The organism is Paludibacillus litoralis, from assembly GCF_037646705.1.
Classification (GTDB): Bacteria; Pseudomonadota; Alphaproteobacteria; order Rhodobacterales; family Rhodobacteraceae; genus Pikeienuella; species Pikeienuella litoralis.
This window is the reverse complement of the sequence record NZ_JBBHER010000005.1, coordinates 282,802-339,275: the sequence shown is the minus strand read 5'-3', so window position 1 is coordinate 339,275 and position 56,474 is coordinate 282,802. Positions and strand designations below refer to the sequence as shown.

At 69.0% G+C, this 56,474-nt stretch carries 52 protein-coding genes and 1 tRNA gene (1 of these 53 running past the window's edge); 20 read left to right on the top strand and 33 right to left on the bottom strand.

What is annotated here, in order from left to right; genetic code table 11:
* Positions 1-167: 167 nt before the first annotated feature.
* On the top strand, positions 168-1,970 hold the full coding sequence (locus tag WG921_RS10760; protein WP_340109232.1) for an NAD(P)/FAD-dependent oxidoreductase: 1,803 nt from the start codon (positions 168-170) through the stop codon (positions 1,968-1,970).
* A 38-nt stretch (positions 1,971-2,008) separates the two neighbouring features.
* Here the strand turns inward: WG921_RS10760 and dapB are convergent, their stop codons facing one another.
* The 7 genes from dapB to WG921_RS10725 are packed head-to-tail and all read right to left on the bottom strand — an operon-like array spanning position 2,009 to position 8,531.
* A complete protein-coding gene (dapB, locus tag WG921_RS10755; RefSeq protein WP_340109231.1) occupies positions 2,009-2,818 on the bottom strand; it encodes a 4-hydroxy-tetrahydrodipicolinate reductase in 810 nt (269 codons plus the stop codon).
* Between the two features lie 51 nt (positions 2,819-2,869).
* Positions 2,870-4,009, bottom strand: a complete 1,140-nt coding sequence (locus tag WG921_RS10750) for a TFIIB-type zinc ribbon-containing protein (RefSeq protein ID WP_340109230.1) — start codon at positions 4,007-4,009, stop codon at positions 2,870-2,872.
* A 7-nt stretch (positions 4,010-4,016) separates the two neighbouring features.
* Complete coding sequence (locus tag WG921_RS10745) at positions 4,017-5,165, bottom strand: SPFH domain-containing protein (protein WP_340109229.1); 1,149 nt, start codon at positions 5,163-5,165, stop codon at positions 4,017-4,019.
* Positions 5,166-5,186: 21 nt separating this feature from the next.
* On the bottom strand, positions 5,187-5,567 hold the full coding sequence (locus WG921_RS10740) for a DUF805 domain-containing protein (protein ID WP_340109228.1): 381 nt from the start codon (positions 5,565-5,567) through the stop codon (positions 5,187-5,189).
* 3 nt (positions 5,568-5,570) lie between these two features.
* On the bottom strand, positions 5,571-6,419 hold the full coding sequence (locus tag WG921_RS10735; RefSeq protein ID WP_340109227.1) for a DUF2927 domain-containing protein: 849 nt from the start codon (positions 6,417-6,419) through the stop codon (positions 5,571-5,573).
* Positions 6,420-6,442: 23 nt separating this feature from the next.
* Positions 6,443-7,609, bottom strand: coding sequence for a toxic anion resistance protein (locus WG921_RS10730; RefSeq protein WP_340109226.1), 1,167 nt, complete (start codon positions 7,607-7,609; stop codon positions 6,443-6,445).
* Between the two features lie 25 nt (positions 7,610-7,634).
* Entirely contained in the window at positions 7,635-8,531 is an 897-nt protein-coding gene (locus WG921_RS10725) for a 5-bromo-4-chloroindolyl phosphate hydrolysis family protein (RefSeq protein ID WP_340109225.1), read from the bottom strand.
* A 298-nt stretch (positions 8,532-8,829) separates the two neighbouring features.
* On the opposite strand from WG921_RS10725, the gene WG921_RS10720 reads away from it, so the two are divergent.
* Positions 8,830-9,702 (top strand): ChaN family lipoprotein, encoded by an 873-nt coding sequence (locus WG921_RS10720; RefSeq protein WP_340109224.1) that lies wholly within the window; start codon positions 8,830-8,832, stop codon positions 9,700-9,702.
* Positions 9,703-9,705: 3 nt separating this feature from the next.
* Here WG921_RS10720 and WG921_RS10715 read toward each other — a convergent pair whose 3' ends face one another.
* The 3 genes from WG921_RS10715 to WG921_RS10705 form a co-directional block, all read right to left on the bottom strand.
* A complete protein-coding gene (locus WG921_RS10715; protein ID WP_340109223.1) occupies positions 9,706-9,939 on the bottom strand; it encodes a sulfurtransferase TusA family protein in 234 nt (77 codons plus the stop codon).
* Positions 9,936-10,634: an aminoacyl-tRNA hydrolase gene (gene pth, locus WG921_RS10710; protein WP_340109222.1), complete on the bottom strand. Its 699-nt coding sequence runs from the start codon at positions 10,632-10,634 to the stop codon at positions 9,936-9,938. The genes WG921_RS10715 and pth overlap by 4 nt, the downstream gene beginning before the upstream one ends.
* 85 nt (positions 10,635-10,719) lie before the next feature.
* Complete coding sequence (locus tag WG921_RS10705) at positions 10,720-11,364, bottom strand: 50S ribosomal protein L25/general stress protein Ctc (RefSeq protein WP_340109221.1); 645 nt, start codon at positions 11,362-11,364, stop codon at positions 10,720-10,722.
* Between the two features lie 111 nt (positions 11,365-11,475).
* Here WG921_RS10705 and WG921_RS10700 point away from each other — a divergent pair, with 111 nt between their 5' ends.
* Positions 11,476-13,038, top strand: a complete 1,563-nt coding sequence (locus WG921_RS10700) for an AMP-binding protein (RefSeq protein WP_340109220.1) — start codon at positions 11,476-11,478, stop codon at positions 13,036-13,038.
* A 24-nt stretch (positions 13,039-13,062) separates the two neighbouring features.
* Here WG921_RS10700 and WG921_RS10695 read toward each other — a convergent pair whose 3' ends face one another.
* The 3 genes from WG921_RS10695 to WG921_RS10685 all read right to left on the bottom strand — a co-directional run bounded on the left by WG921_RS10695 (position 13,063) and on the right by WG921_RS10685 (position 15,081).
* Positions 13,063-14,139 (bottom strand): PA0069 family radical SAM protein, encoded by a 1,077-nt coding sequence (locus WG921_RS10695; RefSeq protein WP_340109219.1) that lies wholly within the window; start codon positions 14,137-14,139, stop codon positions 13,063-13,065.
* Between the two features lie 301 nt (positions 14,140-14,440).
* Positions 14,441-14,929 carry a hypothetical protein gene (locus WG921_RS10690; RefSeq protein WP_340109218.1) on the bottom strand — a complete coding sequence of 163 codons (489 nt, stop codon included), beginning with the start codon at positions 14,927-14,929 and terminating at the stop codon, positions 14,441-14,443.
* Positions 14,930-15,004: 75 nt separating this feature from the next.
* Positions 15,005-15,081, bottom strand: a tRNA-Arg gene (locus WG921_RS10685).
* 152 nt (positions 15,082-15,233) lie between these two features.
* On the opposite strand from WG921_RS10685, the gene WG921_RS10680 reads away from it, so the two are divergent.
* Both WG921_RS10680 and WG921_RS10675 read left to right on the top strand, forming a co-directional pair.
* Entirely contained in the window at positions 15,234-16,739 is a 1,506-nt protein-coding gene (locus tag WG921_RS10680) for a M48 family metalloprotease (RefSeq protein ID WP_340109217.1), read from the top strand.
* A 91-nt stretch (positions 16,740-16,830) separates the two neighbouring features.
* The gene (locus WG921_RS10675; protein ID WP_340109215.1) at positions 16,831-17,178 is read left to right on the top strand and encodes a hypothetical protein; all 348 of its coding nucleotides are present in this window, start codon (positions 16,831-16,833) and stop codon (positions 17,176-17,178) included.
* Positions 17,179-17,241: 63 nt separating this feature from the next.
* Here WG921_RS10675 and WG921_RS10670 read toward each other — a convergent pair whose 3' ends face one another.
* The gene (locus WG921_RS10670) at positions 17,242-18,669 is read right to left on the bottom strand and encodes an APC family permease (protein ID WP_340109214.1); all 1,428 of its coding nucleotides are present in this window, start codon (positions 18,667-18,669) and stop codon (positions 17,242-17,244) included.
* A 196-nt stretch (positions 18,670-18,865) separates the two neighbouring features.
* Here WG921_RS10670 and WG921_RS10665 point away from each other — a divergent pair, with 196 nt between their 5' ends.
* The 3 genes from WG921_RS10665 to WG921_RS10655 all read left to right on the top strand — a co-directional run bounded on the left by WG921_RS10665 (position 18,866) and on the right by WG921_RS10655 (position 22,469).
* On the top strand, positions 18,866-20,317 hold the full coding sequence (locus WG921_RS10665; RefSeq protein WP_340109213.1) for a biotin carboxylase: 1,452 nt from the start codon (positions 18,866-18,868) through the stop codon (positions 20,315-20,317).
* 170 nt (positions 20,318-20,487) lie between these two features.
* A complete protein-coding gene (locus WG921_RS10660) occupies positions 20,488-21,579 on the top strand; it encodes a C45 family peptidase (protein WP_340109212.1) in 1,092 nt (363 codons plus the stop codon).
* Positions 21,576-22,469, top strand: coding sequence for a carbon-nitrogen hydrolase family protein (locus tag WG921_RS10655; RefSeq protein WP_340109211.1), 894 nt, complete (start codon positions 21,576-21,578; stop codon positions 22,467-22,469). The genes WG921_RS10660 and WG921_RS10655 overlap by 4 nt, the downstream gene beginning before the upstream one ends.
* 77 nt (positions 22,470-22,546) lie before the next feature.
* Here the strand turns inward: WG921_RS10655 and WG921_RS10650 are convergent, their stop codons facing one another.
* The 3 genes from WG921_RS10650 to WG921_RS10640 are packed head-to-tail and all read right to left on the bottom strand — an operon-like array spanning position 22,547 to position 26,786.
* A complete protein-coding gene (locus tag WG921_RS10650; protein WP_340109210.1) occupies positions 22,547-23,266 on the bottom strand; it encodes an alanyl-tRNA editing protein in 720 nt (239 codons plus the stop codon).
* A 3-nt stretch (positions 23,267-23,269) separates the two neighbouring features.
* Positions 23,270-25,747: a mechanosensitive ion channel domain-containing protein gene (locus WG921_RS10645; protein ID WP_340109209.1), complete on the bottom strand. Its 2,478-nt coding sequence runs from the start codon at positions 25,745-25,747 to the stop codon at positions 23,270-23,272.
* A complete protein-coding gene (locus WG921_RS10640) occupies positions 25,737-26,786 on the bottom strand; it encodes a cysteine synthase A (protein WP_340109208.1) in 1,050 nt (349 codons plus the stop codon). The genes WG921_RS10645 and WG921_RS10640 overlap by 11 nt, the downstream gene beginning before the upstream one ends.
* Before the next feature lie 185 nt (positions 26,787-26,971).
* Here WG921_RS10640 and WG921_RS10635 point away from each other — a divergent pair, with 185 nt between their 5' ends.
* Positions 26,972-27,661 carry a DUF6134 family protein gene (locus WG921_RS10635; protein WP_340109207.1) on the top strand — a complete coding sequence of 230 codons (690 nt, stop codon included), beginning with the start codon at positions 26,972-26,974 and terminating at the stop codon, positions 27,659-27,661.
* Between the two features lie 28 nt (positions 27,662-27,689).
* Entirely contained in the window at positions 27,690-28,478 is a 789-nt protein-coding gene (locus tag WG921_RS10630; RefSeq protein ID WP_340109206.1) for an SDR family NAD(P)-dependent oxidoreductase, read from the top strand.
* Positions 28,479-28,494: 16 nt separating this feature from the next.
* Here the strand turns inward: WG921_RS10630 and WG921_RS10625 are convergent, their stop codons facing one another.
* From WG921_RS10625 to WG921_RS10605, 5 genes are all read right to left on the bottom strand, one after another.
* Entirely contained in the window at positions 28,495-29,907 is a 1,413-nt protein-coding gene (locus WG921_RS10625; RefSeq protein WP_340109205.1) for an MFS transporter, read from the bottom strand.
* Positions 29,820-31,037, bottom strand: a complete 1,218-nt coding sequence (locus WG921_RS10620; RefSeq protein ID WP_413788581.1) for a class I SAM-dependent methyltransferase — start codon at positions 31,035-31,037, stop codon at positions 29,820-29,822. The genes WG921_RS10625 and WG921_RS10620 overlap by 88 nt, the downstream gene beginning before the upstream one ends.
* A gap of 60 nt (positions 31,038-31,097) precedes the next feature.
* A complete protein-coding gene (locus WG921_RS10615) occupies positions 31,098-31,904 on the bottom strand; it encodes a DUF1365 domain-containing protein (protein WP_340109204.1) in 807 nt (268 codons plus the stop codon).
* A gap of 2 nt (positions 31,905-31,906) precedes the next feature.
* Complete coding sequence (locus tag WG921_RS10610; protein WP_340109203.1) at positions 31,907-33,226, bottom strand: NAD(P)/FAD-dependent oxidoreductase; 1,320 nt, start codon at positions 33,224-33,226, stop codon at positions 31,907-31,909.
* Positions 33,227-33,520: 294 nt separating this feature from the next.
* Positions 33,521-33,799, bottom strand: a complete 279-nt coding sequence (locus WG921_RS10605; RefSeq protein WP_340109202.1) for a hypothetical protein — start codon at positions 33,797-33,799, stop codon at positions 33,521-33,523.
* A gap of 165 nt (positions 33,800-33,964) precedes the next feature.
* On the opposite strand from WG921_RS10605, the gene WG921_RS10600 reads away from it, so the two are divergent.
* From WG921_RS10600 to WG921_RS10590, 3 genes are read left to right on the top strand one after another with little or no spacing between them, the layout of a single operon-like run.
* On the top strand, positions 33,965-34,813 hold the full coding sequence (locus tag WG921_RS10600) for a fumarylacetoacetate hydrolase family protein (RefSeq protein WP_340109201.1): 849 nt from the start codon (positions 33,965-33,967) through the stop codon (positions 34,811-34,813).
* Positions 34,814-34,862: 49 nt separating this feature from the next.
* Positions 34,863-35,861 (top strand): Ldh family oxidoreductase, encoded by a 999-nt coding sequence (locus WG921_RS10595; RefSeq protein WP_340109200.1) that lies wholly within the window; start codon positions 34,863-34,865, stop codon positions 35,859-35,861.
* Positions 35,858-37,570, top strand: coding sequence for a gamma-glutamyltransferase family protein (locus WG921_RS10590; RefSeq protein WP_340109199.1), 1,713 nt, complete (start codon positions 35,858-35,860; stop codon positions 37,568-37,570). The genes WG921_RS10595 and WG921_RS10590 overlap by 4 nt, the downstream gene beginning before the upstream one ends.
* Positions 37,571-37,573: 3 nt before the next feature.
* Here WG921_RS10590 and WG921_RS10585 read toward each other — a convergent pair whose 3' ends face one another.
* Positions 37,574-38,335: a GNAT family N-acetyltransferase gene (locus tag WG921_RS10585; protein WP_340109198.1), complete on the bottom strand. Its 762-nt coding sequence runs from the start codon at positions 38,333-38,335 to the stop codon at positions 37,574-37,576.
* A 97-nt stretch (positions 38,336-38,432) separates the two neighbouring features.
* On the opposite strand from WG921_RS10585, the gene msrB reads away from it, so the two are divergent.
* The gene (gene msrB / locus WG921_RS10580; RefSeq protein WP_340109197.1) at positions 38,433-38,834 is read left to right on the top strand and encodes a peptide-methionine (R)-S-oxide reductase MsrB; all 402 of its coding nucleotides are present in this window, start codon (positions 38,433-38,435) and stop codon (positions 38,832-38,834) included.
* A 34-nt stretch (positions 38,835-38,868) separates the two neighbouring features.
* Here msrB and WG921_RS10575 read toward each other — a convergent pair whose 3' ends face one another.
* Positions 38,869-39,708, bottom strand: coding sequence for a class I SAM-dependent methyltransferase (locus tag WG921_RS10575; RefSeq protein WP_340109196.1), 840 nt, complete (start codon positions 39,706-39,708; stop codon positions 38,869-38,871).
* 48 nt (positions 39,709-39,756) lie between these two features.
* On the opposite strand from WG921_RS10575, the gene WG921_RS10570 reads away from it, so the two are divergent.
* From WG921_RS10570 to WG921_RS10555, 4 genes are all read left to right on the top strand, one after another.
* Positions 39,757-40,413 carry a pyrimidine 5'-nucleotidase gene (locus tag WG921_RS10570; RefSeq protein ID WP_340109195.1) on the top strand — a complete coding sequence of 219 codons (657 nt, stop codon included), beginning with the start codon at positions 39,757-39,759 and terminating at the stop codon, positions 40,411-40,413.
* 1 nt (position 40,414) lies between these two features.
* Positions 40,415-40,753 carry an ArsC/Spx/MgsR family protein gene (locus tag WG921_RS10565; protein ID WP_340109194.1) on the top strand — a complete coding sequence of 113 codons (339 nt, stop codon included), beginning with the start codon at positions 40,415-40,417 and terminating at the stop codon, positions 40,751-40,753.
* 39 nt (positions 40,754-40,792) lie between these two features.
* Positions 40,793-41,986: an FAD-dependent oxidoreductase gene (locus WG921_RS10560; protein WP_340109193.1), complete on the top strand. Its 1,194-nt coding sequence runs from the start codon at positions 40,793-40,795 to the stop codon at positions 41,984-41,986.
* 61 nt (positions 41,987-42,047) lie between these two features.
* Positions 42,048-43,244, top strand: coding sequence for a trans-sulfuration enzyme family protein (locus WG921_RS10555; protein WP_340109192.1), 1,197 nt, complete (start codon positions 42,048-42,050; stop codon positions 43,242-43,244).
* Here the strand turns inward: WG921_RS10555 and WG921_RS10550 are convergent.
* Positions 43,241-44,362, bottom strand: a complete 1,122-nt coding sequence (locus WG921_RS10550; protein WP_413788580.1) for a pyridoxal-phosphate dependent enzyme — start codon at positions 44,360-44,362, stop codon at positions 43,241-43,243. The genes WG921_RS10555 and WG921_RS10550 overlap by 4 nt on opposite strands.
* A gap of 60 nt (positions 44,363-44,422) precedes the next feature.
* On the opposite strand from WG921_RS10550, the gene WG921_RS10545 reads away from it, so the two are divergent.
* The gene (locus WG921_RS10545; RefSeq protein WP_340109191.1) at positions 44,423-45,211 is read left to right on the top strand and encodes an enoyl-CoA hydratase; all 789 of its coding nucleotides are present in this window, start codon (positions 44,423-44,425) and stop codon (positions 45,209-45,211) included.
* 12 nt (positions 45,212-45,223) lie between these two features.
* Here WG921_RS10545 and WG921_RS10540 read toward each other — a convergent pair whose 3' ends face one another.
* The 7 genes from WG921_RS10540 to WG921_RS10510 form a co-directional block, all read right to left on the bottom strand.
* Positions 45,224-46,597, bottom strand: a complete 1,374-nt coding sequence (locus tag WG921_RS10540) for a TRAP transporter large permease (RefSeq protein ID WP_340109190.1) — start codon at positions 46,595-46,597, stop codon at positions 45,224-45,226.
* 2 nt (positions 46,598-46,599) lie between these two features.
* Complete coding sequence (locus WG921_RS10535) at positions 46,600-47,226, bottom strand: TRAP transporter small permease (protein ID WP_340109189.1); 627 nt, start codon at positions 47,224-47,226, stop codon at positions 46,600-46,602.
* A gap of 88 nt (positions 47,227-47,314) precedes the next feature.
* Positions 47,315-48,316 carry a TRAP transporter substrate-binding protein gene (locus WG921_RS10530; RefSeq protein ID WP_340109188.1) on the bottom strand — a complete coding sequence of 334 codons (1,002 nt, stop codon included), beginning with the start codon at positions 48,314-48,316 and terminating at the stop codon, positions 47,315-47,317.
* Positions 48,317-48,499: 183 nt separating this feature from the next.
* Complete coding sequence (locus WG921_RS10525; protein ID WP_340109187.1) at positions 48,500-49,447, bottom strand: dimethyl sulfoxide reductase anchor subunit family protein; 948 nt, start codon at positions 49,445-49,447, stop codon at positions 48,500-48,502.
* On the bottom strand, positions 49,448-50,188 hold the full coding sequence (locus WG921_RS10520; RefSeq protein ID WP_340109186.1) for a 4Fe-4S dicluster domain-containing protein: 741 nt from the start codon (positions 50,186-50,188) through the stop codon (positions 49,448-49,450).
* Positions 50,189-50,228: 40 nt separating this feature from the next.
* Entirely contained in the window at positions 50,229-53,000 is a 2,772-nt protein-coding gene (locus WG921_RS10515; protein WP_413788584.1) for a molybdopterin oxidoreductase family protein, read from the bottom strand.
* A 197-nt stretch (positions 53,001-53,197) separates the two neighbouring features.
* Positions 53,198-54,331 (bottom strand): citrate/2-methylcitrate synthase, encoded by a 1,134-nt coding sequence (locus tag WG921_RS10510; RefSeq protein ID WP_340109184.1) that lies wholly within the window; start codon positions 54,329-54,331, stop codon positions 53,198-53,200.
* A 29-nt stretch (positions 54,332-54,360) separates the two neighbouring features.
* On the opposite strand from WG921_RS10510, the gene WG921_RS10505 reads away from it, so the two are divergent.
* Complete coding sequence (locus tag WG921_RS10505) at positions 54,361-55,236, top strand: phosphate acyltransferase (protein WP_340109183.1); 876 nt, start codon at positions 54,361-54,363, stop codon at positions 55,234-55,236.
* 12 nt (positions 55,237-55,248) lie between these two features.
* Here WG921_RS10505 and xsc read toward each other — a convergent pair whose 3' ends face one another.
* A protein-coding gene (gene xsc / locus WG921_RS10500) for a sulfoacetaldehyde acetyltransferase (RefSeq protein WP_340109182.1) crosses the window boundary here: on the bottom strand, positions 55,249-56,474 show its 3' portion. It continues 556 nt past the right edge of the window; 1,226 of the gene's 1,782 nt are visible here — the last part of the coding sequence; the start codon falls outside the window, past its right edge; its stop codon occupies positions 55,249-55,251.

The window sequence follows — 56,474 nt, the reverse complement described above, 5'->3', positions numbered from 1 at the left end:
CGTCTCGAAAGCCGCGCATCCGGGCCGGAATCGCGGCGCGGGCGTCAATTCCGGGCGCGGAGGGCGCGCCGTCGGCGCAAGACCTCACCGAGAAAATTCCGCTAAGTTGCATCTATACAACCTCCAGATTCGGCGCCATCGTCCAACTCTGCAAATGGAGGAGCGACATGCTGGACACGACAACCAACGACATGGTGAGCGAATTTCTCGACCGGTTCGGAGATGCGCTCGAAAAGGCCGATGTCGAGCGCGCGGTCTCCTTGTTTCAGGAGGATTGCTACTGGCGGGATCTGGTCTCGTTCACCTGGAACATTCGCACGATGGAGGGGCGCGGCGCGGTTCGCGACATGCTGACGGCGCAGCTTTCCACGACGCGGCCCTCGGGCTGGAGGATCGCGGAGGGCGAGACCGCGACCGAGGACGGCGGGGTCGTCACCGCGTGGATCACCTTCGAGACCGGGGTCTCGCGCGGCTCCGGCCTGATCCGGCTGAAGGACGGGCTGATCTGGACGCTGCTGACCACGATGGTCGAGTTGAAGGGCCATGAGGAGCCGCTCGGCCACGCCCGTCCGCTCGGCGCGAAACATGGCGCGGACAGGGGCCGGCTGAACTGGCGCGAGGACCGCGACAGGGAGCTGGCCGAGCTTGGCCACAGCGTCCAGCCCTACGTGGTCGTCATCGGCGGCGGACAGGGCGGCATCGGGCTCGGCGCGCGGCTCCGCCAGCTTGGCGTGCCGACGATCATCATCGAGAGGAACGAGAAGCCCGGAGACAGCTGGCGCAACCGCTACAAGTCGCTCTGCCTGCATGACCCGGTCTGGTACGATCACATGCCCTATCTGCCGTTCCCGCCGAACTGGCCGGTGTTCGCGCCCAAGGACAAGATCGGCGACTGGCTGGAGATGTACACCAGGGTCATGGAGCTGAACTACTGGGGCGGCACGACCTGCACCTCGGCGAAATACGACGAGAAGGCGAAGGAATGGGCGGTCACCGTCGAGCGGGACGGCGAGGAGATCACGCTGCGCCCGAAGCAGCTGATCATGGCGACCGGCGTCTCGGGCAAGCCGAACATCCCCGCCTTCCCCGGCAAGGAGAAATTCCGGGGCGACCAGCACCATTCCAGCAAGCACCCCGGCCCCGACGCCTACAAGGGGAAGAAGGCGGTGGTCATCGGCTCGAACAATTCTGCGCATGACATCTGCGCCGCGCTCTGGGAGGCGGGGGCCGACGTCACCATGGTTCAGCGCTCAACCACCCATGTCGTCCGCTCGAAGCCGTTGATGGAGATCGCGCTCGGCGATCTTTATTCCGAACGCGCCGTGGAGGCGGGCGTGACAACGGACAAGGCCGACACGATCTTCGCCTCGCTCCCCTACCGGATCATGCACGAATTCCAGATCCCGGTTTACGACAAGATCCGGGAGGTGGACGCGGAGTTCTACGCCGGGCTCGAGAAGGCCGGGTTCCAGCATGATTGGGGCGCGGACGGCTCCGGCCTCTTCATGAAATACCTGCGGCGCGGCTCCGGCTATTATATCGACGTGGGCGCGAGCCAGCTGGTCATCGACGGCGAGATCAAGCTCAAGGCCGGCCAGGTGTCGGAGATCGTCGAGGATGGCGTTCTCTTCGAGGACGGGAGCAAGCTGGAGGCGGACCTGATCGTCTACGCCACCGGCTACGGCTCGATGAACGGCTGGGTCGCGGATCTGATCGATCAGGAGACGGCGGACCGGATCGGCAAATGCTGGGGCCTCGGCTCCGACACCCCGAAGGACCCCGGCCCCTGGGAGGGCGAGCAGCGCAACATGTGGAAGCCGACCCAGCAGGAGGCGCTCTGGATGCATGGCGGCAACCTGCACCAGTCGCGCTATTATTCGCGCTATCTCGCGCTCCAGATCAAGGCGCGGATGGAAGGGATCGACACCCCGGTCTACAAGCTTCAGGAGGCGCACCACACCGGGCGCTGAGGCCCGGAGGGCGGCTCGGCCCGATCAGTCTCCCCAGGTCAGTCGAGGCCGAGCACGTCCAGCATGTCATACGCGCCGGGGCCGCGGCCGCGCGCCCAGAGCGCGGCCTTCACCGCGCCGCGGGCGAAGAGCATGCGGTCGGTCGCGATGTGGCGGAGGACGATCCGCTCCCCCTCCCCGGCGAAGATCACGTCATGCTCGCCGACGATATCGCCGCCGCGAACCGCCGCGAAGCCGATATGGCCGCGCTCGCGGGCGCCGGTGATGCCGTCGCGGCCCCGATCCGCGACCGCGTCGAGGGAGACGCCGCGGCCGGCCGCCGCCGCCTCCCCCAGCATCAGCGCGGTGCCGGAGGGGGCGTCCACCTTCATCCGGTGATGGCTCTCGACGATCTCGATGTCGTAATCGGCGTCGAGCGCGGCGGCGACCTTCCGGGTCAGCGCGGTCAGGAGATTGACGCCGAGAGACATGTTGCCGGCGCGCACGATCGCCGCATGGCGGGCGGCGGCGCCGATCTTCTGGAGCTGCTCCTCGGAAAAGCCGGTGACGCCGATCACATGGACCGCGCGGGCCTGAGCCGCGAATTCGGCGTGGGCGACGGCGGCTGCGGGCGCGGTGAAATCCAGCGCGCACTCCACCCTCGCAAAGACCTCGAGCGGGTCGGTCTCGACGATGACGCCGCGCGCCGGCCCGCCGAGCGCCTCGCCAAGGTCGCGCCCGGCCCAGTCATGGCCGGGCCGCTCCGTCGCGCCGGCGAGGGTGAGACCCTCCTGCTCGTCCACCGCCCGGATCAGCATCCGCCCCATCCGGCCGGAGCATCCCAGCACCGCAACGCTCATCGGCTCCATCGCGCTCTCTCCTTCGCTTTTCCGGGCCGAAGCCCTAGGCCGCGCCGCCGCTCACCGCAAGGCGCCGGTGGCGTGGAGCATATATCCGATTCCACCGGCGGCGATGAGGCCGAGGACCACCGCCAGAGCGATCTTCCAGCGCGACCACGGCCGCTCCCCCTGCACGGCGCCGGTGCGCCCGTTGACGATAAACCGATAGGTGCAGCCCTGAAACTTGTAGGCCGCGAGCCAGACCGGAAGCAGGATATGCTTGAAGGTGGCGTCCGAGATGTCGGTCTCGACGGAATGGATCCGCTGCTGGTCGCCGCCGATGGCGAAGCGGATGTCGCGCCGGATGGTCTGGTCCATGATGGCGCGCGCCTCGCCATATCCCTCCTTGAGCGGGACGGTGTAGGCCTCGGCCCGGAACCCGGCGAGGAACGCGGGCCGATAGGGGCGCAGCGCCGAGAGATCCCACGGGCCGAGCCCGTCCGCGTGTTTTTTCGGCAGCGAGCGCGAGGCGAGCACCAGCACGTCGTCGAAAAACCGCGAGACCTGGCCCGAGACCGGCGACCAGCGGATCTTCGGCACCTGCCGGGTCTGCATCACCGTCTTGCCGTCCACCTGCACCGGAACCTGACGGGTGACGTAATAGACATCGCCCCGCTCGCCGCGATAGCGGCTTCGGGTGTTCGCGTCATAGGTCCAATAGGGGACGTAGAGCCCCTCCATCGGCCGCCCGGCGCGGGCGTATTCCTTGAGGCCCGACGGCGCGAACCAGAGCCGGCCGAGCCAGTCCATCATCGCCTTTCGCGCGTCGCGCTCGGTCAGCCCGAAGGGGAGCACGCCCTTGGGCTTGATGTGGCGGTTCGCGGTGGTCTCGGTCACGATCGGCGACGCGCAGAACGGGCAGAGCCCGGCGTGGGTCTTCTCGTCGAACTCGACATCCGCGCCGCAGGAATCGCAATGGACGGTGCGCGTCTCCTCCATGTCCGCTTCGTCGAGCGCCCCTTCGAGCGCGCCAAGAAGATCCTGCTCCGCGAGCGCGCGCTCCGCGTTGACGGCGGCCCATGGGCCGGCCGGCGGCTCGATCTCGTTCTCGGCGCCGCAGAACGGGCAACGGGTGACCGCCTCCCCCGGCGCGTAGACGAGGGCGGCGCCGCATTCATGACAGGGGAATCGCGCCGGGGCGGCGGCGTCGGGCGCGCTCATTCCGGCGTCACCCGGCGGCGGGCGGCGGCGGCGGCGGCGCGATGGTGAAGAGCTGCGCCAGCTCGGTCACCTCCCCGGCCGGGCGCCAGCCGTCATAGCCCGGAGACCAGACCAGGGTCTCCCGGCTGAAGGCGCCGCCCTCGACCATCCGGCCAAGATCGCCGCGCCCGAACGGCCCCTTGGTCGCGCCCGCCTCCGCGATATGCCAGAGCCGCTCCGGCGGCGGGGGCGGCGGCGGCGGCGCGGCGGCGGGCGATTGCGGCTGCTGGGCGCCGCCTTGCGCGCGCGCGCCCCACGGGCCCGCCTGCCCCAGGCCCTGCGCGAGCCCCATTCCCATGCCCATCCCGATCCCGGCGCCCATGCCGCCGCCGGCGGCGCCCGGATTTTCGGCGGCGGCGCGCATCGCTTCGGCCGCCTGGAACTGGCTGTAGCGGCCGAGATCGCCGACGACGCCCATCGAGGTCCGCCGGTCCAGCGCCTTCTCCACCTCCGCGGGAAGGGAGATGTTCTCGATCATCAGCGCCGGCGTCTCGACGCCGTAAGCCGCAAGCTCGGGCGCGATGCGCTTTCGCAGGATCTCCGCCAGCTCGTCGGTGTTCGCCGCAAGATCGAGCGCCGCGATCCCCGAAGAGGCGAGCGCGTTCGAGAACCGCGCGACGATCACGTTCCGAAGCTGAAAGGTGACCTCCTCCGTCGTCACCTCGCCGTCGGTGCCGACGATCTCCTGAAGAAAGAGCGCGGGGTCGCTCACCCGCACCGAATAGGTGCCGTAGGCGCGAAGCCGGGTCGGGCCGAATTCCGGATCGCGGAGCATGATCGGATTCTTGGTGCCCCATTTCAGATCCTGAAACCGGCGGGTGGAGATGAAGTAGATCTCCGACTTGAACGGCGACTGAAAGCCATGGTCCCAATGCTGGAGCGTCGTCATCACCGGCATGTTGTTGGTCTCGAGCTGATAGAGCCCGGGCGCGAACACGTCCGCGAGCTGGCCTTCATGGACGAAGACCGCCGCCTGCCCTTCGCGCACGGTCAGCTTCGCGCCGTATTTGATTTCGTTTCCATGCCGCTCGAAGCGCCAGACCATGGTGTCGCGGGTGTCGTCGGTCCATTCGATGACATCGATGAACTCGCCCGTCAGCTTATCCCAGAGGCTCATGGTCGTTTCCTCATCAAACTCTCAAGATCGTTCGCCGGCGAGCGGGTCCGGCCCGTACGCGTTGTCGCCGACATCGCTCTTCTGCGTGAAAAAGACGATCAGCACGATGATTCCAATCACCGGAACCAGCGCGATCAGCAACCACCAGGCGGATTTTCCGGTGTCATGAAGCCGGCGCCCGCCGACGCAGATATTCGGCAGCAACAGCGCCAGCGAGAACAGCGCGCTGAGCGGGCCGCCGCCCATCGGCTGGCCGATCCCGATCACGTGCTCGACGATCGAGATCGCGAGGGAGCTCAGCCAGACGAACAGCGCCCAGAACCAGAATTCCGAGCGCCGCGCACGCCCCGAGATGACCGCGTACTTGCCGAAGACCGTCGAGATCGCCTCTTTGAATCCCACCTCTCACACTCCCTTTCCGTTCCCCCTCGCGTCCGCGCCGCCAGGCCGGATCTCCTCGACGATCCCCGGAACGAGCGGCAGCGCCTCCTCCGCCGTCATCCCCGGGCGAAGCCGCGGGTGATAGAGGATGCGGAGCAGATATTCATCGTGTTTCGTCAGCAACGCAAATTCCTGATCGTCGTTGAAGATCGACGGGCGGACCTCGGGGTCGTCGTTCATCAGGCCGAGCGTCTGGGTCAGCTCTTCGTGGATGCAGCTCGTGCGCAGCATGTCCGAAAGCTCCGCCTTGATCATCACCATGGCGCCGCTGATCACGCCGCTCTCCACATCCTGGTAGCCGACCTGGCCGACGCAAGGATAGGAGATGTCGCCCGCCCATTGCAGGACCAGCGGCATCCGCCGCGCCGCGCCGTCCTCCTCCAGCGCCTGAACGAAGGCGCGCCGCTCCTCCGGGCCGATGATGAGGATCGAGAGATTGGGCGTCTCCCCCGCCGCCGCCTCCTTGATCTCGAGGCCGCTCAGCGCCGCGAGCCGGCGGGCGAAGGCGGCGTATTCGGCCCGGTCCGCCGCCGTCGCGCCGGCGCCGATGATCTGAAACCGGATCGGCGCCTCCCAGCGGCTGATCCGGGTCGGCGTCAACTCCTGCACCAAGGCGTCGCCGTCGCGGCGATACTCGCGAAAGAGCGCGATGCGCACGAAATTCGCCGCGAGATCGGCGTTGCTGAACTGCGCGTCGGCCGGATCGAAATCCGCCCTGAGCCCGCCGTCGGCGGCCAGCATCGCCGCGTAATCGCGGTAGCGCGCGCCGTCATCGGCGGCGCAGGCGGCCAGCGCCGCCCCCGCGGCCGCCATCAGACATGCGCGCGCCGGCCGCATCAGGCGGGGGGAGCCTGACGGCTGGCCTTCGCCGAGGCGAGGGTCGCCTTCAGCTCGCCCTCCATGGTCTGGAGGTCCTTCTCGGCGGCGGCGCGCTTCGCCTTGCCCTCATCCGCGATGCGGAGGCTTTCCTCGATGGTCTCGATCAGCGTGCGGTTGGCCTGCTTCACCGCCTCGATATCGAAGACGCCGCGCTCGGTCTCCAGCCGCACCTCGCGGTTCGCGTCCTTCAGGTTCGCGGCGTTCTTGGTCAACAACTCATTGGTGAGATCCGCCGCCTCCCGCACCGTCCCGGCCGCCTCGCGCGAGCGGAAGATGGTCACCGCCTGCGCCAGCTGCGTCTCCCAGAGCGGAACGGTGTTGACCAATGTCGAGTTGATCCGCGTCACGAGGCTCTTGTCGTTCTCCTGCACGAGGCGAATGGAGGGGAGCGATTGCATCGTCACCTGCCGGGTCAATTTCAGGTCGTGGACCCGGCGCTCCAGATCGTCGCGCGCGGCGCGCAGATCGCGCAGCTCCTGCGCCCGCATCACCCCGTCCTCCTCGCTCGCGGCTTCGACTTCAGCCGCTTTCGCGGGGATCTCGTTCGCGTCGAGCCGGCGGATCTTCTCTTCCCCCGCCGCGATATAGAAGGCGAGCTGATGATAGAACTCGAGGCTGGACTCATAGAGCCGGTCCAGCGACTTGATGTCCTTCAGCAGGATGCTCTCATGCGACAGAAGTTCGTCCGAGATGCCGTCGATCTGGGCGCGCACGTCCTCGTATTTGGCGATAAAATCGGCGACGGGGCGCGCCTTGGAGAAGAGCCGCTCCCACCAGCTCCGCTTGCGGGACGGGTCCAGCTCGTCCACGTCGAAGCCGCGGATGTTCAGCACCATCTCGCGGAGCGAGCGCCCGGCCGGGCCGACATCCTTGTTGCGCACGCCGTCGAGCATGGCCGAGGAGATCGTCTGCAGGTCGCTCTGGGCCCCGGAGCCGAAACGGATGATCGACTGCGCGTCGCTCATGTCGAGCTCGCCGATCAACTCCTCGACCTTGGCCGCCTCCTCCGGGGTCATCCGGTCGACGGCGAGGCTCTCCTCGGCGGGCTCAGGCGGAAGCGCGGCGACGGTCCGCTCCACCTCCGCGGACGCCGCCTCGGCTTTCGATCGGATGGATTCAGGCATTGTTTCAAGTCCTTCCATCGCGGCGCTAAAGCGCGCCTTCCTGTTTCAAACGGTCCCGAAGGACCTCGATTTCGACTTCAAGCTCGGTCTGGTCCTGCACCATCAGCCGCTCATGCTGGCGGGCGAACGTCGTCTCCAGATCCTTGAGCAACGCCTCGAATTCGCCCCGGGTTCCCTCGGCCGCGCCCTTGGCCCGCGCGGCGGCGAACTTGACCGTCGAGTCCCGCAACCCGACCAGATAGACGGAGAGAAACCGCCGCGCCCGCGCCAGATCGCGCGGATCCGATTCGATCTCCCGCAGGATATCGCGCGCGGCGAAGGCCAGCCGGTCGACCCGGTCGGTGAGCGCGCGGTCGCGGAGGCCGGCCGCCGCCTGCGCCGTCTCCCGGATCACGGCTTCCGCCGCATCGAGCTTGGAGGCCACGCGGTCGCGCGCGGCGGGAGAGACCCCGGCCCCGCCCTTCGCGCGCATCGGGTCGAGACCGAACGCCGCGAGATGCGCGCCGAGCGCGAGAAGACCGTAGAGCGCCGACGCGGGGCCGAGTCCGGCGCCGAAAAAGGAGAGCCCGGCGACGATGAGGCCGGTGAGAAGCGCCGCGACCAGTTTTCGCGGAAACGCCGGCGGGCGGGCGATGACGCGCTCATGATAGGCGGCCGCCGCCTTGATCCCCTCCCCGGTCAGGCGCGCCGCGAAGATCAACGCCGCCCAGCCCCCGCAGGCCAGGAGCGCCTGCGCCGGGTCTCCGGTCAGAATCGCCCACGCTCCAGCCGCGAGCAGCGGCGAAGGCGCGAGATAGAGCCCGAGAACCCGCCATGGGGTCCCCCGCGCCTTTCGCCCTGAAAACCACGTCGTTCGGCCAGGCGCGGCGGCGGGCGGCGCGCCCGGCGAATGGGCGCCGCCGAAGCGTTTGCCCGCGCTCATTCCGTCGCCGCCGCGGCGGCGCCCGGCATGTCGCGATCCGCCACCAGCACCGCGCAGGACGCGGTGAGAATGGTCAGTATCAGAACGACATAGGCGAGCATCTTCACGCGGCGGCCTCACCTTGTTGCGCCGCCTCGTCGCGGCATGATCGGCATAGCGCTCCCAATATAGGGACCAATACGCCCCACGTCAGTCTTAATCGGGAGATATTGGTCTCGCGCGGGGCCGGGTCTCTGGACTTTCAGCCCCGAGGGGGCATTTTCGCGGGATGAAAGCGCGTCTCCATCCGGCCCTCGCCATGGCCGCCACTGTCCTCCTCTTCGCGGCGCCGGCCGCCCCGGCCGAGCCCTGCGCCCCGGCGATCGGCGTCATCTGCGCCGGCGAAGCGGCGATGGACGAGGCGGCGATGCTGGCGCGGCTCCGCGCGGCCGATATCGTCATTCTCGGCGAGCGGCACGACAATCCGGCGCATCACGAGCGCCAGGCGCGCATCGTCGCCGCGCTGGCGCCGGGCGGGCTCGCCTTCGAGATGGTTCCCCGGGCGCGGGAGGCGGCGGCGAACGCGGCCCGCGCCAGCGGAGACGATCTCGGCGCGGCGCTCGACTGGGCCGAGTCCGGCTGGCCTGCCTGGGAGATGTACGCGCCGATCTTCGCGGCGGCGCCGGGCGCCCGGATCGCCGGCGGCGGCGTGGAGCGAAGCGCGCTCATGGCGGCGGTGAAGGACGGCGCGGCGGCGGCGTTCGGCGACGGCGCGGCGCGCTATGGGCTCGATGAGCCGCTGCCGGAGCCGATGCGCGCCGCCATGCTCGACGAGCAGGAGCGCGCGCATTGCGGCGCGCTGCCGGCGGCGATGCTGCCCGGGATGGTGGCGGCGCAGCGGCTCCGCGACGCCGCCTTCGCCGACGCCGCGCTGCGCCTGATCGAGGCCGGCGCCGCGCCGGCGGCGCTGATCACCGGCAACGGCCACGCCCGAACCGATCGCGGCGCGCCGGTCTATCTCCGCCGCGCGGCGCCGGAGCTCGATGTCGTCTCCGTCGGCATGATCGAGATCGGCGCCGAGACCGAACCTCACACGCCCTATGACATCGCGATCTTCACCGCGCCCTTCGACCGGGGCGACCCCTGCGCGGATTTCATTCGGAAGCGCGAGAGCGACCGCGCCAAACCCTGACCGTCAGCCGCCCTTGCGGATCCGGTAGAGCGTCGCGCCGCCGGGGCCGGGCGTGGAGTCCAGCAGCTCATGCCCCTGCTCGGCGCAGAAATGCGGCATGTCGATCACCGCCGCCGGATCGTCGGCCAGCACCTCCAGCACCGCGCCGGGGCTGAGCGCCGCGAGGCGTTTGCGCGCCTTCAGCACCGGAAGCGGGCAAAGAAGCCCGCGCGCGTCGAGGGTGGCCTCGGCGCTCATTTCCGGAACCGGTCCAGAAGCCGCGCGAAGGGCGAATCCGAAACCGGCGCGGCCGGCGCGGCCTTCGGCGCCGGGGCGGGCTCGGATCTCGCGGCCTTTTCAGGCTTCTGCTCAGGTTTCTGGCGCTGCGGGCGGGCGCGAAGCGCGACCGCGTTCATGAAGCCGGAATCGTCTCCCTCCGCCAGAAGCGGCGCGCCCGCCGCGACCCCGGCGAGCAGATCGGGGAGCCAGGCCTCATCCGCCTTGGCGAAGTCATGAAGGACGTAATTCGCCACCGCCGCCTTGTCCCCCGGATGGCCGACCCCCATGCGGACCCGGACGTAATGCGGCCCGATATGCTGATGGATCGAGCGAAGCCCGTTATGCCCGGCGTGGCCGCCGCCGCGCTTCACCCGGCATTTGGAGGGGGCGAGATCGATCTCGTCATGAAAGACGATGACGTCGGACGGGTCCAGCTTGAGGAACCGCACCGCCTCTCCCACGGCCTGGCCGGAGAGGTTCATCATCGTCGCCGGTTTCAGCGCCAGACATTTTTCGGATCCGAGCCGCCCCTCGGCGACCGCGCCCTGAAACTTCCGGCGCCATGGCTGAAAGCCGTGCTCCTCCGCGATCAGATCGACCGCCATGAAGCCGATATTGTGCCGGGTGCGCGCATAGCGCGCGCCGACATTCCCGAGCCCGACGATGAGTTTCATGCTGAAGCCCCCAGACCAGGGCGCGCGCCGCCCGGGATCCGGGCGACGCCACAGGCGTGGTTGGGGGGCCGAAGCCCCCCGCCGATCATTCTTCCTTGGCGTCCTCTTCGGCCGCTTCCTCCACGGCTTCCTCGCCTTCGGCGTCGGAATCCGCCGAGAGCAGCGCGGACGGCGCCGAGATGTTGGCGATCATGAAATCGCGTCCGGTGATCATGGGCCGCGTGCCCGCCGGCAGGTCGATATGCGAGATGGTCAGCGTGTCGCCGATGTTCATCCCGGTCAGGTCGGCGACCAGCTTCTCGGGGATGTTCCCCGCGGTCACCTTCATCTCGACCTCGTTCCGCACGACGGTCAGCACGCCGCCGGCGCGAAGGCCGGGGCATTCCTCCTGGTTGATGAACTCGACCGGAATGTGCAGGTTGATCCGGCTCCGCTCGCTCAGACGCAGGAAATCGGCGTGGATCGGCAGACCCCGCACCACGTCGCGCTGCACGTCGCGGCAGATCACCCGGTGATCGACGCCGTCGATGCGCACATTGATCAGCGTGGACATGAACCGACCGGCCTTCAGCGATTTCAGAAGGACGTTCGTCTGGATCGCGATCGGTTGCGGCGCTTCGCCGCCGCCATAGATCACGGCCGGAACCAGTCCTTCGCGGCGCGTCCGCCGGGCAGCCCCTTTGCCCGCGTTGGCCCGAACCTGGGCCTCGATGATTGGCGATTCAGCCATTTGGTTGTCTCCTTGACTAGGCGGCGATCCTCCAGGGGTGTAAGCGCCGCGGACGCGGCTTATAGTAGAACCGTCGCCCATGTCAAAGACGGACCCGGAGGAGAGACCAGGATGCGCGATGCGGCGACCGGCGGCGAGCCCGTGATCCGGGACGGAGACGAGGCGATTTCGCGCGCGGAGCTGGAGGCGCGGGGCGCGCGCGGCGCGGGCGCGCTCATCGCCCTCGGGGTTCGGCCCGACGATGTCGTCGCCACGATCATGCGCAACGACATCGCGCATCTGGAGGCGATGCGCGCCTCGGCGCTGGCGGGCGCGGCGCTCTGTCAGCTGAACTGGCATGGCGCGGCCAAGGAGGTGGGGGAGATCCTCGACGATTGCGCGGCGCGCGTCGTCATCGTCCACCGCGACCTCATTCCCGCGCTCGGCGCGGCGCTGACCGGGAACGGCGCGCGGCGCGTCATCGGGGTCGCGCCCGGCCCCGCGCTCCGCGCCGCCTACGGGATCGCGGCCGATGAGTGCGCCGCGCGGCCGGACCCGCCCGAATGGGCCGCCCTTCGGGACGCCGCCGCGCCCGCCGCGCCGGGCGAGCGGATGCGGCCCATGCTCCGCTACACCTCCGGCTCCACCGGCAAGCCGAAGGGAATCCGCCGGGGCTATCGGGGGAAGCCGACCGATTATCATCAGGTTCTCCGCCGGATCGCGCCCGAGATGATGCGGATGCGGAGCGCCGGGCGGTTCCTCACCGCCGCGCCGCTCTATCATTCCGCGCCTTCGGGCCTCGCGGCGATGGCGATGGCGATGGGGGACATGTCTCTCACCGTCCTGCCGCGATTCGAGCCCGAGGGCTTTCTCCACGCGATCGAAGAGACGCGCGCGACGCATATCTATCTGGTGCCGACGATGATGAGCCGGCTGCTGAAGCTGCCGGAGGCGACGCGCGCCCGGTTCGACGCATCCAGCGTGGAGTTCTGCGTCTCCACCGGCTCGCCCTTCCCGCATGATCTGAAACTGGCGATGATCGCCTGGTGGGGCCCGGTGTTCTGGGAGACATACGGCGCCTCCGAGATCGGGTTCATGACCATGGCCTCCTCCGAAGAGGCGCTCCGAAAGCCCGGAACCGCCGGGCGGATCCAGCTTGGCGGCTCGATCCTGATCATCGACGAGGACGGAAACGAAGCGCCGGCCGGCGCGGTCGGCGACATCCATGTGAAGATGGACGCCTTCGGCCAGTTCGACTACTCCAACGACCCCGAAGGCCGCGCCAAGGCGGAAGTCCGCGGCCATGTCTCGGTCGGCGATCTCGGCTGGCTGGACGAGGAGGGCTATCTCTTCATCTCCGACCGGAAGAAGGACATGATCATCTCCGGCGGCGCCAACATCTTCCCGGCCGAGATCGAGGCGGTGCTGATCGAGGCGCCCTTCATCGGCGACGCCGCGGTCTTCGGCGCGCCGGACCCGGAATTCGGCGAGAAGATCGTCGCCGCGATCGAGCCCGCGCCGGGCTGGACCCCGGACGAGGCCGAGGTGCGCGCCTGGCTCGACGGGCGGCTGGCGCGGATGAAGCATCCCCGGCTCATCGCCTTTCATGACCGGCTCCCGCGGGAGGACAGCGGCAAGATCTTCAAGCAGCGCCTCCGCGCGCCCTATTGGGAGGGCGCGGGGCGGAAGATCTGACGGCGCGCCCTCCCGGCCCCCGCCTCAGGGCGCCAACTGGTCGAGAAACGAGAACTGCCCCGGCGCGGCCCGGCTGAAAAGATCGGTCCTCAGCCTCGCCCCCGGCCGGGCGAGCCCGTATCTCGCGGCGGCGCGGCGGAACCGGCTGCGGATCAGATCGGCGTAGACCCCCTCTCCGCCGAGCCGCTTTCCCCATTCGGGGTCATAGTCGCGCCCGCCGTGAAGCTCGCGGACATAGCGCATCACCCGCGCCGCGCGGTCGGGGAAGACCCGCTCCAGCCACTCGACGAAGAGATCCCTGACCTCGAGCGGCAACCGCAGGACGACATAGCCCGCGCTCGTCGCCCCGGCGTCGGCGGCGGCCTCGAGCAGCGCCTCGATCTCGTGATCGTTGAGCGCCGGAATCAGGGGCGCGGTCATCACGCCGACCGGGCAACCGGCGGCCGCAAGTTCGCGCAGCGCCCAGAGCCGGCGCCCCGGCGTCGCCGCCCGCGGCTCCATCAGCCGCGCCAGCTTCGGGTCCAGCGTGGTGAGCGAGAGCGAGACCCGCGCCAGCCCGCGCCGCCCCATCGGGCCGAGGATGTCGGCGTCCCGCGCGACCAGCGCCGATTTGGTGACGATGGTCACCGGATGGTTGAATTCCGCCAGAACCTCCAGCAGCCCGCGCATGATGCGGTGGGTCTTCTCGATCGGCTGATAAGGGTCGGTGTTGGTGCCGATGGCGATCGGCTCCGGCGCATAGCCCCGCGCTTCGAGCGCGCGGCGAAGCAGCGCCGGCGCGTCCGGCTTCACCGTGAGCTTCGTCTCGAAATCGAGCCCCGGCGAGAGGCCGAGATAGGCGTGGGTCGGGCGGGCGAAGCAATAGACGCAGCCATGCTCGCAGCCCCGATACGGGTTGATCGAGCGCGTGAACGGCAGATCGGGCGAGGCGACGCGGCTGATGATCGAGCGCGAGCGGTCATAGCTGATCTCGGTCCGAAGCGGCGCCGGCGCCTCCTCGGCCCAGCCGTCATCCACCCGCTCCCGCTCGGTCGGCTCGAACCGCCCGGCCCTGTTGCTCCCGGCCCCGCGCCCCCGCTCCGCCTCCCGCTTCCGGTCCATGCGAATCGCCGCCTCTCATGTGTGAGAGAACATTATAGGAACATTTGTGGGGAGAGGCGAGGTTTGTGTGGGAGGAACCATTTAGCGGCGACGCGTAGCGATGCGCTGAAAAGCCGGGTCAGGGCCTGCGCTAGAAAGATCTGGCACCTTCAAAAGGAGGATGGTGACCCCCGACGGAATTCAACTCTGTGAGCTTCCGCTAAAAAAGTGAATTTCGCCACGAGAGTTATTAGGTGTTATAATATTGCACTAAAATTAAACAGGCCCATTAGCCTCAAAGATTATATCATTTCCGGTAAGATCAGCTGAATTCCTTTTCATCAAAACGACGTGCGTCACCCATTATGTTATAAAATTCATCAAGATACGCACTCCAAATTTCAACAGTTTCATTCGTTGACATCTGCATAACTTCTTTTGGCTGAGATTTGATTTTACTTATAACTGCATAGCAATTTTTCTCTTTTAAATCCAGATTTTTTAATTGCAAATCAAACTCTGGAAAGTACGTTGTGCTTATCGCAAAAGCCTTGGCGATTGGCGACGATGTAATTTCATTAACGCTACCGGATGTCTTCCTCGTCAATAAAGTCCTTGTCCAATGAAGATGCTCATAGAGCGTCGTCACAAACTCCTCAAACTTCTCCACTCTCTGCCTTCGCTTTTCCGCCTTTTGGCGCTCGCGCTCCACGCTTCGCGGAGCAAAGATGCCAACCACCGCCGCCACTATCGCTGGGCTGAGGGTGAGCAGAAACAATTGCCAGAACTCGAGTGTCGTTGTTCCGCTCACTGCCGGGTTCCTCAATTGTGGGCGAGACGAAAGGGAGGCAAGCTTCGCCTGATATCTACTAACCTTTTGTCTTGATGGCGACCCCGACAGGATTCGAACCTGTGACCTGCCGCTTAGGAGGCGGCCGCTCTATCCAGCTGAGCTACGGGGTCGGCCGGCGCGTTTTATGGTTTGGCGGGCCCACATGCAAGCGAGCCGCGCCGATCCGGCGTCTCCAGGGGCGCGCGCCGGCCCGGCTGGGGCTTTCGCCGCTCCGCCGGGGTCGGTAGACTCGAGGCGCCGCCGATCCGATGGAGAGTTCAACATGCGCCGTCCCCCGCTGGCCCGCTCGCTCGCCGCCCTCCTCGCCGCGCTCGCCGTCGCCGCCTGCGCCGCGCCGGGCGGGCCGCCTTCGGACGCGCCGCAGACCGTGGCGGCGCGGAGCGCCGGCGATCAGCGGACCGGCGACCAGAACCATCCGAAGATCCTGGCCCAGTTCGGCGGCGAGGTCGCGGACCGTCAGCTGCGCGCCTATGTGAACCGGATCGGCCAGCGCATCGCGGCCGAGACGGAGCAGCCGAACGCGCGCTGGACCTTCACCGTTCTGGACAGCGCGGTGGTCAACGCCTTCGCGCTCCCCGGCGGCTATGTCTACGTCACGCGCGGGCTGGTCGCGCTCGCCAATGACGAGGCGGAGCTCGCCGGCGTGATCGGGCATGAGATCGGCCATGTCACCGCCGCCCATTCCTCGCAACGCCAGCAGCAGGCCGGGCTGGCGCAGCTTGGCGTCCTCGGCGCGACCCTGCTCGGCGCGGCGGCGGGGCTGACCGGAGACGCGCTCGGCGCGGTCAGCCAGCTCGGCTCCCAGCTTGGGCAGGGCTATGTCGCGTCCTATTCCCGGACGCAGGAGTTCGAGGCGGACCGGCTCGGCGTGCGCTATCTCGCGCGCGCGGGGTACGACCCGAAGGCGGAGGCGGATTTCCTCGCCAATCTTCAGGCGGAGACCGAGCTGCAGGCCCGGATCGCGGGCGGCGCCTACAACCCGAACCGGGTCGATTTCTTCGCCACTCACCCGGCGACGGCGGAACGCGTGCGCGTGGCCGCCGGCGCGGCGAGCGTGGAGGCGGCGGGCGCCGAGGGCTCGCGCAACCGCGACGCCTTTCTCGCCGCGATCGACGGCATGGTCTACGGCGACAGCCCGGCGCAGGGTTTTGTAGACGGGCGCCGCTTCAGCCACCCGGAGCTTCGCTTCACCTTCACCGCGCCCGAGGGGTTCCGGATTCAGAATTCCGCCGCGAAGGTGACCATCGTCGGCCCGCAGGGCGCCGGGATCATCTTCGACGGCGACAGCTACGCCGGCGGCTCGATGGACGCCTATATCGCCCGGATCTGGGCCCCCGCGATCGCGCGGCAGGGCCGGGTCGGCGCGTTGCAGAACCTCCAGCGCACGCGGATCGGCGGGCTTGAGGCGGCCTCCGCGCTCCTGCCGGTGCAGACCAATCAGGGCGTGAAGGTGCTGCGGATGACCGCGATCCGGGACGGCGACGCGGTCTGGCGCTTCCTCGGCGTGCAGCCGCAGGGCGCGGCCCGGCTCGGCCAGGAGATGGACGGCGCGGCGGCCAGCTTCGCCAAGCTGAGCGCGGCGGAAGCGGCGCGGCTGAAGCCGAAAGTCATCACCATCCACACCGTCCGCGCGGGCGAAACCGTGGAGGCGCTGGCGGCGCGCACCCCGTTCCGCGAACAGGCCGCCGCGCGGTTCCGGGTCCTGAACGGGCTCGGCCCGCGCGAGGAGCCCCGGCCGGGCCGGAAGGTGAAGCTGGTCCGGGGGTGAGCCGGGCCGCGCTCCCCGCTCCGGGGGAGCGGATCGGGATGACAGCGCCGCGGCCCCCGCCCGGCGGCGCGGCGCGGGAGGACGAGAGAACATGAGTCCAGAACCAGCGCCCACGGCCTCGGTCCGGCAGGCGGAGATTCCGGGGCTTCTGGCGGCGGCGCGGATCACCGCCTATCCGGTCGCGGTCCGAACCCCGCGCGAGATCGAGGCCGGCGGCTTCGCGGACCCGGACCGGTTTCCGTTCACCTGGACGGTCTATTTCCTGATCGACGAGCAATGGGCGCAGGTTCTGAGCGCGCGCGGGCTCCGGCGCGAATGGAGCAGCCTCGACCGGCTGGAGAGATGGCTCCGCAATCTCGGCTTTCGGTATTTCTGGGTCCGGAACGATGTCGAACCGATGGAGGAGGGCGATGGTCCGGGCGGGCGCGCGATGAAGTGACGCCGCGCCCGGAATGGCGCAGGGCGAAGGGCGCCCGGCCCCGCGCCCCGCACCGGCTTTCGGTCAGACCCCCATCGCCGCCGCCGCTTCGGTGTGGCCGGAGCGCAGCTCCTCCTTCAGGATCCGGTCCGGCTCGTCGCCATAGGAGAAGCGCGACCAGAGATAGAGCGCGAGGCCGGCCAGCGCCCAGCCGCCGGCGATCCCCCACTCATAGGGCCAGACCAGCGCGGCCGGGCTGAACGGCATGTAGAGCAGCGTGATCCCCAGCGCGAGGAAGAGGGCCGCGTAGCCCACGGTGAGCCCGCCCGCCACCTTGAACGGCCGCGGCATGTCCGGCTCGCGCTTGCGAAGGATGATGAAGGAGAGCGCCACGGTGGCGTAGGCGACGATGATCCCGAGCCCCCCGGCGTCCACCAGCCAGACCAGCGCCTTCCGCCCGAGCAGCGGCGCGAGGATCGAGAGCGCCCCCACCAGCAGGATGGCGTTGACCGGCGTGTTGTATTTCGGGTGCAGCCGCCCGAGCGCCTCCGGCAGCATCTTCGCGCGCGCCATGGCGTAGACCGCCCGGCTGCCGCCGATCAGGAACGCGTTCCAGCTGGTGAGGATCCCGCCGATGCCGGCGAGGATCAGGAGCTTGCCGGCCCATCCGCCGCCGAAGGTCGCGGTCATCGCATCGACCGTCGCCAGCGACGACGTCGCCGCCTGCTCCGCCGTGAGCGAGAGCGAGACGCCGAGAATGATCAGGATATACCACGCCACCGCCATCAGCACCGAGATGATCAGAACCATGCCGATCTGTCGGTGCGGGATGTTCATCTCTTCGGCCGCCTGCGGGATCACGTCGAACCCCACGAACATGAACGGCGCCATGATCAGCACGCCGAACACGCCCGCCGCGCCGCCGACGAAGAGCGGCTCCATGTTCGCGGACTCTCCATTGAAGAGCGCGCCCGTCACCAGCATGACGCCGACCGCGATGATCCAGAGCGTGACCACCTTCTGAAGCAGCGCGCAGGACTTGATGCCGCGGATGTTGAGCCACGTCATCCCGACCGCGCCGAGGCTCCCGACCAGCACCCAGGAGAGATAGACGTCCCAGCCCGCCACGCTCCAGAGGAAGCCGACCTTGTAGTTGGGGAAGAGCTGCTCGACCACGGTCGGCAGCGCGACCGCCTCGAAGGCGACCACCGAGACATAGCCGAGAATGATCGCCCAGGTGCAGAAGAACGAGCCGCCGACCCCGAGCGCGCGATGGCTGTAGACATGCTCGCCGCCCGTGAGCGGCATGGCCGCCGCGAGCTCGGCGTAGGTGAGCCCGATCAGGATCACCGCCACGCCGCCGATGGCGAAGGCCAGCATCGCGCCGAGCGCGCCGGCCGACTCGATCCAGGTTCCGGCGAGGACGACCCAGCCCCAGCCGATCATCGCGCCGAAAGCCAGCGCCAGAACTTCTTTCGAGTCCAGGACGCGTACGAATTTCCCTTGAGACATCTGGTGGTCCTTCCCCGCCGATAGCTTGGGCGCGCATCGCTTCGCCGCCGAGTCATGTTCGGCTTCACTTCGGCGCGCATCAACCGAATCTGGCGCAACCGATAATTTCATGCAACAAAAAGCTAAGTCTCGGGTAACAAAATGACGAAAAATACTTCAATATAATGATAATCAAACGCCAGGGAGGGCGGAATCCATGGGTGAAAGAACCAAACTTACCGGCCTGACGGAGATTTTTCGTTTTCTGCGCCGGAACGAAACGCCGATTTATGTGGTGACGCCGACGCCCTTCAGCCTGCTCGGCCTCGACCAATGGGTCGGCGGGCTGGAATTCGTGAACTATTTCGACATTTTCGACGGCGAGCATCCGCGCGTCTTCGTCCCCGACCGGGACGGCCCGCAGCAGTTCAACTCGATGGAGGACGTGGCGAACTACCTCGTCGATCACCCGCAGTTTCGCGCGCGCGTGAAGGAGCGGCCGCGAGGCAAAGCGATCTTCGTCATGTTCGACGCCGAGACCGAGCGGCTCTGCGCCGATGCGGGCGTGGATATCGCCCTGCCCTCGGACGAATTGCGCGCGCGGCTCGATTCCAAGATCGAGACCACCCGGCTCGGCGACGAGGCCGGCGTCCGGAGCGCGCCCAACATCCTCGGCGAGGCGGACAGCTATGAAGACCTGACGCGGCTCGCGGACGAGGCCGGGCTCGGCGCCGATCTCGTCGTGCAGACGCCGTATGGCGACAGCGGCCGGACCACATTCTTCATCAAGTCGGAGGCCGACTGGGACAAATACGAAGCCAAGATCGTCGGCGAACACCTGAAAGTGATGAAGCGCCTCAACCATCTGCCCGGCACCATCGAAGGCTGCGCCACGCGCCACGGCACGCTGGTCGGCCCGGTGATGACCGACATCACCGGCTTCGAAGAGATCACCCCCTACAAGGGCGGCTGGTGCGGCAACGACGTCTCGACCACGATCCTGCCGGACGACGTGCCCGAAAAGGTTCGCGAGATGGCGCGAAAATTCGGAGACCGCCTGTATTCGGAGGGATACAAGGGGGTGTTCTGCCTCGATTTCCTGCTCGATACCGATGACAATCAGGTCTATCTGGGCGAGTTGAACCCGCGCGTGAGCGGCGCCTCCCCGCCCACCAACCTGATCACCACGACCTATGGCGGCTGCCCGCTCTTCCTGTTTCACCTGCTCGAATTTCTCGATGTCGATTACGAGATCGACCCTCATGAGATTCAGGCCCGCTGGAACGAATATGACAACTGGACCCAGCTGATCCTGAAACAGACCGAGGACAAGGTGGAGCTGATCACCGAGGCGCCGCCATCCGGCGTCTGGCGCATGGCGGCGGATGGCGGCGTCGCGTTCCAGCGGCCCGCGCTCAACATCACCAGCGTCGGCGACGAGGACGAGGCGTTCTATCTCCGGGTCTACGGCGTCGGCGAATATTGCTATCATGGCGCGGATATGGGCTGCCTGCTGGCGCGCGGGCGGATGCAATCGGACGAGCGCGCGTTGAGCGACCGGGCCAAGGCATGGAACACGGGGCTGAAGGCGGCGTTCGTCACCCAGCCCCTCACCGCCGGGGCGCCGATCACGCCGCCAGCGGGCCTCGACACCGGGAAATGGTTCTGAGCATGGCGCGCCGCGCCCGGCCGGGGCGTGCGCCTTGACAGCCCCGGCCGGCATCCCATTTACAACATCATGTCACATGATGTAGAGCGCGAACGCGCCGGAAACGGACAACCGGAGCGAAGAACGCGCGCCGGGACCCGGCTCAGACACGCAAGGACGGCGAGGCGGCGATGCAGCTCGATTTTCGCGGATTGACCGAAACCGCGCCGGGCGACGCCTGGCGGGCGGTGTTCGCGCGCGGCTGGCCAGGATGGCGCGCCTGGTTCCTGGCGCGGGAGGGCGCGGCCGCGCCGCGGCTCGACGAGGCGGAGCGCGCGCTGAAGCGCCACATGCCCGAGATCGCGCCGCTCTGGCGCAAGCTGGTCGACGCCGTCGATGGCGACGACGACGCCGCGCGGTTTCTCAGCTTCTGGAACCCGCCGCGCTATCTGGTCGGGTGCAGCCAGCTGGTGGCGACGGAGGATGCGGGGCCGGTCCTGATCCGCAATTACGATCTCAATCCCGAAATGAACGAATCCACCATGCTCCACACCGCCTGGCGCGGGCGCCGGGTGATGGGCATGGTCGACGGGCTCTCCGGGCTCGCCGACGGCGTCAACGACGCCGGGCTCGCGGCGTCGCTGGCCTTCGGCGGCCGGATGCAGGTCGGCCGGGGCTTCGGCGTGCCGATGATCATGCGCTACATGCTGGAGCTTTGCCGCGACGTTCAGGATGCGGTGGATCTCCTCCGCCGGGTTCCCTCCCACATGTCCTACAACATCACCGTCGCCGACCGCGCCGGCGCGTGGAAGACGGTGTTCATCGCCCCCGACCGGCCCGCGATCGTCTCCGACCGGCGCGGCGCGACCAACCACCAGCTCGGCGTCGAGATGCCGGGGCATGGCCGGATGTCGCATACGCTGGAGCGTGAGCGCCATCTGGAGGAGATGGCGGCCGTTGAAATCGGCGGCGGCGCCGCCGTCGAAGACTTTCTCCGCCCGCCGCTCTTCTCCACCAATTACGACATGGCGTTCGGCACCGTCTACACCGCCGCCTACCGCCCGGCCTCCGGCGAGGCCGCGCTCTCATGGCGGGACGGGACGACGCTCCGCTGGCGGCTCGACGCGTTCGAGCCGGCCGAGATCGCCATCGCCTATTCCGCCCGCGGCTCCAAGGCCCTCCGCTCACGGAAAACCGGGCGCCCGCCCATCCATCAGCGCCAGGCCGCCGGCGCCGCCGCGGCGCCGAGGCGCCATTCAGCCGTTCACGGAGATTCCCTATGACTCATTTCGCCGTCGCCGGGGTTCAGATGCCCATCGGCATGGAAAGCAACATCGCGGCCATGCGCCGCCGCCTCGACGTCCTGATGCATGTCTACCCCTGGGTGGAGATGGTCGTGTTCAGCGAGCTCGCCGCGCACGGGCCGGCGGCGCATCTGGCGCAGCCGGCGGGCGGCGAATTCGAGACCGCGTTTCAGGAGATGGCGCGGGCGCATGGCATCTGGCTGGTTCCGGGCTCGCTGTTCGAGCGGCGGGGCGCGCTGATCCACAACGTGGCCCCGGTGATCAATCCCGCGGGCGAGATCGTCGCGCGCTACAGCAAGATGTTCCCCTTCACCCCCTATGAGCACGATGTGACGCCGGGGACGGAGTTCTGCGTTTTCGACGTGCCGGGCGTCGGCCGGTTCGGCCTCGCGATCTGCTACGATCTCTGGTTTCCGGAGGTGACGCGGACGCTGACCGCGATGGGCGCCGAGGTGATCCTCAACCCGGTTCTGGCCAATTTCATCGACCGCCCGGCCGACCTCGTCATCGCGCAGGCCTCCGCGGCGATGTTCCAGTCCTATGTCTTCAGCATCAACGGGCTCGGCGCCGGCGGCAACGGCTATTCGATGGTGATCGATCCGTCCGGGCAGATCCTCCACAAGGGCGATGTCGGGGAGGAGCTGATCCCGGTCGAGATCGACTTCAGCGTCGTGCGCCGCCAGCGCGAGCGGGGCCTGCGCAACATGGGCCAGCCGCTGAAAAGCTTCCGCGACGGCAAGGCCGATTTCAGCGTCTACCGCGAAGGCTTCGACCGCAGCTATCTCGATTCGCTCGGCCCGCTGCAAAAACCCGGCCGCGCCAACGCGCCGGAGACGGCCGCGCCGCCGGCGCCCTCCATGATCGGTTAGGTCGCGGCGCAAGGACGATCGCGCCGGATGCGCGATCGTCGCCTCCGCGCTCTGGCGACGGCGCCCGGCCCCCCGCCTCACTCCTCCAGATGAACGTAGACCCGGCGGTTCTGTTTCCCCTTCTTCTCGACCTTGCCGATCCTGACGCGCCCGATCTCTCCGGTCCGCCGGACATGGGTGCCGCCGCAGGGCTGGAGATCGACGGTCTCCGCGCCATCGCCGATGCGGACCAGCCGAACCCGGCCCGCGCCCATCGGCGGCTTCACCCTCAGCGTTTTCACCAGGTTCGGATTCGCTTCGAGCTCCGCATCCGAAATCCATTCCTCCGACACGGTCAGGTCGCGCGAAATCAGCGCGTTGAGCCGCTCCTCGATGGCGCCCTTGTCCTCCGGCGCGTCGGGCATATCGAAATCGAGCCGCCCTTTTCCATCGCTGATCTGACCGCCCGTCACCGGGAGCGGGATCACCACCGACAGAAGATGAAGGCAGGTGTGGACGCGCCGATAGACGTCGCGCCGCGCGGCGTCGATCTCCGCCACCACCGTCTCGCCGATCTCCGGCGCCGGGGCCGCCTTGGCCGGAATATGCACGATGGCGCCCGCCTCGCCCTTCACCGCCGTCTGCACTGGAATCGCCCGGTCGCCGGCCCGGATCACGCCGCCATCGCCCGGCTGGCCGCCGCCGGTCGGATAAAAAACCGTCCGGTCGAGGACGATCCCGCCCTCCGGGGTGACCGCCGTCACCGTCGCGTCGCATGAGGCGAGATAGGCGTCCTCGCGGAACAGGGGTTCGGTCATCTTCTACTCCTCGATTGTCGGCGGCGGATCGCCGCCCGGCTCGGCCGCCCTTCCCGAGGGCGGGTCCATGCTGCGAATGTGGAGATCGCGCTGCGGCACGGGAATGGCGATCCCCTCCTTGCGGAACCGCTCCGCGATATCGTGGTTCAACTCGCTCCTCACGGCGAAGATCCAGTTCACGTTGCGGATGATCACCCGCAGTTCGAACTCGAGCGCGCTCTCTCCGAACTTCATGAAATAGACGATCGGCGCCGGGTTCAACATGACCATCGAATGGGCGCGGCCGATTTCGAGCAGGATCCGCTCGACCCGCCGCGTATCGACGCCATAGCCGACATGCACCGGAACGATCACCCGGCCGATGGTGTCGGAAAGGGTGTAGTTGGTCACCGGGCCCGAGATCAGGTCGGAATTCGGAATGATGTAGCTGGAGCGGTCGAAGGTCTCGATCTCGGTCGAGCGCACGTTCACCTTGCGGACATTGCCGTGGATCCCGCCGACCTCGATCCAGTCTCCGGGCTTCAGAGGCCGCTCGATCAGAAGCACGATGCCGGAGACGAAATTGTTGACGATGTTCTGAAGCCCGAGCCCGACCCCGACCGAAAGCGCGCCGATGACGAGCGCGAGGCTCGAAAGATCGATGCCGGCCGCCGAGACCGCGACCACCACGGCGACGAACACGCCCAGATAGCCGAACCCCGAAACGATCGCCGCCGCGCCCCCTTCGGAGACGCCGGCCTTGGGCAGGATCGAGGATTTCAGAACCTTCTGCACCGAGCGCGTCAGCATGTAGCCGACCGCGAAAAACAGCGCGAACACGAAGAAGTCGACGGGCGAGAACACCATCTCGCCGATCACCAACCCGTCCGAGAGCGCGCGATACGCGGCCTGAAGATCGGCGACGCTCGCGCCCCAGATCATCGCGAGGATCGGCGCCCCGGCGCAGATCAGCAGGAATCCGGTGAAGATCGGCAGCAGCCGCAAGCGCTGCCCGGTCGGCGCGGGCTCGCCGTCGGCGTCCTCGGCTTGCGGCGCCGCCGCGCCGTCCCTCTCCGCCCGGTCGGCGATGCGGATGTCCACGGCCGCGCTGACGACATAGAAGATCAGATAGCCGGCGGCGATAAGGATGAGCGAGCGGACAAACGGAAAGAACAGAAACCGGGCCGCGAAATCATACCCGATCAGCGCGAGAAGCGGCGCCGCCACCGCAACGCCGACCATGGTGCGCCGGAGCGCCAGCAGACACTGATACGCGGCGCCGGCGGCGTCCCCCGCCGCCGCCGGCCGCACGGAGAAGAACGCCAGACGCCAGAGCCCGAAGGCGCCGATCAGGATCGTCACGAACGTGACCACCACGCTCGCCGCGTTCGGAAAGGTGACGACGTCCCTCAGCCCCGTCGCCACCCCGTCCAGCAGCAGCGCCGCCCCGACGAAGAGCGACGCCCTGAACCCGCGGAGCGCCGCCTGATCGTCAAGCGACGAGACCCGCATCTGCGGCGAGGCCGGCGAGAAGAACGCGGCGCCGAGGGTGAAGACCAGAATGAGCTGCCCGAGGCCGGAGGCGAGGCCCGAGAGGAACGCCTCGCCCACGGCGCCGAACGCATCCAGCGACTGGATCCCGACCAACACCGCCACGGTGACGAGAAGAAGCGCCGTCAGGCGCATCACCGAAGTGCTGACGCTGATCGCCAGCCTACGCGCCCGCCCTCCCCCGTCGCCCGTCGAGATGCGCCGCACCAGCGGAAGGATCAGGCCTCGCGCCCCGATGCCGATGAAGGCGGCGAAAAGAAACGCGATCGCCGTGATCGGCGCGCTTTCGCGGAGCCGGGCGCGTCCGGCCGGGTCGTCGAACACACGGGCGATCTCGCCCTGTATCCGCCGGAAGATCTTCTGCGCCGCTTCGACCGTGCGCAGCCAATTGGGCGGATTCGCCGGGCTGGCGCCCAGCGTCGTCAGGCGTTTGATGAAGCGGCGCTGCGCGACCCGCGCCAGCGCCGGCAGAAGCGCGTCGGCCCGCACGATCGTCCGCTCCGCGCGGCTTTGCAGCGCCCGCGCCTCGGCGATCCGTTGCGTCAGCTCGCCCCGCAATTCCTTGACGTCGGCAACTTCCGCGAAGCCTTCCTCCGGCGTCGGGCCGAGCGCGTCCAGCTCCTTCGTCAGCCGCGCGAGCTCCGCCGCCACCGCGTCGGAAATGGCCTTCGCCCTGACTTTCTGCCCATCGAGGTCGGCGCGAACCGCCGCGAACAGCTCCGGCGTTCCGGCGTCGGCGTTGATGACCTCCTCCGCGCGCGCGGCCTGTTCGTCCCACACGCTCCAGAAATCCGCGCGATTCATCTCCTCCATCTTCTGGATGGAGGACAGGAAATCGACGGATGGCTGTTGGGCCTGCGCCGGGCCGATGAGAACGGTCAGCGCCAGAAGGAGAGCCGCGACGAGAGCCGCGCCGCTCCTTCCGGCCCAAGAGCGGAGATCAGGTTTCATCGACCTTTTCAAAGACCTCCGGCAGGTTCGTCGGCGCCCGCGTCATGAACCCCGGAAGCGGCAGGTTCTTCGACGCCAGAAACTCCGGATTGAAAAGTTGCGACTGATACCGCGTGCCATAGTCGCAGAGCACCGTGACGATGGTGTGCCCCGGCCCCATCTCCCGCGCCATGCGGATCGCTCCGGCGACATTGACGCCCGAGGAGCCGCCCACGCAGAGCCCCTCTTCCCCGAGGAGACGAAACGCGAGCGGGATCGCCTCGTCATCGGGGATCTGGAACGGCATGTCGACCTTCAGCCCTTCGAGATTCGCGGTGATCCGGCCCTGCCCGATCCCTTCGGTGACGGAGGAGCCCTCGGCCTTCAATTCTCCGTGCTTGTAATAATTATAGAGCGCCGCGCCCATCGGATCGGCGAGCCCGATCTTGATGTCGGCGCGTTTCGCGCGCAGCGCCTCCGCGACGCCGGCCAGCGTGCCGCCGGAGCCGACCGCGCAGATGAACCCGTCGATCTTTCCGCCGGTCTGCTCCCAGATCTCCGGGCCGGTGCCGTCGATATGCGCCTGCCGGTTCGCCGTGTTGTCGAACTGGTTCGCCCAGATCGCGCCGTTCGGCTCGGTCTTGTTCAGCGCCGCGGCGAGGCGGCCCGAATAGCGGACGAAGTTGTTCGGATTGCGATAGGGTTTGGCCGGAACCTCGACCAGATCCGCGCCCGCGAGGCGGATCATGTCCTTCTTTTCCCGGGTCTGCGTCTCGGGGATGACGATGACGGTGCGGAACCCCATCGCCGCGCCGACGAGCGCGAGCCCGATGCCGGTGTTGCCCGCCGTTCCTTCGACGATCACGCCGCCGGGCCGGAGATCGCCCGCCGCGACCGCATGGCGAATGATCGAGAGCGCCGCGCGATCCTTCACCGATTGGCCGGGATTCATGAACTCGGCCTTGGCCAGGATCTCGCAGCCGGTCTCCTCGGACGCCCGGCGGAGACGGATCATGGGCGTGTCGCCGATCGCATCCGGCATGCTCTCAGATATTTTCATGGTGTGGACACCTCCGCCGTTTGGAACCTTCGACGGTGTTACGCCGCGCGCGCCCGGCGGCGCAAGGTTGGCCCGAACACGCGCGCGAGAGAGGGGCCGCGCTCCGCCGCGCGCCTCCGGGCGACGCGCGCGCTTTTTACCGCTATAACGTGGACGCTCCGAATCTTTCGCTTGAGGGTGCCGGCATGACCATTTCACGACGCGCTCTGATCGCCGGCGTCGGCGCCGGGCTGGCGGCGCCCGCCGCATTCGCCGCGGGCGAGACCGCCGGCGGCGCGCGCCGCTACACGATTCTTCGCGGCGGCGCCGTCGTCGGCTCCCACACCCATGACGTCCGGCTGGACGCGGACGGCCGCGTGCAGGTCGCGATCGATATCGAGATGAAGATCAAGGTGCTGGGAATCACCGCCTATCGCTACGAGATGGCGAACCGCGAGACCTGGGCGGGCGGCCGCCTGCTGCGGATGGACAGCGCCACCAACGACGACGGCGATCAGGACTACGCAAGGGTGAAACCGGCCGGCGACATGCTGGAGATCGACGGCTCCGCCCATCAGGGCGCGGTGGCGGGCGACGCCGCCTCCACCACCTACTGGACCCCCGCCTTCCTGAAGCGAAAGCTCTGGATCAACAGCCAGACCGGCGTTCCGATCGCCGTGACGGCCGCGCGCATCGCCGATGGCGGCGTCGACGCGCCTTTCGGCCGGATCGCCACCCAGCGATGGACCGTGACCGGAGAAAACCTCGACATCACCCTCCACTACGCGAACGAGGAATGGGTCTCGGTCGAGTTCGACGCCGGCGGCGAGCCGGCGCAGTATATCCCCGACGCGATGGGGCCGGCTTTCGCGCCGCTCTGGGCGGCGTCGCTTTGACCGGCCGCCCCACCCTGACCGGCCCGGCGTGAGCGTCTGGACGAAGCGGATGCGCCCCGCCGACGGGGCGGCGTGGGTCACCGGGGCCTCCGCCGGGATCGGGCGCGCGGCGGCGCTGCGCCTCGCCGACGACGGCTGGACCGTATGGGCGACGGCGCGCGGCGCGGCCGCGCTCGACGCGCTGGCGGCGGAGCGGCCGGGCCTGATCCGCGCGCTCCCCTGCGATGTCACCGACCGGGAGGGGATGGAAGCCGCCATGCGCCGGATCGCCGCCGAAGGGCCGCTCGCGCTCGCGGTGCTGAACGCCGGGCTCTACATCCCGATGCGGGCGCAGGAATTCGACGCCGCCGCCGCCGCGCGCATCTTCGACGTCAACCTCGCCGGCGTCGCCAACGGGCTGGACCCGGTGCTGAAGCACATGATCTCCCGACGGGAGGGACATGTCGCGCTCACCGCCTCCGTCGCCGGATTCCGCGGCCTTCCGCGCGCCGCGGCCTACAGCGCCACCAAGGCCGGGCTCATCGCGATGGCGGAATCGCTGGCCTTCGACCTGATCGACCTCAATGTGCGGATCTCGGTGATCAATCCGGGCTTCGTCAAAACCGGCGCGACCGCGGTGAACGATTTCGAGATGCCCTTCGCGATCACCGCCGAGGAGGCCGGCCGCCGCATCGTGGAGGGGTTGAAGAAACCGGGCTTCGAGATTGTGTTTCCACGCCGTTTCGCGCTCATCCTCCGGCTCTTGGGGCTGTTGCCGAACCGATGGTATTTCGCGGTGATGCGCCGCCTCATGGGCTGGGACGAGACCGTGAAATAGCGGGCCGGCGCCCGGCTCAGGCCGCGCCGCGCTCGATTCGCGCCCGAAGCGCCTTCTGCTCCGCGTCGCCGAGCGGGAAATTCCACATCAGCGCCACGGCGATCAGCTTCAGCGCCACCGGGGCCAGCGCGTAGAGCCCGGCCAGCGCGAAAAGCGCCCCCGCCCCGTTCACCGCCCCGGAGCGAAACCCCGCGAGATCCAGAATGATCAGCGCCGCGCCCCCCGAGAGCGCCAGCGCGGCCTTCGTCGCCACCGACCAGAGCGCGAAGAAGAGCCCGGTCCGCTGCTCGCCCGTGGCGGCGGTGTCGGCGTCGACCACATCCGCCTGGATCGAGGCCGGCAGCGCCAGATCGGCGCCAAGCGCGAGCCCGGTCGCCACGCACACCGCCGTGAACAGCCACACGTCGCCGGGGCCGAGCAGCGCCGCGGGCGCGAAGGCGACGCAACTCCAGATCATCGCCAGCCCCCAGGCCCGATGTTTCGACAGCCGCCGCGCCGCCCAGGTCCAGATCGGGAGAAATCCGATGGCTGAGAGAAAATAGACCAGCAGCAACCACCCCGCGCCCGGCGCCATCAGAAGGTCGTTGATGAAGAAGAGGAACAACCCCGCCGGCAGCGCATTCGCCAGCCCGTTGATGAAATAGGCGAGAAGAAGCCGCCGGAAATACCCGTTTCCCGCCACCGCCCGCAACCCGGCGCGAAAATCGAGGCGCGCGCGCGAGAAATCCCGCGGCTCCGGCGCCGCGATCAGCGCCGCCGCGACGCCGAGCGGCAATCCGGCGGCGACGAGAACCGCGACCGCCCGCAACCCGGCCCCCGCCCCGTCCGAGAGATTGTAGAGGATCACCGCGAAAACGGTGCCGAGCAGCGTCGCGCCCTCGCGCCAGGCGGTGATCGTCGCCCGCTCGGCGTAATCGCTCGACAGCTCCGCCCCCCAGGCGAAATACGGCGTGAGCGCGACCGTCCATGAGAGGGTCAGCGCCGTCAGCCAAAGCGCGACATGCGCGAAGCCCGCATCCGGCGGCGGCGTCATCAGCATCCAGACCGAGACCGCGATCAGCGGCGCGGACAGCGCCAGCCAGAGCCGCCGGCGCCCGAACCGCGCCGGAGTCCGGTCCGAGATCCACCCCATCAGAGGGTCGGTCACGGCGTCGAGCAGGCGCACGGCGATGAAAAGCCCGCCGAGCGCCGCCAGCCCGACGCCCCGCTCCGCCGCGTAAAACGGCGCGAGATAGACATAGACCGGAAAGTAGAGCGCGGCGAGCGGGATGGCCGGCGCGGCGTAGCCCGCGTCGCGCGCCAGCGCCCTCCATCCCCCGCCGCCCGATGGCCGGCGGCGGGTCAGGCCGGCCGCCGGATCGCCACCTGCGTCACGTCGGTCGTTCCGGACATGAAGGTGCCGGCGCAGCTCGTCAGGTAATAATTCCACATCCGGTGGAACCGGTCGTCGAAGCCAAGCGTCCGGATCTCCTCCCAGCGCTCGTTGAAGACCGTCCGCCATTGGCGGAGCGTCTCCGCATAGCTCTGCCCGAATTCGACCGAGCCGGTGAGATCGAGCCCGGCGCGCGCCACCTGCCCGCGCAACGCCGACGGCGACGGCAGCATGCCGCCGGGGAAGATGTATTTCTGGATGAAATCCACGCTCTTGCGATAGGACGGGAACCATTCGTCGGCGACGGTGATGATCTGAAGCGAGGCCGAGCAGCCGGGCTTCAACCGTTCGCGGACCGTGTCGAAATAGCCGGGCCAGAACCGCTCGCCCACCGCTTCGAACATCTCGATCGAGGCGACGCCGTCATAGCGCCCGGTCTCGTCGCGGTAGTCGCGCAGCAGGATCTCGACCTTGTCGTTCAAGCCCTCGCGCTGTATCCGCGCCGCGGCGAAATCGTGCTGCTCCTTCGAGATGGTGATGCCGGTGACGCGCGCGCCGCGGGATTTCGCGGCGTATTCGGCGAACCCGCCCCAGCCGCAGCCGATCTCCAGCACATGATCGCCCTCGCGCGCGCCGATCATGTCGAGAATGGAGGCGTATTTATTCGCCTGCGCCGCCGCCAAGGGCTCTCCCTCGCGGCGAAACAGCGCCGAGGAATAGGTCATCGTCTCATCGAGCCAGGCCGAATAGAACTCGTTCCCGAGATCATAGTGATGGGAGATGTTCCGCGCGGCGCCCGCTTTCGTGTTCCGGTTCATCCAGTGGCGAAACCGCTCATAGGAGCGCACCAGCGCCATGCCCGGAAAGCCGCGCCCGACCGTGTCGTTGTTGAGCAGGATGACATCCATCAGCGCCTGAAGATCGGGCGTGTCCCACCAGGCGTCCATGTAGGATTCGGCGAATCCGAGGTCGCCCTCGCGCACCAGCCGCGCGAACATGTCCGGATTCCGGACCACGATCTCCCCATGCGGGCCCGGGGTCCCGCTCGCCTTCTCGAACCGCCGTCCATCCGGCAGCACGAAAGCCATCGACCCCACCTTCAGCTTCTTTATGATGCTGAAAACGGAGCGAAAATAGCGTGGTGTCGGCTTTTCTCCCGGTCTGACCATATCTCTCACCGTCATCATGAGCGCCGCCACGATCAGCGCAATCTATCTTAACGAATTGACCGACCGGCGCCAAACAAATCAAGTCTCGGCGCGCGACGGCGGCGGCTTGTCGGCGGGCGGCGTCCGAAACGCGCCCTCCTCACCCGGATAGCGGGTGAATCTCGCGCCCTTCACCCATAGCTTGAGCGCTTGCCAGTGAATGGCGACGATCACCTGGAACGCCGCCGCCGGATGGCTGAAGGACAGCCGCGCGAGCCCCCAGTCGGTCAGCGCGCGCCGCTTGCCGTTCTGGGTCGCGATCAGCCAGGGGCCTTCCGGCCCGTCCTGGCGGATCCGCACCGCGAGCCGCGCATCTGGCCGGCGGATCGTGAAGCTGTAGGTCTGATCCATGCCGATGAACGGAGAGACGAACATCTCCTTGGCCTGCCGATGGCGGGCCGCGCCGTCGCCGCCCGGCTCCGCCGCCAGCACATAGGGGATCTGATCGCCGAACGTGTTCTTCACCTCGTAGATCACGCTTTCGAGCCGGTCGTCGGCGTCCAGGCAGAAAAACACCGAGAGCGGGTTGAACGCGTAGCCGAGCAGGCGCGGCATCGACAGCAGCAGGATCCGCTCGGGCCGCGGCCGCGCCGCCTCCGCCAGCCGCGCCTCGACCCAGGGCCGCAGCGCCGAGCCGTCGCGCGCGCCATGGTCCCGGCGATGAAACGAGAAGAGGCCGAACCGGTCCACCTTGAAGAGCCGCCGCTCGGCGCTCGCAAGCCTGTCGATATCGAGAAGCGCGGTGAACACCCTGTAGCGGAACTGATGGCGGAACGGCCGAAGACGCATGTGCATCACGTCGCCGACATAGAGGCAGTGCTCCGGGTTCGTCTCCGCCTCTTTCATGGTCACTCCGCCGCCACGTCGAACTCCCGGGTGAGCGACGGGCCGAGATCGCGCGCCCAGACGGGCCGCGCGTCCAACGCCTCCGTGACCCGAAGGCCGGATTTCACCGCATCCTCGTGGAAGCCCCAGCCGAGCCACGCCCCGGCGTACCAGTATCCGCCCCGCCCCTGAATCTCGTCCATCCGCGCCTGCGCGGCGAAGGCCGCCTCGTCATAGCAGGGATGCGCATAGTCGAAGGCCGCGACCGTGAGCGCGGGATCAGGCTCGCGGGCGCCGTTCAGGGTGACGAAGTAATTCTCCTTTACAGATAGGCCCTGAAGCCGATTCATCCAATAGGTGAGCGTGACCGGCTGCCCCGCCGCGCCGCCCGCATCGCCCTCGAACAGCATCGACCATGACGACCAGACCTTCCGGCGCCGCGGCATCATGCTCGGGTCGCGGTGCAGCACCGCGCGGTTTCGCGTGGTGTGGAACGCGCCGAGAAGCGCCCGCTCCTCCGGGTCCTGGTCGGTTATCAGCGCCGCGGTCTCCGGCGCGTGCCCGGCGAAGACCACATGATCGAAGAGCCCCTCGGAGCCATCGGCGAACCGAAGCTCGACCCGGGCGCCGACCCGGCGCGCCGCGACGACGTCGACGTTCTTTCGCGCGCGGCCGGACAGGCGGGCGACGATCTCGCCGACATAGACCTGCGCGCCGCCGGCCACCGTTCGCCATTGCATCGCCGCCGCGAGCCCGGTGAACAGGTCGTGATTGGCGAAGAAGCTGACGAAATTCGCCGCCGGAAAGGCCAGCATCCGCTCCGCCGGCGTCGACCAGATCGCGCTCCCCATCGGCAGGATGAACCGCTCCCGGAACCAGGCGCCGAAGCGGCGCTCCGTCAGCCATTCGCCAAGGGTCAGCCCGGACAGCGCCCCGGAGGCGAGGTCGCGCGGCGCCAGCTTCACAAACCGCATCACGTCGCGAAAACCGAGCAGAAACCGCGGGTTGAAGACGTTCCTTCGCTGCGCGAAAATCTTGTCCAGGTTGTCGCAGGCGTATTCGAACCGCCCTTCCTGCAGCGAAAACCCGAAGGACATGTCCGACGCTTTCGTCGGCGTGCCGAGATGGGCGAACATGGCTGAAAGATTGGGGTAGTTGGTGTCGTTATAGACGATGAACCCGGTGTCGACCGCGACGCGCTCGCCCTCCGTCTCGGCGATCACGGTGTTGGCGTGGCCGCCGAACCGGTCCGCCTTTTCAAACAGCAGCACGTCATGCCGGTCCGACAGGGCCAGCGCCGCGCCGAGACCCGCGGCCCCCGATCCCACGACTGCGATTTTCAAGAATCCATCTCCCTCACCCCTCGCCCGGACCGGGCCCGGTCTCGCCTCACGTCCGCGTCCGCCCCGCCGGGCGGGGTCTCGTCCGCCGGGCGCCAGCCGTCGCTCTTATCGGGTTTTCGGTGGAAGCGGGTAAAAAGTTTCGGCGCGCCGTCTCACGAGTCGCGCAGCGCCCCCGCGGTTTTCACCGCGAGGCGGCGGCGCGGCCCCTCCCGCGCGCCAGCCCGCCGGCGACGTTTCGATCGCGCGCCCCGCCGCCCGGCGCGGCCCCCGACGCCCGAAAACGACGCGGCGCCGCTAATTCGCCCTGACATAGACGACATCGGCCTTGTCGTCGCCCATCTTCTCGGCGCGGCCCGGGCGGGCGCGCGTCGACGATGGCGGCGCCAGCTCGACCTTTTTCATCCGGCAGAGCTCGAACGGCGCGCCGGCGCTGTCGAATATGATCCGGCATCCGGCCAGTTTCGCCATGTCGACCGTCGTCTCCGCGCCGGATTCGTCATGAACCGGGATGGTGTCCGCCGACGCGCCGAACGCGAGCAGGGCGGCGGCGGAAACCGCAATGAAACGCAGCATGGACTCTCTCCTCGATCCGCTGGGTCCGGGAAAATGATAACACGGGTTAAGATTCGGTCCAGAACCAATGCCGCCATGGCCAAACCCGCGCCCGCGCCTTGCCGGTGTGATGCGGAGCGACTATGCACAATCTCTCATCGCCACATCAAACGAAGGACAGCGCTGATGAAATTGCTGCGACATGGGCCGAAGGGCCAGGAGAAACCCGGCGCCCTCGACGCCGATGGCGTGATCCGCGACCTGAGCGGCGTGACGGCGGACTTCGCCGGCGAGACCGTCTCGCTCGCCGCGATCGACAAGCTTCGGAGCGTCGATCTCTCCACGCTTCCCGCGGTCGACGCCTCCGCCCGGATCGGCTCCTGCGTCGCGACGACGCCGAATTTCTATTGCATCGGCCTGAATTACGCCAAGCACGCGGCCGAGACCGGCGCGAAGACCCCGGCGGAGCCGATCCTGTTCTCCAAGGCCTCCTCCGCGCTCTGCGGGCCTTATGACGACGTGATCATCCCCAAGGACAGCATCAAGCCCGACTGGGAGATCGAGCTCGGCGTGGTCATCGGCGCCCATGTGGAGCATGTCTCGGAGGCCGACGCGCTGTCGGTCGTCGCCGGCTACTGCACGATCAACGACGTCTCCGAGCGGCACTTCCAGACCGAGCGCGGCGGCCAGTGGATCAAGGGAAAATCCGCCCCTACATTCGGCCCGACCGGCCCCTGGCTGGTGACCGCCGATGAAGTGGCCGACCCGCAGAACCTCGATGTCTTCTGCGAGGTCTCCGGCCAGATGATGCAGAACTCCTCGACCTCGGACATGATCTTCTCGGTGCGGGAGATCATCAGCTACATGTCGCGGTTCATGGCGCTTCAGCCCGGCGACATCATCGCCACCGGCACGCCGGAAGGCGTCGGCATGGGCATGAAGCCGCCGCGCTGGCTGAAGCCGGGGGACGTTATGCGCCTCGGCGTGCAGGGCCTCGGCGAGCAGCGCCAGAACGTCGTCGCCTACGCAGGTTGAGCCGGGGCGGAACCGGGCCTAGGGTTCTTCGCGCCGCGAAGGAGACCCCATGAGCCAGACCCGCCTCACGCTTGACGAAGTGACGACCCTCGCCCTCGCCGCCCTTCGGGCCGCGGGGGCGGATGACGCCAACGCCGCCGCGCTCGCCCGCACCATGTGGCGGGCGGAGCGGGACGGCGCCAAATCCCACGGCCTGTTCCGCACGCCCGGCTACGCTCTCGCGATCAGCTCCGGAAAGGCGAACGGCCGCGCCCGGCCCACGATCACCGCCCGCGACGGCGCCGTCATCCGCATGGACGGCGACCGCGGCTTCGCCTGCCGCGCCCACGAGACCGGCCTGCCCGCGCTCGCCGACGCGGCCCGCGAGTTCGGCGTCGCCGCGCTGGCGATCCGGCGCTGCTTTCATTTCGCCGCGCTCTGGCTGGAGGTGGAGACGCTGACCGATCAGGGGCTGGCGGCGATGGCGGTCTGCTCCTCGCCGCCCTATGTCCACGCCGCCGGCGGAACGCGGCGCGTGTTCGGCACCAATCCGATGGCCTTCGGCTGGCCCCGCGTCGGAAAGCCGCCGATGATCTTCGATCAGGCGTCCTCCACGACCGCGCGGGGCGAGCTCTCGATCGCCGCGCGCGACGGCCATCAGGCGCCGCCGGGCGCCGGAATCGGCCCCGACGGCGCGCCGACGACGGACCCGGCCGCGATCCTCGCCGGCGCGCAATCGCCGTTCGGCGGCTACAAGGGCGCGTCGATCGCGCTGATGGTGGATCTTCTCGCCGGCCCGTTGATCGGCGAGCTCACCTCGCTCGAAACCGGAGCGGCGGATAACGGCGTCGGCCCCGCGATCGGCGGCCAGCTCATTCTCGCCTTCGCGCCGGAACGCTTCGGCGGCGCCGACGCCGCCGCGCATGGCGAGCGGCTGTTCGAGGCGCTTCTGGAGGAGCCCGGCGTACGCCTTCCCGGCGCGCGGCGCGCCGAGACGCGGGCCAGGACGCCCGCCGAAGGCGTGCTCATCCCCACGACGCTCTATGACGAGATCCGGAACCTCGCGTGAGATACGCCGCCCTTCTCGCGCTCGCGCTCCCCTTCGCCGCGCTCGCGGAGCAGCCGCCGCAGCCCGAGACGACCTTCGCCGTCCAGCCGGCGGCGGAGACCGAGGCCGCGCGCTACATGGTCATCGCCGCGCATCCGCTCGCGGCCGAGGCCGGGCGCGCGATGCTGGCCGCGGGCGGGACCGCCGCCGACGCCGCCATCGCGGCGCAACTCGTGCTGACCCTGGTCGAGCCGCAAAGCTCCGGCCTCGGCGGCGGCGCGTTCGCGCTCTACTGGGACGCGGCGGCGCGGCGCCTGACCACCTATGACGGCCGCGAGACCGCGCCGCTCGCCGCCGGCCCGGACTACTGGCTCGACGAGGACGGCGCGCCCCTCGCCTGGCGCGCCGCGGTTCCGGGCGGCAAGTCGGTCGGCGCGCCGGGGACGCCGGCGCTTCTGCAATATCTCCATGACCGCCACGGCGCGCTCCCCCTTCCGGCCCTCGCGACGCCGGCCATCGCCCTCGCCGAGACCGGCTTCACCGTCTCGCCCCGGCTGGCGGCCTCGATCGCGGAAGCGGCGGAGAGCCTCGCGCCCTTCCCCGCCGCCGCGGCCTATTTCACCCCCGGCGGCGCGCCGCTCGCCGCCGGCGACACGCTGAAGAATCCGGCGCTGGCCGAGACGCTCCGCCGCTTCGCCAGCGAGGGCGCGGCGCCCTTCTACGCCGGCGATCTCGCCGAAGCGGTGGTGCGCGCGGTTCGCGCCGCGCCGATCAATCCGGGCCGCCTGAGCATGGCGGATCTCGCCGCCTATGAGGTGAAGACCCGCCCCGCGATCTGCCATCCCTACCGCGACCTCACGGTCTGCGGCATGGGGCCGCCCTCCTCCGGCGCGCTGACCGTCGGGCAGATCCTGATGATGCTCGACCATCACGATCTCGGCGCCGCGCCGACCCCGGCCGCCTGGCGGCTCTACGCCGAGGCCTCCCGGCTCGCCTTCGCCGACCGCGGGCTCTACATCGCCGACAGCGACTTCACCGCCCTGCCCGAAGGGTTGCTCGATCCGGATTACATGGCGGCCCGCGCCAGGCTGATCTCCCCTGAGAGGGCCGGCGCGGCGGCCCCCGGCCGGCCGCCATGGAAGGAAGGCGCGCTCCGCGCCCCCGACGCCAGCCGCGAGCGCCCCGGCACCAGCCAGATCGTGATCCGCGACGCCTCCGGCGACATCCTCTCGATGACGACGACGATCGAGACCGGCTTTGGCGGCAGACTGATGGCCAACGGCTATCTTCTGAACAACGAGCTCACCGATTTCAGCTTCGCGCCGGAGGCGGCCGGCGCCCCCGTCGCCAACCGCGTCGAGGGCGGCAAGCGCCCGCGCTCGTCCATGGCGCCGACCATCGCCTTCCGGGGCGGGCGCCCCGCCTACGCGCTCGGCTCTCCCGGCGGCTCGCGCATCATCGGCTATGTCGCCGCCGCCCTGATCGGGCTGGTCGACTGGGGGATGAGCCCGGCCGAGGCCGCGGCGCTCGGCCATGTCACGGCGGCGGGCGCGGCCGTCGATCTCGAGGAGGGAACCGCCGCCGCCGCTCTCGCCGCCGACATGCGCGCGTTCGGGCTGGAGCCGCGCGTCAGGAACATGAACTCCGGCCTCGCGATCCTGCGGATCGAGGACGGGGTCCTGACCGGCGCCGCCGATCCCCGCCGCGAGGGCGTCGCGCTCGGGGAGTGACGCTCAGCCGCCCCGCAGGAGCCGCGCCCGCATGCGCGCCGCCCGCGCGACCTCCAGCCCGGTGAACACATGCAGCGTGCCGAGATCCTCGTCCACGACCGCATGATCCGAGACCCAGCCGCCCATCGCCAGATAGGCCCGCAGGAGCGGCGGCATCGTCATCAGCGCGCGCCTCATCTCCGGGCGGCGGGACCGGAGGCGCCGGGCGAAGGGAAAGACCTTCGGCGCCTTGGCCCGCGGCCGCCACCGCGCCGGCGCGAGATGGCGCGCCTTCAGGAGCGCGAACGCGTCCGTATAGGCGCCCGCGTCGATCCCCTCGAAGCTGGAGCAGCCGAACAGCATGCCCGCGCCCCGCGCCTCGACATGGGCGGCGAGCGCCATCCATGCGAGCCGGATCACCCCCGGCTCTCTGCGCCAGGCCTCATGGACGCAGAACCGCCCGATCTCGATCATCGGCGCCGGATAGGCGCGAAGCCCGGCCAGATCGTAGAACTGCGCCGAATAGGACCGGCCGATCTCCGCCCCGGACCGGAGCGGCAGCATCCGGAAACAGCAGATCAGCGCGCCCGTCGCCCTGTCCTCGACCAGCATATGCGCGCAGATCCGGTCCAGACGGTCGGCGTCGAGCCCCGCCGCGCGCGCGCCTTGCGCCGCCGCGCCCCGCCCGGCGACGAAACCGGAATAGCGAAGCCTCTGCGCCGCCTTCAGGTCGGCGTCGTCGCTCGCCAGCCGCGCCGCGAGGCCGCCGCGCGCAAGGATCATCATCGCCTCCGCCTCCCGCTCAGGGTGTTTCGCCCGTCCGTCCGATGCCTTATAGAGGCTCCGACACGCACATGATGACGCCGTGCCGGAGAAATCGGAAATGAGCAAGATCGTGAAAACAGACGCCGAATGGCGGGCGCAACTCAGCCCCGAAGCCTACGAAGTCACGCGCCGGGCCGGCACCGAGCGGCCGGGCTCCCATAACGACTTCCCGAAAGCGCCGGGCACCTTTCGCTGCACCTGCTGCGGCGCGCCCCTCTTCGACGCCGAAGCGAAATTCGAGAGCACCTGCGGCTGGCCCAGCTTCGACCAGCCGCTCGCGCCGACGGCGGTCGAGGAGAAGGAGGACACCTCCCACTCCATGCGGCGGACCGAAATCATCTGCGCGCGCTGCGACGCGCATCTCGGCCACGTCTTCCCCGACGGGCCGACCGAGACCGGGCTCCGCTATTGCATGAACGGCGTGGCGATGGCCTTCGACCCCGACGGCGCCGAGAGCTAAGCCCCCGACCGGACGTCGGGTCCGGCGCGTCAGATCAGGCGCGCGCCGTGACCACCCAACCGGCCGCCGCCGCCTCGACCTCGCCGGCGGCGGCGCGCTCGGTCATCGCCGCGCGCACCGCCGTCTCGACGCGCTCCAGCGTCGCCGCCGGCAGGTCCTTCAGCCGGCTGGCCAGCGGCCCGATCTCGAGCGCGAAGCGCACCGCGGCCTCGACCGGGTCGTCCGCCATCCCCGCGCCGAGCCGGACCCGCCGATCGACAGGCGCCCAGGCGACGTCCCGCCACCCGGCCTCCGTCAGGATCGGCGCGAAGCTCTCCTCCGGCTCGGACCACGCGAACGGGCCCGGCGCGCGCCGGTCGGCCGGCGGCGCGGGCGGCAGGTGCGGCTTGGCCGCGTTCAGCGCCAGCGTCGCCCATTCGTTTTCCCGCGGCGTCCGCCAGCAGGCGATGGCGAGCGGCGCGCCCGGCGCCATCGCCCGCCGGAGATGCGCGTACGCCGCCACGGGCTCGTCGAAGAACATCGCCCCGAACTGGGAGAAGAGCCCCTCCAGCGGCGCGTCGAAGGTCGCCTCGGCCGCATCCGCGCACCGGAACTCGGCCATGCGCGCCGGGCCGCATTCCGCGTTCCGCCGCGCCAGCGCATGGGCGATCAGATCCGGCGAGACGTCGACGCCGATCGCCCGCGCGCCGAGGCGCGCCAGCTTGAACGTGCTCGCGCCGGCGCCGCAGCCGAGATCGAGGACGCGCCGCCCCTCGATCGCGCCGAGCGCCGCGATCGCCGCGTCGCCGAACGGGCCGAGCAGCGGCCCCATCACATCCGTCAGCCGCGCCCAGTTCTCCCCGAGCGCGCCTTTCCAGTCAGATTTCGCCGCCATCGCGCCTCTCCATTGCCTCCGCGTGAGGTTATCCGATATGACCCTCCCATGCCTCACATGCTTTTCCGCACCGCGCATGCATGGGTCTTCGACCTCGACAACACGCTCTATCCGCCTTCCGCCCTTCTCTTCGAGCAAATCGTCGTGAAGATGACGGCCTTCGTCATGCGGACGGTCGGCGTCGACGAGGCCGAGGCGCAACGGCTCCGGCGCGAATATTGGCGGCGCTACGGCACCACGCTCTCCGGGCTCATGGAGGTGCACGGCGTCGATCCCACGCCCTTCCTCGACGACGTTCACGACATCGACCTCTCCGCGCTCACGAAGGACGCGGCGCTCGCCGACGCCATCGCGGCGTTGCCCGGCCGCAAGATCGTCTACACCAACGGCTCGCGCGGCCACGCCGATCAGGTGCTCGCCGCGCGCGGGCTGACCGGCGTTTTCGACGCGCGCTACGGGGTGGAGGACGCGGGCTATCGGCCGAAACCCGAACGCGCGGCCTTCGAGCGGGTGTTCGCCGCCGACGGGCTCGCCCCGCAGGGGGCGGTGATGGTGGAGGACGACCTCCGCAACCTCGCCGCGCCGCGCGAACTCGGGATGCGGACCCTCTGGGTCACCGACGAAGCCGAGCCGGAGCCGGACGCGCGCGCCGACGCCGCGACCGCCGATCTCACCGAATTTCTGACGCGCGTGCGGGAGCGATGACATGATCCGGCTTTTCGGCCTCAAGAATTGCGACACATGCCGGAAGGCGCTGAAGGAGTTGAGCGCCGCCGGGCGCGAGACCGCCTTCATCGACATCCGCGCCGAGGCGGGCGAGGCGGATATCGACCGCTGGCTCGCCGGGGCCGGCGCCGCCGCGCTCATCAACCGGCGCTCCGCCACCTGGCGCGGGCTGAGCGCCGCCGAGCGCGAAGCCGCGGAGGGCGCCGGCGCGCGCGGCGCGCTCATCGCCCATCCCGCGCTGATCAAGCGGCCGGTGATCGAAGCCGGGGGCGCGCTCTTCATCGGCTGGGACGCCGCGGCGCGCGCCGCGCTGCTCTGACGCGATGCGCCCGCGGTCTCGCGGAGGTAAGGAGCCGGCATGAGCGACGAGATCGACATCCTGGTGGTCGGCGGCGGTGTCGCGGGCCTCTCCGCGGCGGCCGTCTTCGCCGATTCGGGGCGGCGCGTGCTCTGCATCGACCGGGCGCCGGCCGGCGCCGGCGCGCGGGACACGCGCACCGCCGCGCTGTTTCGCCCGGCGGTGGACCTGCTCGAGCGGGCCGGCGTCTGGCCGCTCCTCGCGGCCGAGACCGCGCGCCTCGAGGTCATGCGCCTCATCGACGCCGGCGGACGCGAGAACAGGCCGCGCGAGACCGGCGATTTCGACTCCGAGGAGATCGGCCTCTCGTCCTTCGGCTGGAACGTCCCCAACGCCGCCCTCCGCGTCGCGCTGGAGGCGCGGCTCGCGGCGCTGCCCTCCGCCGCGCTCAGGCATGGCGCCGCGATCGAGGCGCTGACGGCGCGGCGCGACATCGCCATCGCCCGGCTCTCGACCGGAGAGAGCGTCCGCGCGAAGCTGGTGATCGGCGCCGACGGGCGCGAGAGCCGCGTGCGCGAGCTGGTGGAGATCGGCGCGCGCCGCTGGGGCTACGGGCAGAAGGCGCTGGTCTTCACCGTCTCTCAGGAGAGGCCCCACTCGAACACGTCGATCGAGATCCACCGGACCGGCGGCCCGTTCACCCTCGTGCCCATGCCGGACGGCCCGGGGCCGGACGGCGCCGTCGGGCCGCGCTCCTCCGTCGTCTGGATGGAGCGGGCGGCGGAGGCGGACCGGCTCGCCGCGCTTGACGACGCCGCGTTCGACGGCGCGCTGAACGCGCGCGCGCTCGGCGTCTTCGGCGCGCTTCACGCCACGACGCCGCGCGCCGCCTGGCCGATCATCTCGCTTCTCGCCTCGCGGCTGACCCGCCCCCGCGTCGCGCTGATCGCGGAGGCCGCGCATGTCGCGCCGCCGATCGGGGCGCAGGGGCTGAACATGTCGCTCGCCGACATCGCCGCCCTGCTCGACGCGACAGCCGCCGAAGACGACCCGGGCGCGCCCGCCGCCCTCCGCCGCTATCAGCGCCGCTGGCCGGAGCTCGCCGTCCGCGTCGCCGGGATCGACGCGCTGAACCGGGCGGCGATGACCGGCGCGCAGCCGCTCCGGGACCTCCGCCGGCTCGGCCTCGGCGCGCTGATCCGGGCGCGGCCGGCGCGGCGCGCGGCCATGCGCTTCGGCCTCGGCGGCCGCTAGGCCCGCCCTCTTCGCCGGGCGGCGCTTGACAGGCGCGAATCCGAGGCGTCAATTCCGCGGCATGACCAAGGATCACCGCTCCGTCACCCGCCGCTCGGCCGCGCCCGCCTCCATCTCCCGGCCGGTCTCATCGCCGATACACACCTCCGTCGTCTACCGCTCGACCGACGCGGACGAGCTGGACGCCCAATATGACGGGCGGGTCGAAGGCTACACCTACGCCCGCGAGGGCCAGCCGAACGCGACCATCGTCGCCGAAAAGATCGACTGGCTCGAAGGGGTGAAGCCGGAATGGGGGCGCGGAATCGTCACCGGATCCGGCATGGCCGCGATCTCGACCGTGATCCTCGCGGCGCTCAGGAAGGGCGACCATATCGTCGCCGGAGACCAGCTCTACGGCCGTTCGCTCCGCCTGATGACCGACGATCTGCCCCGGCTCGGCTTCGAGATCACCCTCGCGGACCCGACCGACGCCGCCTCGGTGAAGGCGGCGCTCCGGCCGGAGACGCGCCTGATTCTGATGGAGGTCGTCTCCAACCCCACGCTCCGCGTCGCCGACATGACCGGGATCGCCGCGCTGGCGAAGGAGTCCGGCGCGCTCCTCGCCGTGGACAACACCTTCACCACCCCGCGCGGCTGGCGCCCGTTCGAGCATGGCGCGGACATCGTCATCCACTCGCTGACCAAGCTCCTCGCCGGCCATTCCGACGCGCTGCTCGGCTACGCGGCGGCGCGCGACCCGGCGCTGAACACCGCGCTCTACGACACCGCCGTCACCTGGGGCTTCTCGCCTTCGCCGTTCGATTGCTGGCTGGCGGAACGGGGGCTGGCGACCTTCGAATTGCGCTATGACCGGGCCGCGTCGACCGCGGCGCGCCTCGCCGACGCGCTCGCCGGCATGAAGGGCGTGAAACGGGTGATCTATCCCGGCCGGAGCGATCATCCCGACCACAACCGCGCCGGCGATCTCCTTGACGGGCGGTTCGGCAACATGGTCTGCTTCACCCTCGATGGCGGGCGCGACGTGGTGAACGCGTTCCTTCGCGCCGCGGAGCATATCCCGTTCGCGCCGACGCTCGGCGATGTCGGCACCACCCTCACGCACCCCGCCTCCTCCTCGCATCGCGGCCTCGCCCCGGCGCGCCGGGAGGCCCTCGGCATCGAGGAAGGCTTCATCCGCGTCTCGGTCGGCGTCGAGGACCCAGAGCTCCTGATCGGCGAGATCGACGCCGCCGTCGCCGCCTCGCGGCGGGGTTAGCTCTCGGCGGCCTCGGTGAGATAGAGCAGGACCGAGCTCTCCCGGGTCACCCCGAACGCGCCCCCGGCCGCGAGCAGCCCGGCGAGACCGGCCGCGCCGGAGGGCGTCGTCGGGAGCCCGGCCGCGCCCAGCCGCGCCGCCGCCGCCTCCGCCATCGCGTCCGAGATCGTCATGAATCCGTCCGCGGCCGCGGCGAGCGCGATGAGCGCGAGGTGCGACGGCGTCTTGCAGTCGAGCCGCCCCATCGAGGAGTCGGGCCCGGTCGCATCGACCAGCCGCCCCGCCCGGATCGAGCCGATCAGCGCCGGCGCCGCCTCCGGCTCCACCACCACGATCCTTGGCGCCGCGCCCCAGACGCGGCGCGCATGAACCGCGATCGCGGCCGCGATCCCGCCCACTCCGGCCTGAATGAAGAGATGGCTCGGCGGCGCGGGGATCGCCGCCGCCGCCTCCGCCGCCATGATCAGATAGCCCTCCATCACGTCCCGCGCCGGCGCCGCATAGCCCCGCCAGGACGAATCGGAGAGGAGCCGCCAGCCTTCCCGCGCCGCCGCCGCCATCGCCGCCGCCATCGCCGCCTCGTAATTCTCGCCTTCGCGGACCACCTCCGCGCCCCGCTCCCGCAGCCGCGCCGCGAAGCTTTCCGGCACGGTCCGCGCGAGGAAGATCACCGCTCTCGCGCCGAAGACCCGCGCCCCGGCCGCGACCGAGAGCCCGTGATTGCCGGCGGAGGCGCAGACGAAAACCTCCCCCTCCAGCGCCCGCTCCGGCGCGCCCGGCCGGGCAGCCGCCAGCTTGGCGATGGCGTGCGCCGCGCCGAGCGCCTTGAAGCTGCCGAGCCCCATCCGCCCGCGCTCGTCCTTCAGGAACAGGCGGCCGGCGCGCGCCTCCGCGCCAAGCTCCGCCGATTCGCGCAGCGGCGTCGGGGCGGCGACGGGGCAACGCGCGTAAAGCGCCTCCACCGAAGCCGGGTCGGACAGGATCCCGCCGGCCTCCAGCTCATCGGCCCCGGGAAAGCCCGCGCCGCGCCACGGGTTCTCCAGCATCTCCATCTTCATCCCCTTCATCATGCGCGTTCGGACGCCCCCGACCATGGCGCGATTCGCGGCGCGGTTCACCCCCGGCCCTCCCCTCGCGTCCTGTTCATGCTATAAGCCGCGCGCTATGGAGACCGAAAGATGAACCAGGAAAATCCCCCGCTTCTGCTTCGCGAAGATCATGAGGGCGTGGCGACCGTCACGCTGAACCGGCCCGGCGCGCGCAACGCGCTCTCGCGGGCGCTGATGGCGGCGCTGATCGACGCGCTGAACGCCATCGACGCCGACAAGACCATCCGCGTCGTCGTCCTCGCCGGGGCCGGGCCGGGATTCTGCGCCGGGCATGACCTCAAGGAAGTCCGCGCCGACCCGCGCCGCGAGGCTTATGAGGCGCTGTTCGCCGAATGCTCGGCGCTGATGCTCCGGATCCAGTCGCTGCGCCAGCCGGTGATCGCCCAGGTGCACGGCGTCGCCACGGCGGCGGGGTGCCAGCTGGTCGCGACCTGCGATCTCGCGGTCGCGGATCCGCAGGCCCGATTCGCGACGCCCGGGGTCAATATCGGGCTTTTCTGCTCCACGCCGATGGTCGCGCTCTCGCGCGCGGTCGGCCGCAAGATGGCGATGCGGATGCTCCTGACCGGGGAGATGCTCTCCGCCGACGCCGCGCTCGCCGCCGGGCTGATCAGCCATGTCGCGGCGCCCGGCGCGCTCGAGGCCGAGACCGCGGCGCTCGCCGCCGAAATCGCCGGGAAATCCTCGCTCACCCTCGCGATCGGCAAGCGCGCGTTCTACGAGCAGGTGGAGATGCCCCTCGCCGCCGCCTACGCCCATGCGAGCGAGGTGATGACGACAAACATGCTCGCCCGCGACGCCGAGGAGGGGATCGACGCCTTCCTCGAAAAGCGCCCCCCGGTCTGGACCGGGAGCTGACGCAAGGCGGCGCTATTTGGTGATGATCTCCGGCCCCATCGCGATCGTCGGCAGCCAGGTCGAGACGATCGGGACATAGGTGACGATGATCAGGAACAGGAAGAGGATGCCGAGCCACGGCAGCGCCGCCCGGAACACCGCCAGCATCGACATCCCCGCGACGCCGGAGGTGACGAAGAGGTTGAGCCCGACCGGCGGCGTGATCATCCCGATCTCCATGTTCACCACCATGATCACGCCGAGATGAATCGGGTCGATCCCGAGATTGATCGCGATCGGAAACACCAGCGGCGCGACGATCACGATCAGCCCTGACGGCTCCATGAACTGCCCGCCGATCAGCAGGATCAGGTTGACGATGATCAGGAACATCACCGGCCCGAATCCCGCGTCCAGCATCGCGCTGGCGATGCCCTGCGGGATCTGCTGCTCGGTCAGCACCTGCTTCAGGATCAGCGCGGTGGCGATGATGAAGAGCAGCATGACCGTCAGCTTGCCCGCCTCCGTCAGCGTCCGGCGCGTGTCCGCATGGAAGAACGCGGTGAGAAGCGCCTGGGGGCGTTGCAGAAGCGTCAGGTTCCGCCCGTCCTCCCCTTTCAGCGGGCCCATGTCGCAATAGATGAAATTGGCGACGAGGAACGCGTAGACCGCCGCCACCGCCGCCGCCTCCGTCGGCGTGAAGACGCCGCCATAGATGCCGCCAAGGATGATGACGATCAGAAACAGCCCCCACATCGCGCTGAGGCCGCTCGCGAAAATCTCCCGGAACCCGGCGAAGGGTTGCGCGCCGAGCCGCTTCACCCTCGCGTAGATATAGATGCCGGTCATCAGCATCGCCCCGGCGAGCAGCCCCGGGAACACCCCCGCGAGGAACATCCGCCCGACCGAAACGTCGACCGCCGCAGCGTAGACCACCATCACGATCGACGGCGGGATCAGGATGCCGAGCGTGCCGGCGTTGCAGATCACGCCGGCGGCGAACTCCTTGGTGTAGCCCACCTGCGTCATCGCCGCGATGACGATGGAGCCGATCGCCACCACCGTCGCCGGCGAGGAGCCGGAGAGCGCCGCGAACATCATGCAGGCGAACACCCCGGCGATGGCGAGCCCGCCCGGCACATGGCCGACGCAGGCGATGGAGAAGCGGATGATCCGCTGCGCGACCCCGCCGGTGGACATGAAGCTCGACGCCAGGATGAAGAACGGAATCGCCAGCAACGTGTAATGGCCGACGAAGGCCGAGAGCAGAGTCTGCGCGACCGAGGCGAGCGAATCGTCCGAAAAGATCAGCAGGAAAATGATCGAGCAGAACCCGAGCGCGATCGCGATCGGCACGCCGATCAGCAGTAGGACGATGATCGCGGCGAAGAGAAGGGCGGCGGTCATCGTCAGCGCTCCTGCGCGGCGGACGCCGCGGCGTCGTCGATCAGGTCGCCCGCCTCATGGCTGGCGATCACCCGGTCGGCGCGCCCTTTCAGGATCGCCCAGCCCGCCTCGACGAACCTGAGGAACAGAAGCGCCATGCCGACCGGCAGGATGACGTAAGGCAGATAGCGCGGCATCTTTCCGTAGGGCTCGCCGCCATTGGTCAGATCGGCGAGAACCTGCAGGAAGCCCGGCATCGGCACGTCGTTGACCTCGAGGAACGAGGCGGTGGAGGCGAATTTCCACCAGTAATCCCAGCTTCCCTTCAGCATCAGCGCCGAAAACGCGAGGCAGATCAGCACCGAGATCAGCCCGAACAGCCGCCGCGTCCGCGGCTTCAACAGGTCGACCACGACATCCACGCCGAGATGGGCGGTGATCTTCACGCAATAGGAGATCCCGAAAAGCACCAGCCAGGCGAACAGGAACACCGTCGCCTCGAACTGCCAGAGGATGTTGGAGTTGAACACATAGCGCGCGATCACATTGGCGAAGGTGATCAGCGTCATCGCCCAGAGGATCATGGCGATGACGGTCTCTTCGAAAACATTGATCGCCCGGCCGAGTCGGCTTTGCGCCTGATAGGCCATCATACCCCCCTCGGCCGGACGCTTGAGCGCGCCTCGTGGCCTGAAAAAGGGCGGCCCGGCCCGAGGCCGGACCGCCCGAGACGCATGCTCAGTTCACCGCGTTGAAGCTCTGGGCCGCATCGGTCAGCTCGGCCGGAACGTCGTTTTCGAACTTGGACCAGACCGGCTTCATCACCTCGACCCAGGCGGCGCGCTGCTCCGGGGTCAGGGTGCGGACGGTTCCGCCGGCGGCGACGATCGCGGCTTTCGCCTGCTCGTTCACCTCGAAGCTCTCGCTGTTGCGCTCCGCCGTCACCTCGTCGATGATCGACGCAAGTTCGCTCCGGATATCCTCCGGCAGCCCCTGCCAGAACTCCTCCGACGTCACGACGAGATAATCGATCACGCCGTGATTGGTCTCGGTGATTCCATCCTGAACCTCGAAGAACTTCTGGCCGTAGATGTTCGACCAGGTGTTCTCCTGCCCGTCGACCACGCCGGTCTGAAGCGCGCCGTAGACCTCGGAGAAGGCCATCTTCTGCGGGTTCGCGCCGAGCGCCTCGAACTGCGCCTGAAGAACATCCGACTGCTGAATCCGGAATTTCAGCCCCTTGGCGTCTTCCGGCATCAAAAGCGGTTTCTTGGCGGAGAGTTGCTTCATTCCGTTATGCCAGAACGCGAGCCCCTGAATGCCGCGGCTCCGCATCGAATCCAGCATCTTCTGGCCGTATTCGGAATTCTGGAACCCGTCCACCGCGCTGATGTCCTTGAAGACGAACGGCAGGTCGAACAGCCGGAACTGCTTGGTGAAATGCTCGAACTTCGACAGGCTCGGCGCCGCCATCTGCACATCGCCGAGCAGGAGCGCCTCCATCACCTTGTCGTCGTCGTAAAGCTGGGAGTTCGGATAAACGGTCATGCAGACCTTGCCGTTCATCTCCTCGTTGACGCGCGTCTCCAGCAGAGCGGCCGCCAGCCCTTTCGGGTGTTTGTCCACATTGGTGACGTGGCTGAACTTGATTTCGATCTCGCCCGGGTCGCAGGAGGCGAAGGCTGAGCCCGCGCTCACGACGATCGCCGCGGCGATCGCAAAAGAAGTGATATGTCGCATATTGTGCTCCCTGTGTATTGGCCTGACGGTGTGTCTCCACCACTGACTCGCATCATGGCGACGATATGCGGGAGAGCAAGAGAAACCGAAACAAAACGCGGATCTTTGCGCCGCGTCTGCGGTCAGTTCTTGAACACGAGCCGCCTGCGCCCGGCAAGGGCCGCGTCAGCGCTGGCCGTAATGTCAGCGCTGGCCGTAATAGAGGCCGACCACATGCTCCGCCTCCGCGAAGAACAACCAGCGCGAGACCACCATGCCGGCGAAATGCAGCACCAGCGCGAGCGCGAGCCCGATGAGCCCCAGCGTCGGGTTGAGGCCGAACCCGGCCGCGTCGCGGCAGACGATGAACAGGAAGAGCGGCGCGAAAAGGCCGAAGATCACCATGAGCAACGCCAGTCTCTCCGCGTGCTTGCGCCCGACCCGGAACACCATCTCCTTCATCAGGTAGTTCGGCTGGCTGTGCGGCGCCTCAAGCAGCCGGACCCGCCCCAGCGCGCCGAGCCCGGTCGCGCTCTCGGGGCTCGAGCCACCGGTCGCCCCCCCGGTCGCCAGCGTGATCGCCTGCGCGTTCCGCCGATAGACGTAGACCGCCGCGCTCCCGACAAGGAGCGCGAGGCCCATCTCCATCGGCGGCGCGCTCCCGCTCAGCGCCTCGGCCAGCGAGACCGCGATCACCCCGCCGGCGAGCGCGGCGCCGAAATACATCGGCGCGGTGAAGGGCGTCGACCAGCGCGGCACGGTTTTCATCTGCGCGTAGATCATCGCCGTGCAGAACACCGCCAGCACCGCGAGCGCCGACGAGACGACGCCGAGCGCGCGCATCGGCGCCCCGCTCAGCGCCCAGTCCACGGCGTAGAGAAAGAAAACCCCCATCAGCAGGACGGAGACGACCCCCTCCCGGCTCAGCCAGCTGGAGCGCCATTGCGTGAAGGCGAGAAGAAACCGCTGCGGATTGCCGAGATGGAAGGTCGAGGCGAGGAGCCCGCCGCCGGCGAGCGCCAGCGCGACAAGCGCCGTCACCGGCCCGGAGACCGCGCCCGTCGGCCCGAAGCCGAGCCCGAGAAGCGCCATCATGCCGAAGCCGAGCCCCGAAGCGGTGGTGAAGATGATTACGGAGGGGGCGGGATACATTCAGAGTCGCTCCAATGCACGGTCGAGCCAGCCGAGAAACCCCTTCTCCTCCGGCTCCGCCAGCGCGGGGAGGGTGAAGGGCTTGTCCTGGCGGTCGGTCTTCGGGCGCGGCGGAAGATACTTGTTCACCGGTTTCGTCCCCTGCTCCGGCATCAGATCGAAGCCGTTCCGCTCCGCGACGAGGCGGGAGACGTCGCTGTCGGGGTCGCCGAGATCGCCGAAATGGCGCGCGCCGGCCGGGCAGGTCCGCACGCAGGAGGGGATCCGGTCCACCTCGGGGATGTTCTCGTTATAGATCCGGTCGACGCAGAGCGTGCATTTCTTCATCACCCCCGCCGCCGCGTCCATCTCGCGCGCCCCATACGGGCAGGCCCAGGCGCAGAGCCCGCAGCCGATGCAGGCGTCCTCGTCCACGAGAACGATCCCGTCCTCCGAGCGTTTGTAGGAGGCCCCGGTCGGGCAGACCGTGACGCAGGGCGCGTCCTCGCAATGGAGGCAGGATTTCGGGAAATGCGTGACCTGCGCCGGCCCGCTCTCGCCGGTCTCCTCGAAGGTGTGGATGCGGTTGAGAAACGTGCCGACCGTGTCGTCGCCATACGGGTTCTCATCCGAGAGCGGCGCGCCATAGCCGCCGGTGTTCCATTCCTTGCAGCTCACGACGCAGGCGTGGCAGCCGACGCAGGTGTCGAGATCGATGACGAGGCCGAGTTTCACATCGCCGGGGGCCGGCAGCATGGTCATCGCGAAGCTCCTTTTCGTCTTCCGCGCGCGCGCATGGTCATCACCACTCCTCCCCATAGCTCACGCGGTCCGGCCCGACGCCGACCGGCGAGGCCTGCGCCTCGATTTCCGGCGTCGCCGCCGCGGCGGGCGGCGCCTTCGCGATCCTGACGCGGAGATCGTACCAGGCCGCCTGCCCCGTCACCGGGTCGGAATTCGCCCAGCGCATCCCGTCGCCCTTCGGCGGCAGCAGCTCATGCATCAGGTGGTTGAGGAGAAAGCCCTTGGTCGCCTCCGGCGCGTCGGGCTTCAGCGCCCACGCGCCCTTGCGCTTGCCGATGGCGTTCCAGGTCCAGACCGTCTTCGGGTTCAGCGCCTCCATCAGCGCCACCGGAACCGTGATCTCGCCATGGGCCGAGGTCAGCGACGCCCAGTCGCCGTCCTCGAAGCCGTGCGCGCGCCAGATGTCGCCGCTCACATAAAGCGGGTTCATGCCGTGGATCTGCCGCAGCCAGGCGTTTTGCGAGCCCCAGGAGTGGTACATCGCCATCGGCCGCTGCGTCAGCGCGTGCAGCGGGAATTCGGCGAGATCGACGACATCCTCCTCGAACGGGCGATACCAGATCGGCAGCGGGTCGAACGCGGCCTTGATCCGGTCCCGGAGATGCTCCGGCGGCTGGCGCTCCCCCCGCCCTTCCGCGGCGAGCTGGAATTTCCGCAGCGGCTCCAGATAGAGCTGGAAGACATAGGGCTGCGGCTTGTCGTAGAGCCCCTTCTCCACCGCCCAGTCCTGATAGGCGGCGTTCCACGGCTTGAAGTATTTCGCCTCGTCCGGGATGTGGCTGATCCAGAATCCGCCATTCTCGATATAGCGCTTGAGCTGATCCGGATTCGGCGCGCCCCGGCCCTCCTCGCTCCCGTCCTCGCCGCGCCAGCCGGCCAGAGGGCCGACGCCGGGGCGGCGCTGATGGTTGGCGATGTAATCGGCGTAGTCCCGATATGTCGCCGTCTCGTCCTCGCCGACCATTCCCGGCAGGCCGAGCCGCACGCCGAGATCGAGCAGCGCGGACTGGAACCCCCGCACATCCCGGTCCGGCTCGATCACCGGCCAGCGGATGCTGTCCGCCGCCGCGTCCGCCTCGCAGATCGGCCGATCCAGAAGCGAGATGCAGTCATGGCGCTCCAGATAGGTCGTGTCCGGCAGGATCAGGTCCGCGAACGCGACCATCTCGGAGGAATAGGCGTCCGAATAGATGATCTTCGGGATCACATATTCGCCGTCCTCGTCCTTGGCCCGCAGCATGTCCATCACGCCGCCGGAATTCATCGAGGAATTCCAGCTCATGTTCGCCATGTACATGAACAGGACGTCGATCTTGTACGGGTCTCCGGCATAGGCGTTGGAGATCACCATATGCATCAGCCCATGCGCCGAGAGCGGATATTCCCAGGTGAAGGCCTTGTCGATCCGCTTCGCATTCCCGTTCTCGTCGAGCGCCAGATCCTCCGGCCCGCGCGGATAGCCGAGATGCGGCCCGTCGAGCGGCGCGCCCGGCGTCGCGCCATGATGCGGAACCGGATGCGCCTCGGAGGGTTTCGGATAGGGCGGCTTGAAGCGCATCCCCCCCGGAACCTCGACCGAGCCGAGGATGATCTGCAGGAAATGCAGCGCGCGGCAGGTCTGAAACCCGTTCGAATGGGCGCTGATCCCCCGCATCGCGTGGAAGGAGACCGGCCGGCCGATCATCTTCTCGTGGCGCTCCCCCTTCCAGTCGGTCCAGGGCTGATCGAGGACGATCTCCTCCTCGAAGGCCGCATGCGCCAGCTCCGCCGCCAGCCGGCGGATCGTCTCCGCGCTGACGCCGCAGACCGCCGCCGCCGCCTCCGGCGAATACTCGGTCTCCAGATATTTGCGGGCCATCAGCTCGAAGACCGGGCTGGCCCGGCCGCCGCTCGGGCTGGGGAAATCGCCCTGCATCGCCGGCTTCACGCCCGGCTGATCGAACGGCGCCGCCGCGCCCGCCACCCGATCCCAGACCAGCGGCTTGCCGGCCTCGTCGCGGATGAACAGCCCGAACTCGTTCGATTCAGGGTCCCGGTTCACCAGGAACGGCGCGTTGGTGTAGCGGATCAGATAATCCAGATCGACGCGGCCCGCCTTCAGCAGCTCATGCGCCAGCGCGAGGATGAAGATCCCGTCGGTCCCCGGCGTGATTCCGACCCATTCATCGGCGATGGCGTTATAGCCGGTGCGGATCGGGTTCACGCCGATCACCTTGGCGCCCCGCGCCTTCAGTCGGCCGAGCCCCATCTTGATCGGGTTGGAATCATGGTCCTCGGCGACGCCGAACAGCATGAAGAGCTTCGTGCGCTCCCAGTCCGGCTCGCCGAACTCCCAGAACGCGCCGCCCATCGTGTAGATGCCCGCCGCCGCCATATTGACCGAGCAGAAGCCGCCATGCGCCGCGTAATTCGGGGTGCCGAACTGCTGCGCCCACCAGCCGGTGAAGCTCTGCGACTGGTCGCGCCCGGTGAAGAACGCCAGCTTCTTCGGGTCCCGCTCGCGGATCGGCTTCAGCCATGACGCCGCCAGGTCCAGCGCCTCGTCCCATTCGATCTCCTCGAACTCGCCCGAGCCGCGCTCGCCGGTGCGCCGCAGCGGCTTGCGAAGCCGGGCCGGGGAGTAATGCTGCATGATCCCGGCGGAGCCCTTGGCGCAGAGCACGCCCTGATTGACCGGGTGGTCGCGGTTGCCCTCGATATAGCGCACCTTGGGCGCGCCGTCGGGCCCGGTCCGGATATGCACGTCGATGCCGCAGCGGCACGCGCACATGTAGCAGGTCGTCTTACGAATCTCGTCCGAGACTTTCGGGCTCAGATCCAGGTCCTTCGGCGCCACGATAAGGCCCCCCCTTCATGTTCGGACGAAGCCTAGTGGCCTCGCGCCGAGAGTTCCAGCCCGGAGCGACAAATCCATCTGGCGACGCCCGAATTTCGCCCCGCCGGGCGCCGCGCCGGCGCCCGCTCGCCTCACCGCTCCTCGATCGGCGTATAGGCGCGCATCTCCGGCCCGTCATAGAGCGTGAGCGGCCGGATCAGGATGTTCCGCCGGTGTTGCTCCAGACACTGGATCACCCAGCCCGGCGCGCGGCCGATGGCGAAGATCGGCACATAGAGATCCATCGGAATCCGATGCAGCTGATAGATCACGCCGGAATAGAAATCGACGTTCACATTCAGGCCATGGCGCGCATAGGGCTTCATCGCCTCCACCACGCCCTGAAGAATCTCGTACCAGCGCGGCTCCCCCATCTCCTTCGAGAGCCGCTCGACCCCGTCGCGCATGTGGCGCGCGCGCGGGTCCTCCGCCCGGTAGACCCGGTGGCCGAACCCGGTCACCGGCTCTTTCGCGGCGCGCTTGGCCTTGACGTAAGCGGCGGCGTTCTCCGGCTCGCCGATCTCCTCGACCATGCGCATCACATCCTCCGCCGCGCCGCCATGGGCCGGCCCCGAAAGCGCCGCGAGCCCGGCGGCGAACGCGGCGTGGATGTTCGCGTTGGTGCCGACCACGACCCGCGCCGCGAAGGCGGACGCGTTCGAGCCATGCTCCGCGTGCAGGATGAAATCGACATCCGCCAGCCGCGCCGCGTCCTCGGAGGGCTTCTCCCCCTTCAGCATCCAGAGCCAGTTCGCGGCGTGGCCGAGCGCGGGATCGGGCTCGACCGGCTTTCGCCCGTTCCGGATCGCCTCATGGGCGGCGATGATCATCGGAATCTGCGCCGTGAGGCGGATCCCGTTGCGCAGGAACCCTTCCTCCGAGGCGTCGTCCGCCCCCGCGTCGATGGCTTCGAGCGCCGAGACCGCCGCGTTCAGAACCGCCATCGGATGGCCGCCCGCCGTCGCCCGGATCACGTCATGGACCCCGCCCGGCAACTCCCGCGCCGCGACCAGATCGGCGTTGAACTCCGCCAACTCCGTCGCGGTCGGCAATTCGCCGTGGATCAACAGCCACGCGACCTCTTCGAAGCTCGATCTTGTCGCGAGATCGTGAATGGAATAGCCGCGATAGGAAAGCTCGCCCTTCGCCCCGTCGATATGGGAGACGCCGGAGCGCTCGAAATAAACGCCTTTCAGGCCGCGGTTGATCCTGATTTCATCGCTCATGTCGCGCCTTTCTGATGTTGGAGACCGGAATGACCGCACTCGATCGCGCCTTCGCCGCCGCCCGCGCCCGCAAGGGCCGCATCCTCATGCCCGAATCCGAGGAGCCCCGGATCCAGGCCGCCGCCCGCCGTCTGGAGGCCGACGGCGTGGCCGAGATCGTGACGCTGGCCGCGGCGGGGCCGGCGGAGACGTATGTCGCGCATATCCTGCGCGCGCGCCCGAAGACCCGCCCCGAACTCGCGCTGAAAATGCTGCAAAAGCCGATGGTCCTCGCCGCCGCCATGGTCGCCGCCGGCGAAGCCGACGCGCTGGTCGCCGGCGCCGAAACGCCGACGCGCCGCGTGATCGAGGGCGCGGCGCTCGGGATCGGCCTCGCCGACGGGGTCCCGGCGCCCTCCTCGTTCTTCCTGATGCAGTTCCCGGACGGGCGCGAGATGATCTTCGCCGATTGCGCGGTCACCGTCGCCCCCGACGCCGAGGCGCTGGCCGCGATCGCGCGCGCGGCGGCGCATGCGGCGGAGCGGCTGCTCGGCGCGGCGCGGGTCGCGCTGCTCTCCTTCTCCACCGGCGCGTCGGGCGCCGGCGCCTCGGTGGATATGGTGCGCGAGGCCGCCGCCGCGCTCGGCGGGCGCGCCGTCGGGCCGGTGCAGGCGGACGCGGCGCTCAACCCCGCCATCGCGGCGGCGAAAGGCGCCTCCGGCCCAGGCGCGGGCGATGCGAACGTGCTCATCTTTCCCTCCCTCGACGCCGGAAACATCGCCTACAAACTCGCGCAGGAGCTGGCCGGCGCGCAGGCCGTCGGCCCGTTCCTGCAAGGCTTCGCGCGCCCGGTCTGCGACCTCTCGCGCGGCGCGGCGCCGGAGGACATCGCCGCCGCCGCCGCCGTCACCCTCGCGCTCGGCTGAGCGCCGCCCTCCTCAGCTTCCCGCCTGGGGGCGCATGTCGGCCGCGTCGATCCCCGCGACCGAGACCGGCCTCTTCATCGCGTCGCGGCGGAACGGCTCGCCAAGCTCCTGGTTGAGCAGGATCTCGATGAAGGTGGTCTCGCCCGCCTTCATCTGCGCCTCCACCGCCGCCGCCAGCGCGTCCCGAAGCGCGTCCATGGTCGCGACCTGAACCCCCTTCAGCCCGCAGGCCTTCGCGATCGCGGCGTAGCTCACGCCCTTGTCCAGCTCGGTGCCGACGAAATTGTCGTCGAACCAGAGCGTGGTGTTCCGCTTCTCCGCGCCCCACTGATAGTTGCGGAAGACGACCATGGTGATCGCCGGCCACTCGCCCCGGCCGATCGCGGTCATCTCGTTCATCGAGATGCCGAACGCGCCGTCGCCGGCGAAGCCGACCACCGGAACGTCCGGCTGGCCGATCTTCGCGCCGGTGATCGCCGGAAACCCGTATCCGCACGGCCCGAACAGGCCCGGCGCCAGATATTTCCGCCCCGCCTCGAAGGTCGGATAAGCGTTGCCGATGGCGCAGTTGTTGCCGATATCGGACGAGATGATCGCATCCCTCGGCAGCGCCGACTGGATCGCGCGCCACGCCATGCGGGGCGACATCTTCTCCGGCTCGGCGGTCCGCGCGCGCTCGTTCCAGGTGGTGCCGGGGTCGTCCTCCTCATGGTCCATCGAGGTGAGCTGCTGCGCCCAGGCCGATTTCGTCTCCGCGATCAGGCCGCGGCGCGCCTTCGCCTCCGCGCCGCCCGCATCCGGAAGCGAGAGGCTGGAGAGGAGCGCCTCCGCCACCTTCTTCGCGTCGCCGACGACGCCGACCGTCACCGGCTTTGTCAGCCCGATCCGGTCCGGGTTCAGGTCCACCTGAATGAGCTTGGCGTCCTGCGGCCAGTAATCGATCCCGTAGCCCGGCAGGGTCGAGAACGGGTTGAGCCGGTTGCCGAGCGCCAGCACCACATCCGCCTTCGCGATCAGCTCCATCGCCGCCTTCGAGCCGTTATAGCCCAGCGGGCCGGCGAAGAGCGGATGCGAGCCCGGGAAGGCGTCATTGTGCTGATAGCCGCAGCAGACCGGGGCCGAGAGCGCCTCGGCGAGCTTCATCGACGCCGGGATCGCCCCCGCGAGGATCACGCCGGCGCCGTTCAGGATCACCGGGAATTTCGCCTCGGAAAGCAGCTTCGCCGCCTCCGCGATCG

Coding starts and splice junctions, on each gene's coding strand:
- WG921_RS10530 (WP_340109188.1), bottom strand. CDS start 48,316: ATGCGACATATCACTTCTTTTGCGATCGCCGCGGCGATCGTCGTGAGC.
- WG921_RS10585 (WP_340109198.1), bottom strand. CDS start 38,335: ATGATGATCCTTGCGCGCGGCGGCCTCGCGGCGCGGCTGGCGAGCGAC.
- WG921_RS10570 (WP_340109195.1), top strand. CDS start 39,757: ATGCCTCACATGCTTTTCCGCACCGCGCATGCATGGGTCTTCGACCTC.
- WG921_RS10670 (WP_340109214.1), bottom strand. CDS start 18,669: ATGTCTCAAGGGAAATTCGTACGCGTCCTGGACTCGAAAGAAGTTCTG.
- WG921_RS10735 (WP_340109227.1), bottom strand. CDS start 6,419: ATGGCGGCCGCGGGGGCGGCGCTGGCCGCCTGCGCCGCCGATGACGGC.
- WG921_RS10560 (WP_340109193.1), top strand. CDS start 40,793: ATGAGCGACGAGATCGACATCCTGGTGGTCGGCGGCGGTGTCGCGGGC.
- WG921_RS10545 (WP_340109191.1), top strand. CDS start 44,423: ATGAACCAGGAAAATCCCCCGCTTCTGCTTCGCGAAGATCATGAGGGC.
- WG921_RS10660 (WP_340109212.1), top strand. CDS start 20,488: ATGCAGCTCGATTTTCGCGGATTGACCGAAACCGCGCCGGGCGACGCC.
- WG921_RS10760 (WP_340109232.1), top strand. CDS start 168: ATGCTGGACACGACAACCAACGACATGGTGAGCGAATTTCTCGACCGG.
- WG921_RS10535 (WP_340109189.1), bottom strand. CDS start 47,226: ATGGCCTATCAGGCGCAAAGCCGACTCGGCCGGGCGATCAATGTTTTC.
- WG921_RS10520 (WP_340109186.1), bottom strand. CDS start 50,188: ATGACCATGCTGCCGGCCCCCGGCGATGTGAAACTCGGCCTCGTCATC.
- WG921_RS10505 (WP_340109183.1), top strand. CDS start 54,361: ATGACCGCACTCGATCGCGCCTTCGCCGCCGCCCGCGCCCGCAAGGGC.
- WG921_RS10715 (WP_340109223.1), bottom strand. CDS start 9,939: ATGAGCGCCGAGGCCACCCTCGACGCGCGCGGGCTTCTTTGCCCGCTT.
- WG921_RS10525 (WP_340109187.1), bottom strand. CDS start 49,447: ATGTATCCCGCCCCCTCCGTAATCATCTTCACCACCGCTTCGGGGCTC.
- WG921_RS10720 (WP_340109224.1), top strand. CDS start 8,830: ATGGCCGCCACTGTCCTCCTCTTCGCGGCGCCGGCCGCCCCGGCCGAG.
- pth (WP_340109222.1), bottom strand. CDS start 10,634: ATGAAACTCATCGTCGGGCTCGGGAATGTCGGCGCGCGCTATGCGCGC.
- WG921_RS10700 (WP_340109220.1), top strand. CDS start 11,476: ATGCGCGATGCGGCGACCGGCGGCGAGCCCGTGATCCGGGACGGAGAC.
- WG921_RS10705 (WP_340109221.1), bottom strand. CDS start 11,364: ATGGCTGAATCGCCAATCATCGAGGCCCAGGTTCGGGCCAACGCGGGC.
- WG921_RS10605 (WP_340109202.1), bottom strand. CDS start 33,799: ATGCTGCGTTTCATTGCGGTTTCCGCCGCCGCCCTGCTCGCGTTCGGC.
- WG921_RS10665 (WP_340109213.1), top strand. CDS start 18,866: ATGGGTGAAAGAACCAAACTTACCGGCCTGACGGAGATTTTTCGTTTT.
- WG921_RS10515 (WP_413788584.1), bottom strand. CDS start 53,000: ATGTGCGCGTGCCGCTGCGGCATCGACGTGCATATCCGGACCGGGCCC.
- WG921_RS10680 (WP_340109217.1), top strand. CDS start 15,234: ATGCGCCGTCCCCCGCTGGCCCGCTCGCTCGCCGCCCTCCTCGCCGCG.
- msrB (WP_340109197.1), top strand. CDS start 38,433: ATGAGCAAGATCGTGAAAACAGACGCCGAATGGCGGGCGCAACTCAGC.
- WG921_RS10555 (WP_340109192.1), top strand. CDS start 42,048: ATGACCAAGGATCACCGCTCCGTCACCCGCCGCTCGGCCGCGCCCGCC.
- WG921_RS10695 (WP_340109219.1), bottom strand. CDS start 14,139: ATGGACCGGAAGCGGGAGGCGGAGCGGGGGCGCGGGGCCGGGAGCAAC.
- WG921_RS10575 (WP_340109196.1), bottom strand. CDS start 39,708: ATGGCGGCGAAATCTGACTGGAAAGGCGCGCTCGGGGAGAACTGGGCG.
- WG921_RS10615 (WP_340109204.1), bottom strand. CDS start 31,904: ATGAAAGAGGCGGAGACGAACCCGGAGCACTGCCTCTATGTCGGCGAC.
- WG921_RS10750 (WP_340109230.1), bottom strand. CDS start 4,009: ATGAGCGCGCCCGACGCCGCCGCCCCGGCGCGATTCCCCTGTCATGAA.
- WG921_RS10635 (WP_340109207.1), top strand. CDS start 26,972: ATGACCATTTCACGACGCGCTCTGATCGCCGGCGTCGGCGCCGGGCTG.
- WG921_RS10745 (WP_340109229.1), bottom strand. CDS start 5,165: ATGAGCCTCTGGGATAAGCTGACGGGCGAGTTCATCGATGTCATCGAA.
- WG921_RS10510 (WP_340109184.1), bottom strand. CDS start 54,331: ATGAGCGATGAAATCAGGATCAACCGCGGCCTGAAAGGCGTTTATTTC.
- WG921_RS10645 (WP_340109209.1), bottom strand. CDS start 25,747: ATGAAACCTGATCTCCGCTCTTGGGCCGGAAGGAGCGGCGCGGCTCTC.
- WG921_RS10675 (WP_340109215.1), top strand. CDS start 16,831: ATGAGTCCAGAACCAGCGCCCACGGCCTCGGTCCGGCAGGCGGAGATT.
- WG921_RS10650 (WP_340109210.1), bottom strand. CDS start 23,266: ATGACCGAACCCCTGTTCCGCGAGGACGCCTATCTCGCCTCATGCGAC.
- WG921_RS10725 (WP_340109225.1), bottom strand. CDS start 8,531: ATGAGCGCGGGCAAACGCTTCGGCGGCGCCCATTCGCCGGGCGCGCCG.
- WG921_RS10600 (WP_340109201.1), top strand. CDS start 33,965: ATGAAATTGCTGCGACATGGGCCGAAGGGCCAGGAGAAACCCGGCGCC.
- WG921_RS10640 (WP_340109208.1), bottom strand. CDS start 26,786: ATGAAAATATCTGAGAGCATGCCGGATGCGATCGGCGACACGCCCATG.
- WG921_RS10565 (WP_340109194.1), top strand. CDS start 40,415: ATGATCCGGCTTTTCGGCCTCAAGAATTGCGACACATGCCGGAAGGCG.
- WG921_RS10730 (WP_340109226.1), bottom strand. CDS start 7,609: ATGCCTGAATCCATCCGATCGAAAGCCGAGGCGGCGTCCGCGGAGGTG.
- WG921_RS10620 (WP_413788581.1), bottom strand. CDS start 31,037: ATGATGACGGTGAGAGATATGGTCAGACCGGGAGAAAAGCCGACACCA.
- dapB (WP_340109231.1), bottom strand. CDS start 2,818: ATGGAGCCGATGAGCGTTGCGGTGCTGGGATGCTCCGGCCGGATGGGG.
- WG921_RS10540 (WP_340109190.1), bottom strand. CDS start 46,597: ATGACCGCCGCCCTTCTCTTCGCCGCGATCATCGTCCTACTGCTGATC.
- WG921_RS10655 (WP_340109211.1), top strand. CDS start 21,576: ATGACTCATTTCGCCGTCGCCGGGGTTCAGATGCCCATCGGCATGGAA.
- WG921_RS10595 (WP_340109200.1), top strand. CDS start 34,863: ATGAGCCAGACCCGCCTCACGCTTGACGAAGTGACGACCCTCGCCCTC.